The sequence below is a fragment of the Streptomyces rectiverticillatus genome (assembly GCF_013394065.1).
GTDB classification, from domain to species: Bacteria; Actinomycetota; Actinomycetes; order Streptomycetales; family Streptomycetaceae; genus Streptomyces; species Streptomyces rectiverticillatus.
In genome coordinates this window covers 5075337-5131320 of record NZ_CP040752.1, presented here as the reverse complement: position 1 = coordinate 5131320, position 55984 = coordinate 5075337, and the positions used below count along the sequence as shown (strand labels likewise).

53 protein-coding genes (2 of these 53 only partly in view) are annotated in these 55984 nt (G+C 72.0%); 25 read left to right on the top strand and 28 right to left on the bottom strand.

Translation table 11 applies throughout. The features are described from left to right. The 3 genes from FGW37_RS22605 to FGW37_RS22595 form a co-directional block, all read right to left on the bottom strand. Positions 1-735: the 5' portion of a tyrosinase family protein gene (locus tag FGW37_RS22605; protein WP_179082717.1), read on the bottom strand. It extends 126 nt beyond the left edge of the window; 735 of the gene's 861 nt are visible here — the first part of the coding sequence; its start codon is at positions 733-735; its stop codon lies off the left edge, out of view. Positions 736-772: 37 nt separating this feature from the next. Next, a complete protein-coding gene (gene melC1, locus FGW37_RS22600) occupies positions 773-1156 on the bottom strand; it encodes an apotyrosinase chaperone MelC1 (RefSeq protein WP_179082716.1) in 384 nt (127 codons plus the stop codon). Between the two features lie 365 nt (positions 1157-1521). Continuing rightward, positions 1522-2547: an ATP-dependent 6-phosphofructokinase gene (locus tag FGW37_RS22595; protein ID WP_179082715.1), complete on the bottom strand. Its 1026-nt coding sequence runs from the start codon at positions 2545-2547 to the stop codon at positions 1522-1524. Between the two features lie 284 nt (positions 2548-2831). On the opposite strand from FGW37_RS22595, the gene pta reads away from it, so the two are divergent. The 3 genes from pta to pyk all read left to right on the top strand — a co-directional run bounded on the left by pta (position 2832) and on the right by pyk (position 7751). Continuing rightward, positions 2832-4940: a phosphate acetyltransferase gene (gene pta / locus FGW37_RS22590; protein WP_179082714.1), complete on the top strand. Its 2109-nt coding sequence runs from the start codon at positions 2832-2834 to the stop codon at positions 4938-4940. Between the two features lie 99 nt (positions 4941-5039). Continuing rightward, entirely contained in the window at positions 5040-6251 is a 1212-nt protein-coding gene (locus FGW37_RS22585; protein ID WP_179082713.1) for an acetate kinase, read from the top strand. A 72-nt stretch (positions 6252-6323) separates the two neighbouring features. Continuing rightward, a complete protein-coding gene (gene pyk / locus FGW37_RS22580; RefSeq protein ID WP_179082712.1) occupies positions 6324-7751 on the top strand; it encodes a pyruvate kinase in 1428 nt (475 codons plus the stop codon). Between the two features lie 97 nt (positions 7752-7848). Here the strand turns inward: pyk and FGW37_RS22575 are convergent, their stop codons facing one another. The 4 genes from FGW37_RS22575 to FGW37_RS22560 form a co-directional block, all read right to left on the bottom strand. Beyond that, the gene (locus tag FGW37_RS22575) at positions 7849-9129 is read right to left on the bottom strand and encodes a hypothetical protein (RefSeq protein ID WP_179082711.1); all 1281 of its coding nucleotides are present in this window, start codon (positions 9127-9129) and stop codon (positions 7849-7851) included. Continuing rightward, positions 9119-9604 (bottom strand): DUF6114 domain-containing protein, encoded by a 486-nt coding sequence (locus tag FGW37_RS22570; RefSeq protein WP_246430507.1) that lies wholly within the window; start codon positions 9602-9604, stop codon positions 9119-9121. The genes FGW37_RS22575 and FGW37_RS22570 overlap by 11 nt, the downstream gene beginning before the upstream one ends. 102 nt (positions 9605-9706) lie before the next feature. Further along, positions 9707-10348 (bottom strand): DUF6230 family protein, encoded by a 642-nt coding sequence (locus FGW37_RS22565; RefSeq protein ID WP_179082710.1) that lies wholly within the window; start codon positions 10346-10348, stop codon positions 9707-9709. A 557-nt stretch (positions 10349-10905) separates the two neighbouring features. Continuing rightward, positions 10906-11877 carry a tetratricopeptide repeat protein gene (locus FGW37_RS22560; RefSeq protein ID WP_179082709.1) on the bottom strand — a complete coding sequence of 324 codons (972 nt, stop codon included), beginning with the start codon at positions 11875-11877 and terminating at the stop codon, positions 10906-10908. 182 nt (positions 11878-12059) lie between these two features. Between FGW37_RS22560 and FGW37_RS22555 the strand changes: the two genes are divergently transcribed. Then, positions 12060-12680, top strand: coding sequence for a TetR/AcrR family transcriptional regulator (locus tag FGW37_RS22555; protein WP_179082708.1), 621 nt, complete (start codon positions 12060-12062; stop codon positions 12678-12680). A gap of 75 nt (positions 12681-12755) precedes the next feature. Here the strand turns inward: FGW37_RS22555 and icmA are convergent, their stop codons facing one another. The 5 genes from icmA to FGW37_RS22530 form a co-directional block, all read right to left on the bottom strand. Beyond that, positions 12756-14456 carry a coenzyme B12-dependent isobutyryl-CoA mutase large subunit gene (icmA, locus tag FGW37_RS22550; RefSeq protein WP_179082707.1) on the bottom strand — a complete coding sequence of 567 codons (1701 nt, stop codon included), beginning with the start codon at positions 14454-14456 and terminating at the stop codon, positions 12756-12758. 136 nt (positions 14457-14592) lie between these two features. After that, entirely contained in the window at positions 14593-14922 is a 330-nt protein-coding gene (locus tag FGW37_RS22545) for a DUF3817 domain-containing protein (protein ID WP_179082706.1), read from the bottom strand. A gap of 56 nt (positions 14923-14978) precedes the next feature. Next, entirely contained in the window at positions 14979-15500 is a 522-nt protein-coding gene (locus tag FGW37_RS22540; protein WP_179082705.1) for a MarR family winged helix-turn-helix transcriptional regulator, read from the bottom strand. A gap of 43 nt (positions 15501-15543) precedes the next feature. Further along, on the bottom strand, positions 15544-15906 hold the full coding sequence (locus FGW37_RS22535; RefSeq protein WP_179082704.1) for a hypothetical protein: 363 nt from the start codon (positions 15904-15906) through the stop codon (positions 15544-15546). A 31-nt stretch (positions 15907-15937) separates the two neighbouring features. Continuing rightward, on the bottom strand, positions 15938-17167 hold the full coding sequence (locus tag FGW37_RS22530; protein ID WP_179082703.1) for an MFS transporter: 1230 nt from the start codon (positions 17165-17167) through the stop codon (positions 15938-15940). A gap of 99 nt (positions 17168-17266) precedes the next feature. Here FGW37_RS22530 and FGW37_RS22525 point away from each other — a divergent pair, with 99 nt between their 5' ends. The 3 genes from FGW37_RS22525 to FGW37_RS22515 are packed head-to-tail and all read left to right on the top strand — an operon-like array spanning position 17267 to position 18793. Further along, a complete protein-coding gene (locus FGW37_RS22525; RefSeq protein WP_179082702.1) occupies positions 17267-18298 on the top strand; it encodes an ArsR/SmtB family transcription factor in 1032 nt (343 codons plus the stop codon). Then, positions 18291-18545 carry a type II toxin-antitoxin system Phd/YefM family antitoxin gene (locus tag FGW37_RS22520; protein WP_179082701.1) on the top strand — a complete coding sequence of 85 codons (255 nt, stop codon included), beginning with the start codon at positions 18291-18293 and terminating at the stop codon, positions 18543-18545. The genes FGW37_RS22525 and FGW37_RS22520 overlap by 8 nt, the downstream gene beginning before the upstream one ends. Continuing rightward, on the top strand, positions 18542-18793 hold the full coding sequence (locus tag FGW37_RS22515) for a type II toxin-antitoxin system RelE family toxin (protein WP_179082700.1): 252 nt from the start codon (positions 18542-18544) through the stop codon (positions 18791-18793). The genes FGW37_RS22520 and FGW37_RS22515 overlap by 4 nt, the downstream gene beginning before the upstream one ends. A 75-nt stretch (positions 18794-18868) precedes the next feature. On the opposite strand, the gene FGW37_RS22510 is transcribed toward FGW37_RS22515, so the two are convergent. Then, a complete protein-coding gene (locus FGW37_RS22510; RefSeq protein ID WP_073792111.1) occupies positions 18869-19165 on the bottom strand; it encodes an MTH1187 family thiamine-binding protein in 297 nt (98 codons plus the stop codon). Beyond that, positions 19162-19506 (bottom strand): DUF3817 domain-containing protein, encoded by a 345-nt coding sequence (locus FGW37_RS22505; protein WP_179082699.1) that lies wholly within the window; start codon positions 19504-19506, stop codon positions 19162-19164. Before FGW37_RS22505 ends, FGW37_RS22510 begins: the two co-directional genes overlap by 4 nt. A 172-nt stretch (positions 19507-19678) precedes the next feature. On the opposite strand from FGW37_RS22505, the gene FGW37_RS22500 reads away from it, so the two are divergent. The 4 genes from FGW37_RS22500 to FGW37_RS22485 all read left to right on the top strand — a co-directional run bounded on the left by FGW37_RS22500 (position 19679) and on the right by FGW37_RS22485 (position 22312). Next, complete coding sequence (locus FGW37_RS22500; RefSeq protein WP_179082698.1) at positions 19679-20317, top strand: AIM24 family protein; 639 nt, start codon at positions 19679-19681, stop codon at positions 20315-20317. Continuing rightward, positions 20317-20967, top strand: a complete 651-nt coding sequence (locus tag FGW37_RS22495; RefSeq protein ID WP_179082697.1) for an AIM24 family protein — start codon at positions 20317-20319, stop codon at positions 20965-20967. The genes FGW37_RS22500 and FGW37_RS22495 overlap by 1 nt, the downstream gene beginning before the upstream one ends. Further along, the gene (locus tag FGW37_RS22490) at positions 20964-21737 is read left to right on the top strand and encodes an AIM24 family protein (protein WP_246430506.1); all 774 of its coding nucleotides are present in this window, start codon (positions 20964-20966) and stop codon (positions 21735-21737) included. Before FGW37_RS22495 ends, FGW37_RS22490 begins: the two co-directional genes overlap by 4 nt. A gap of 98 nt (positions 21738-21835) precedes the next feature. Next, positions 21836-22312: a MarR family winged helix-turn-helix transcriptional regulator gene (locus tag FGW37_RS22485; protein ID WP_168094077.1), complete on the top strand. Its 477-nt coding sequence runs from the start codon at positions 21836-21838 to the stop codon at positions 22310-22312. A 64-nt stretch (positions 22313-22376) separates the two neighbouring features. Here FGW37_RS22485 and FGW37_RS22480 read toward each other — a convergent pair whose 3' ends face one another. The 3 genes from FGW37_RS22480 to FGW37_RS22470 all read right to left on the bottom strand — a co-directional run bounded on the left by FGW37_RS22480 (position 22377) and on the right by FGW37_RS22470 (position 26632). Continuing rightward, positions 22377-24281 carry a transglycosylase domain-containing protein gene (locus FGW37_RS22480; RefSeq protein WP_246430505.1) on the bottom strand — a complete coding sequence of 635 codons (1905 nt, stop codon included), beginning with the start codon at positions 24279-24281 and terminating at the stop codon, positions 22377-22379. Between the two features lie 142 nt (positions 24282-24423). After that, positions 24424-25383: a methylmalonyl Co-A mutase-associated GTPase MeaB gene (gene meaB, locus FGW37_RS22475; RefSeq protein WP_179082696.1), complete on the bottom strand. Its 960-nt coding sequence runs from the start codon at positions 25381-25383 to the stop codon at positions 24424-24426. Between the two features lie 37 nt (positions 25384-25420). After that, positions 25421-26632, bottom strand: coding sequence for an acetyl-CoA C-acetyltransferase (locus tag FGW37_RS22470; protein WP_179082695.1), 1212 nt, complete (start codon positions 26630-26632; stop codon positions 25421-25423). A gap of 209 nt (positions 26633-26841) precedes the next feature. Here FGW37_RS22470 and mce point away from each other — a divergent pair, with 209 nt between their 5' ends. The 8 genes from mce to FGW37_RS22430 all read left to right on the top strand — a co-directional run bounded on the left by mce (position 26842) and on the right by FGW37_RS22430 (position 38204). Then, positions 26842-27282, top strand: a complete 441-nt coding sequence (mce, locus tag FGW37_RS22465; protein WP_179082694.1) for a methylmalonyl-CoA epimerase — start codon at positions 26842-26844, stop codon at positions 27280-27282. 181 nt (positions 27283-27463) lie between these two features. After that, the gene (gene scy / locus FGW37_RS22460; RefSeq protein WP_179082693.1) at positions 27464-32044 is read left to right on the top strand and encodes a polarized growth protein Scy; all 4581 of its coding nucleotides are present in this window, start codon (positions 27464-27466) and stop codon (positions 32042-32044) included. Positions 32045-32158: 114 nt separating this feature from the next. Then, positions 32159-33097 (top strand): coiled-coil domain-containing protein, encoded by a 939-nt coding sequence (locus tag FGW37_RS22455; RefSeq protein ID WP_058046316.1) that lies wholly within the window; start codon positions 32159-32161, stop codon positions 33095-33097. Positions 33098-33251: 154 nt separating this feature from the next. Continuing rightward, the gene (locus tag FGW37_RS22450) at positions 33252-34259 is read left to right on the top strand and encodes an ABC transporter ATP-binding protein (protein WP_179082692.1); all 1008 of its coding nucleotides are present in this window, start codon (positions 33252-33254) and stop codon (positions 34257-34259) included. Positions 34260-34261: 2 nt separating this feature from the next. Then, positions 34262-35029 (top strand): ABC transporter permease, encoded by a 768-nt coding sequence (locus tag FGW37_RS22445; protein ID WP_179082691.1) that lies wholly within the window; start codon positions 34262-34264, stop codon positions 35027-35029. A gap of 128 nt (positions 35030-35157) precedes the next feature. Then, positions 35158-36021, top strand: coding sequence for a hypothetical protein (locus FGW37_RS22440; protein ID WP_179082690.1), 864 nt, complete (start codon positions 35158-35160; stop codon positions 36019-36021). Between the two features lie 87 nt (positions 36022-36108). Continuing rightward, positions 36109-37290, top strand: a complete 1182-nt coding sequence (locus tag FGW37_RS22435) for an ABC transporter ATP-binding protein (RefSeq protein WP_179082689.1) — start codon at positions 36109-36111, stop codon at positions 37288-37290. Continuing rightward, entirely contained in the window at positions 37287-38204 is a 918-nt protein-coding gene (locus FGW37_RS22430; RefSeq protein WP_179082688.1) for an ABC transporter permease, read from the top strand. The genes FGW37_RS22435 and FGW37_RS22430 overlap by 4 nt, the downstream gene beginning before the upstream one ends. Positions 38205-38270: 66 nt before the next feature. Here the strand turns inward: FGW37_RS22430 and FGW37_RS22425 are convergent, their stop codons facing one another. Next, positions 38271-38603 carry an ATP/GTP-binding protein gene (locus FGW37_RS22425; protein WP_179082687.1) on the bottom strand — a complete coding sequence of 111 codons (333 nt, stop codon included), beginning with the start codon at positions 38601-38603 and terminating at the stop codon, positions 38271-38273. A gap of 205 nt (positions 38604-38808) precedes the next feature. On the opposite strand from FGW37_RS22425, the gene FGW37_RS22420 reads away from it, so the two are divergent. Further along, positions 38809-39834 carry an LLM class flavin-dependent oxidoreductase gene (locus tag FGW37_RS22420; protein ID WP_179082686.1) on the top strand — a complete coding sequence of 342 codons (1026 nt, stop codon included), beginning with the start codon at positions 38809-38811 and terminating at the stop codon, positions 39832-39834. A 134-nt stretch (positions 39835-39968) separates the two neighbouring features. Here the strand turns inward: FGW37_RS22420 and FGW37_RS22415 are convergent, their stop codons facing one another. Next, positions 39969-40361: an SCO5389 family protein gene (locus tag FGW37_RS22415; RefSeq protein WP_179082685.1), complete on the bottom strand. Its 393-nt coding sequence runs from the start codon at positions 40359-40361 to the stop codon at positions 39969-39971. 209 nt (positions 40362-40570) lie between these two features. On the opposite strand from FGW37_RS22415, the gene nucS reads away from it, so the two are divergent. Then, positions 40571-41233: an endonuclease NucS gene (gene nucS, locus FGW37_RS22410; RefSeq protein ID WP_179084854.1), complete on the top strand. Its 663-nt coding sequence runs from the start codon at positions 40571-40573 to the stop codon at positions 41231-41233. Positions 41234-42129: 896 nt separating this feature from the next. Here nucS and FGW37_RS22405 read toward each other — a convergent pair. From FGW37_RS22405 to FGW37_RS22395, 3 genes are all read right to left on the bottom strand, one after another. After that, complete coding sequence (locus FGW37_RS22405) at positions 42130-44811, bottom strand: ATP-binding protein (RefSeq protein ID WP_179082684.1); 2682 nt, start codon at positions 44809-44811, stop codon at positions 42130-42132. A 271-nt stretch (positions 44812-45082) separates the two neighbouring features. After that, positions 45083-45415 (bottom strand): STAS domain-containing protein, encoded by a 333-nt coding sequence (locus FGW37_RS22400; RefSeq protein ID WP_168095902.1) that lies wholly within the window; start codon positions 45413-45415, stop codon positions 45083-45085. Between the two features lie 201 nt (positions 45416-45616). Continuing rightward, positions 45617-46465 carry a 3-hydroxyacyl-CoA dehydrogenase family protein gene (locus tag FGW37_RS22395; protein ID WP_179082683.1) on the bottom strand — a complete coding sequence of 283 codons (849 nt, stop codon included), beginning with the start codon at positions 46463-46465 and terminating at the stop codon, positions 45617-45619. A 249-nt stretch (positions 46466-46714) separates the two neighbouring features. On the opposite strand from FGW37_RS22395, the gene FGW37_RS22390 reads away from it, so the two are divergent. After that, entirely contained in the window at positions 46715-47287 is a 573-nt protein-coding gene (locus tag FGW37_RS22390) for a cob(I)yrinic acid a,c-diamide adenosyltransferase (protein WP_179082682.1), read from the top strand. Between the two features lie 10 nt (positions 47288-47297). Here the strand turns inward: FGW37_RS22390 and FGW37_RS22385 are convergent, their stop codons facing one another. After that, positions 47298-47852 (bottom strand): hypothetical protein, encoded by a 555-nt coding sequence (locus tag FGW37_RS22385; RefSeq protein ID WP_179082681.1) that lies wholly within the window; start codon positions 47850-47852, stop codon positions 47298-47300. A 159-nt stretch (positions 47853-48011) separates the two neighbouring features. Here FGW37_RS22385 and FGW37_RS22380 point away from each other — a divergent pair, with 159 nt between their 5' ends. The 3 genes from FGW37_RS22380 to FGW37_RS22370 all read left to right on the top strand — a co-directional run bounded on the left by FGW37_RS22380 (position 48012) and on the right by FGW37_RS22370 (position 52294). Next, positions 48012-49208, top strand: a complete 1197-nt coding sequence (locus FGW37_RS22380) for a sensor histidine kinase (RefSeq protein WP_179082680.1) — start codon at positions 48012-48014, stop codon at positions 49206-49208. Then, positions 49205-49894, top strand: coding sequence for a response regulator (locus FGW37_RS22375; protein ID WP_246430504.1), 690 nt, complete (start codon positions 49205-49207; stop codon positions 49892-49894). Before FGW37_RS22380 ends, FGW37_RS22375 begins: the two co-directional genes overlap by 4 nt. 81 nt (positions 49895-49975) lie before the next feature. Then, a complete protein-coding gene (locus tag FGW37_RS22370) occupies positions 49976-52294 on the top strand; it encodes a glycoside hydrolase family 18 chitinase (RefSeq protein ID WP_179082679.1) in 2319 nt (772 codons plus the stop codon). A 46-nt stretch (positions 52295-52340) separates the two neighbouring features. Here FGW37_RS22370 and FGW37_RS22365 read toward each other — a convergent pair whose 3' ends face one another. The 5 genes from FGW37_RS22365 to atpA form a co-directional block, all read right to left on the bottom strand. Next, positions 52341-52790 carry a DUF2550 domain-containing protein gene (locus FGW37_RS22365; RefSeq protein ID WP_179082678.1) on the bottom strand — a complete coding sequence of 150 codons (450 nt, stop codon included), beginning with the start codon at positions 52788-52790 and terminating at the stop codon, positions 52341-52343. Positions 52791-52907: 117 nt separating this feature from the next. Further along, positions 52908-53282, bottom strand: coding sequence for a F0F1 ATP synthase subunit epsilon (locus FGW37_RS22360; protein WP_058046298.1), 375 nt, complete (start codon positions 53280-53282; stop codon positions 52908-52910). Positions 53283-53396: 114 nt separating this feature from the next. Continuing rightward, a complete protein-coding gene (gene atpD, locus FGW37_RS22355) occupies positions 53397-54839 on the bottom strand; it encodes a F0F1 ATP synthase subunit beta (RefSeq protein ID WP_179082677.1) in 1443 nt (480 codons plus the stop codon). After that, positions 54839-55771 (bottom strand): F0F1 ATP synthase subunit gamma, encoded by a 933-nt coding sequence (locus FGW37_RS22350; RefSeq protein WP_179082676.1) that lies wholly within the window; start codon positions 55769-55771, stop codon positions 54839-54841. Before FGW37_RS22350 ends, atpD begins: the two co-directional genes overlap by 1 nt. A gap of 2 nt (positions 55772-55773) precedes the next feature. Next, positions 55774-55984, bottom strand: the final stretch of a protein-coding gene (gene atpA / locus FGW37_RS22345) for a F0F1 ATP synthase subunit alpha (protein WP_179082675.1). The gene runs 1361 nt beyond the window's last position; only the last 211 of its 1572 coding nucleotides appear in the window; the start codon falls outside the window, past its right edge — the gene reads right to left on this strand; it ends in the stop codon at positions 55774-55776.

Below are 55984 nucleotides of genomic sequence, written 5' to 3'. Positions count from 1 at the left end.
CTCGACCGGCAGGTAGGCGGGCGCCTTCGGGTGCCGGCGCTGCCAGTCGGACCACAGCTTGTCGATGAAGCAGTGCAGCAGCCAGAACACCGGGTCGTTGGGCGACATGCCGGTGTTCATGTGGCCGCCGACCCAGCGGTGCACGGTGTTGTGCGGGCCGGTGTTGCCGTTCGCCCAGCCCTCGACGAGGTTGCGGAAGCCGGCCTTGGAGGTGGAGTTCCAGGGGGCCTCGTCGTAGTACGGGGCGGCCAGCGCGGCCTCGACCGTGGCGGCCGTGGGCAGCTGCGGCGTGGTCGCGCTGCGGCCCATCTCCCGCATCAGGAAGGGGCGTTCGTCGGCCTTGAAGTAGATCGGCCAGCGGCCGCCGCTGTAGGCGAACGGGCCGTCCATGACCTGGGCGTCGCGCTCGCGCCCGTTGCCGCCGAGGAAGTCGGGGGCGAAGATCGGGTCGGACAGCGAGCGGTTGACCGTGAAGTCCCAGTACGGGAGCGTGACGGCCGGGTTGACGGACTGCAGGTCCCGCTCGAAGTCGAGCAGGAACTGCCGGTGCCAGGGCAGGAACGACGGCGAGACGTGGCCGGTGCGCTCCTGGTCGTCCAGGTCGCTCATCACGAAGCGGTCGTGGATCTCGACGTACTTGTCGTAGCCGCCGCGGCGCTTGAGCTCCAGCAGCGCCTCCACGAAGTCGCGCCGCTCGGCCTTGGTGAGCTTTGCCTGGTTCTTGCGAACTGCCATGAGAATGTGGCCCTTTACGGAAATGGGATCAGGTGGCTCAGACGAGGTTGACGCCGCGCAGCGCCCGCACGGCGGCGCGGGTCACCTCGTACGGCGACGCGAAGACCTCGTAGTGGTTCATGACGCTGATCCAGCCGTTGCCGCGCGGCATGATGTGCAGCGGGCGGCCGTCGACGAAGACGGCGATGCCGAAGTCGTGGTGGCCGCCGGTGCCGGAGGTGAGCCGGCCCTCGATGCGGCGGCCCTCGTAGATCTCGTCGAACGGCCGGTGGCCGGAGCCGTTGCCATTGCCATTGCCGTTGCCATGGTGGTCGTGCCCGCTCTCGGCGGCGAAGGCCTGCGCGGCCGGTCCGGCGAGCACGATTCCGGCGGCAGCGGCGGCGGTACGGCCGAGCATGCGGCGGCGGGTGAGGTCGGACACCCGGGTCCCCCTTCAGAAGAAACGTTCCTTCCGACCAGGGGGTCCAGCTCGTCGAGCTCCCCCGACCCCCCGACCGGCGTAGATGATCATGAACGTAACAGATCTTCGGGAAGAGCCGGACATGTAGCCAGATAGAGCCAATATGAGGCTGTATTAATAAAGGGGGCTTCCGGAAAGAGGTGGGGCGGATCCCGGCCGCCACGGGAGAATCTTGTGCGCATGACGCATATGGCCGGAAGTTTTCCGGCGTAACGGCCAAAGCGTGGCATCCCTCACCAAAAGCCACGAGGCCCTCGCCGACCAGGTCGGCGAGGGCCTCGCGAGAGAAGAAGGGAGAAGAAGGGAGAAGAAGGGGACGAAGGGGTCTAGAAGACCGACTCCGCCTCGTCCATCCGGCTCTCCGGTACGCGCTTGAGCTCGGTGACGGCGTCGGCGATCGGCACCATCTTGATGTCGGTGCCCTTCAGCGCGGTCATCTTGCCGAAGTCGCCTCGGTGGGCGGCCTCGACGGCGTGCCAGCCGAAGCGGGTGGCGAGGACGCGGTCGTACGCGGTGGGGGTGCCGCCGCGCTGGACGTGGCCGAGGATGACCGGGCGGGCCTCCTTGCCCAGGCGCTTCTCCAGCTCGGCGGCGAGCTTGGTGCCGATGCCGGCGAAGCGCTCGTGGCCGAACTGGTCTATGGCGCCCTTGGCGTACTCCATCGAGCCCTCGGCGGGGTGCGCGCCCTCGGCGACACAGATGACGGCGAACTTCTTGCCGCGGGCGAAGCGCTCCTCGACCATCTTCACGAGGTCGTCGACCTCGAAGGCCCGCTCGGGGAGGCAGATGCCGTGGGCGCCGCCGGCCATGCCGGACTCCAGGGCGATCCAGCCGGCGTGGCGGCCCATGACCTCGACGACCATCACCCGCTGGTGGGACTCGGCGGTGGTCTTGAGGCGGTCGATCGCCTCGGTGGCCACGCCGACGGCGGTGTCGAAGCCGAAGGTGCGGTCCGTGGAGGAGATGTCGTTGTCGATGGTCTTGGGGACGCCGACGACGGGCAGGCCCGCGTCCGACAGCATCCGGGCCGCGGTCAGCGTGCCCTCGCCGCCGATCGGGATGAGCACGTCGATGCCGTACTCGCGGGCGAGCTCCTTGGAGCTCTCGCAGGCCTCGCGCAGCCGGGCCCGCTCCAGGCGGGAGGAGCCGAGGATGGTGCCGCCGCGGGCGAGGATGCCGCTGACCGCTTCCAGGTCGAGCTTGCGGTGCCGGCCGTCGAGCAGGCCCTTGAAGCCGTCCTCGAAGCCGATGACCTCGTCACCGTGGCCGGCGACCGCGCGGTGCACCACCGAGCGGATGACAGCGTTCAGGCCGGGGCAGTCGCCGCCTGCGGTGAGAACTCCGATGCGCATCGCGTGCTGTGTCTCCTGCTCTGGGGTCCCCCCTACCGAAGGTAAGGGGATGGTACATGTGAGCCGGGCCGATTGTTTCACGGTCCGATGGGTACCGGCGCACCCCGGGGCCGCGCCGGTCCTGACCTCCGGCCCTGCGGGCCCGGACGCCGTACTGACGCGCGCCTTAGCCAGGGGCGCAGGTATTGTCAAGAGGTCAAGCCCACCATAACGGGTAATTTTTAAGCCGACGCACACGGCGAAGAAACACCGAAGAACACGGCGATGGAGCAAGGAGAGCACGCGTGACGCGCAGCGTGTACGTGACCGGGACCGACCGGGGCGACGGGCGCCAGGTCATCGAGCTGGGAGTCATGGAGCTCCTCACCCGTCAGGTGGACCGGGTGGGCGTCTTCCGCCCGCTCGTCCACGGCGACGGGCCGGACCGCCTCTTCGACCTGCTGCGGTCCCGCTACCGGCTGGGGCAGTCGGCCGAGTCGGGCCACGGCATGAGCTACGCGGAGGCCTCCGCGCTGCAGGCCGAGCGCGGCACGGACGAGCTGGTCTCGCGGCTGGTCGAGCGCTTCCACGCGGTCGCCCGCGACTACGAGTACGTGCTGGTGCTCGGCACCGACTACGTCGGCTCCACGCTCCCCGACGAGCTCGCCCTCAACGCCCGCCTCGCCAACGAGTTCGGCGCCTCGGTGATCACGGTCGTCGGCGGCCAGGACCAGACGGCCGAGTCCGTGCGGTCCGAGGCGCGCAACGCCTACCGCGCCTACGAGGCCCTGGGCTGCGACGTCGTCGCCCTGGTCGTCAACCGGGTCGCCCCGGCCGACCGCGAGGCCGTCGCCGAGCGCCTGTCGGCGAGCCTGCCCGTCCCCTGCTACGCCCTCCCCGAGGAGGCCGGGCTCTCCGCGCCGACCGTGGCGCAGATCGTCCGCAAGCTGAACGCCGAGGTGCTGCTCGGCGACGACGCGGGTCTGGCCCGCGACGCCAAGGACTTCGTCTTCGGCGGCGCCATGCTGCCGGTCTTCCTACCCGCCCTGACCGAGGGCTGCCTGGTCGTGACCCCCGGCGACCGGGTGGACCTGATCGTCGGCGCCCTCGCCGCGCACAGCGCCGGCGCCCCGCCGATAGCCGGCGTGCTGCTGACCCTGGACGAGAAGCCGGGCCCGGACATCCTGGCGCTCGCGGACCGGCTGGCCCCGGGCACCCCGGTCGTCTCGGTGCCGGGCGGCTCCTTCCCGACCGCGGCCGAGCTGTTCGCGATCGAGGGCAAGCTGGACGCGTTCTCGCCGCGCAAGGCCGAGACGGCCCTCGGCCTGTTCGAGCGGCACGTGGACACCGCGGAGCTGACGAACCGCATCGCCGTGGCCCGCTCCAGCCGCGTCACCCCGATGATGTTCGAGCACGAGCTGATCGAGCGCTCCCGCTCGGCGCGCCGCCGCATCGTCCTGCCCGAGGGTACGGAGGAGCGCGTGCTGCGCGCCGCGGACGTGGTGCTGCGCCGCGACATCTGCGACCTCACGCTCCTGGGCGAGGAGGGCGCGATCCGCAAGCGCGCGGGCGAGCTGGGCATCGACCTGGCCGCGGCGCAGATCATCGACCCGCAGACCTCCCCGCTGCGCGAGCGCTTCGCCGAGATCTACGCCAAGGCCCGCGCCCACAAGGGCATGACCGTCGAGCTCGCGCACGACGTGGTCACCGACGTCTCCTACTTCGGCACCCTGATGGTCCAGGAGGGCCTCGCCGACGGCATGGTCTCCGGCGCGGTGCACTCCACCGCCGCCACCATCCGCCCGGCCTTCGAGATCATCAAGACCGCGCCGGGCGCACAGATCGTCTCCTCGGTCTTCTTCATGTGCCTGGCCGACCGGGTGCTGGTCTACGGCGACTGCGCGGTCAACCCCGACCCGAACGCCGAGCAGCTCGCGGACATCGCCATCCAGTCCGCGGCGACCGCCGCCCAGTTCGGCGTCGAGCCGCGGATCGCGATGCTGTCGTACTCCACCGGCACCTCCGGCTCCGGCGCGGACGTCGACAAGGTGCGCAAGGCCACCGAGATCGTCCGCGAGCGCCGCCCGGACCTCAAGGTCGAGGGCCCGATCCAGTACGACGCCGCCGTGGACGCCGCGGTCGCCAAGACCAAGCTCCCCGGCTCGGAGGTCGCGGGCAAGGCCACCGTGCTGATCTTCCCCGACCTCAACACCGGCAACAACACCTACAAGGCCGTCCAGCGCTCGGCCGGCGCCGTGGCCGTCGGCCCGGTCCTGCAGGGCCTGCGCAAGCCCGTCAACGACCTCTCCCGCGGCGCGCTGGTGCAGGACATCGTGACCACGGTCGCGATCTCCGCGATCCAGGCGCAGGGCGAGACCGGGAACGGAACCGCGCCGCACGCGCCCGCCGTCTGACGCCCGTACGGCCGTACGGGACCGCCGCCCGGTCCCGTACGGCATCCCCCACCGACGTCCGAGACCCAGCCCCCGACCCCCACAACCCGGAAAGCGTTCATGACTGCCAACCCCACCCGAGTCCTCGTCCTCAACTCCGGCTCCTCCTCGGTCAAGTACCAGCTGCTCGACATGGCCGACGGCGCCCGGCTGGCCGTGGGCCTGGTCGAGCGCATCGGCGAGGAGACCTCCCGCCTCGCGCACACCCCGCTCGCCACGGGCGGCGCCAAGCGCGAGCAGGAGGCGCCGATCGCCGACCACGCGGCCGCGCTGCAGGCGGTCGCCGCGGAGCTGGCCGCGGACGGGCTGGGCCTGGACTCGCCGGAGCTCGCCGCGATCGGCCACCGGGTGGTGCACGGCGGCCAGAAGTTCACCGCCCCCACCGTGATCACCGACGAGGTGCTGGCGGAGATCGAGCGGCTCGTGCCGGTCGCCCCGCTGCACAACCCGGCCAACGTCACGGGCATCCGCACGGCGCAGGCGCTGCGCCCCGACCTGCCGCAGGTCGCCGTCTTCGACACCGCCTTCCACACCACGATGCCGGAGGCCGCCGCCCGCTACGCCATCGACGTGGCCACGGCCGACGCCCACATGGTGCGCCGCTACGGCTTCCACGGCACCTCGCACGCCTACGTCTCGCGCGAGACCGCGAAGCTGCTGGGCAAGGACCCCTCCGAGGTCAACGTCATCGTCCTGCACCTGGGCAACGGCGCCTCGGCCTCGGCGGTCGAGGGCGGCAAGTGCGTCGACACCTCCATGGGCCTGACCCCGCTGGAGGGCCTGGTCATGGGCACCCGGTCGGGCGACCTGGACCCGGCGGTCATCCTGCACCTGTCCCGTAACGCCGGGATGTCCACCGACGAGATCGACACGCTGCTCAACAAGAAGAGCGGCCTGATCGGCCTGTGCGGCGACAACGACATGCGCGAGATCCGCCGCCGCATCGACGAGGGCGACGAGCGGGCGGCGCTCGCCTTCGACATCTACGTGCACCGGCTCAAGAAGTACATCGGCGCCTACTACGCGGTCCTGGGCAAGGTCGACGCCGTGGCCTTCACCGCCGGCGTCGGCGAGAACGCGGCGCCCGTGCGCGAGGCCGCCGTGGCGGGCCTGGAGCAGCTGGGCCTGGCCGTGGACGCCGACCGCAACGCCGTCCGGTCCGGCGAGCCGCGCCTGATCTCCCCCGACGGTGCCCGCGTCGCCGTCGCGGTCGTGCCCACCGACGAGGAGCTGGAGATCGCCACCCAGACGTACGACCTGGTCAGCGCTTGATCGACGGCCACCCCTCGGTCGTTCCCACAGCTCGAATATTCCGCTCCGAAACAAACCGATAGGATCTGCCCCATGCGCCGTTCCAAAATCGTCTGCACCCTGGGCCCCGCCGTCGACTCCTTCGACCAGCTGAAGACGCTGATCGAGGCCGGCATGAACGTGGCCCGCTTCAACATGAGCCACGGGACCCACGCGGAGCACGAGGAGCGGTACCACCGCCTCCGCAAGGCCGCGCAGGAGACCGGCCGCGCGGTCGGCGTCCTCGCCGACCTCCAGGGCCCGAAGATCCGTCTGGAGACCTTCGCGGACGGCCCGGTGGAGCTGGTGCGCGGCGACGAGTTCACCATCACGACCGAGGACGTCCCGGGCGACCGCACCATCTGCGGCACGACCTACAAGGGCCTGCCGGGCGATGTCTCCAAGGGCGACCAGGTCCTCATCAACGACGGCAACGTCGAGCTGCGGGTCACCGAGGTCGAGGGCCCGCGCGTGCGGACCATCGTGATCGAGGGCGGCGTCATCTCCGACCACAAGGGCATCAACCTGCCCGGTGCGGCGGTGAACGTCCCGGCGCTGTCCGAGAAGGACGTCGAGGACCTGAAGTTCGCCCTCGCCATGGGCTGCGACATGGTCGCGCTGTCCTTCGTCCGCGACGCCAAGGACGTCCTCGACGTCCACCACGTCATGGACGAGGTCGGCCGCCGGGTCCCGGTCATCGCCAAGGTCGAGAAGCCGCAGGCCGTCGCCAACATGCAGGACGTCGTCATGGCGTTCGACGGCGTGATGGTGGCCCGTGGCGACCTCGCGGTGGAGTACCCGCTGGAGAAGGTCCCGATGGTGCAGAAGCGCCTCATCGAGATGTGCCGCCGCAACGCCAAGCCGGTGATCGTCGCGACCCAGATGATGGAGTCGATGATCACCAACTCGCGGCCGACCCGCGCCGAGGCCTCCGACGTCGCCAACGCCATCCTCGACGGCGCCGACGCGGTCATGCTCTCCGCCGAGTCCAGCGTGGGCGCGTACCCGATCGAGACCGTCAAGACGATGTCGCGCATCGTCGAGGCGGCCGAGGAGGAGCTCCTCTCCAAGGGCCTGCAGCCGCTGGTCCCGGGCAAGAAGCCGCGCACCCAGGGCGGCTCGGTCGCCCGCGCCGCCTGCGAGATCGCCGACTTCCTCGGCGCCAAGTCGCTGGTCGCCTTCACCAAGTCCGGTGACACCGCCCGCCGGCTGTCCCGCTACCGCGCGGCCCAGCCGATCCTGGCCTTCACCACGGACGCCTCCACCTGCAACCAGCTCACGCTGAGCTGGGGCGTCGAGACCTTCGTCGTCCCGCACGTGGAGAACACCGACGCCATGGTCGACCTCGTCGACGCCGAGCTGCTCAAGCTCAAGCGCTACAACGACGGCGACACCATGATCATCACGGCGGGCTCCCCGCCCGGTGTCCCCGGCACGACGAACATGGTGCGGGTGCACCACCTCGGCGGCGAGAGCCGCTAGGTTCGCCCCCCCGCTCACGGCCGTGGCCGCCGTCCCCTCGCGAGGGGACGGCGGCCACGGCCGTTTCGGCTGCGCAGTGCTTTACGGATATATCGCCTTACGGATACGTTCCGTCGGTCATGTACTGGTGCAGGTTCGGGATGTGCAGCGTGCCGCCGAACTGCCCGGCCTGACGGATCTTGACGTTGGTGTAGAAGACCGGGATCGGCAGCTTCAGCCCGGGGATCAGCGGCGGCGGAATGCTCGGCGAGTGCGTCGCCGGGATGATCCCGAGGAGGCTGCCCTTCAGCTCCTCGGTGTACATGGTCACCTTGCCGCCGGTGATGGTGGACTCCGTGCCCATGCCGGCCACGTGGTACTGCTTGCCCCGGCTGTTGACGATCTGGTGCAGGTCCTTGATCGCCAGCGAGTCGGCGGTGAACTTGAGGACGTCCTTCTTCTCCCCGTTCACCATGGTGATCTTCTTGATGCCCTCGTACGTCAGCCCGGTGAGGGTGAGCTTGCTCGCCTCCAGGTACCAGGGCTGGTTGGGGAAGGCGTGGTGCTCGTTCTCGTCGACGACCGTGCCCTTGGGGCAGGGCGGCAGCTCGCCGTCGCCCGCCTCCGGGGCGGCCGAGGGGGAAGTCGAGCCGGACGGGGCCGGGCCGGGGGACGTGGACGGACCGGCGGAGGGGCCGCCCTTCTCCTCGCCCTTGCCCTTGTCCTGCTCCCCGGGCTTCTGCGCGGGGTCCTTCCGGGGCTTGCCGGACTGCGCCGAGGGCTGGGGCGCGGGGGCCGAGGACGCCGGGCCGGGGGACGCCGGCGGCGGAGCCGGCTTCTCGCCCGTCTTCGTACCACCGGTCAGGATGTCGTGGAGCTTGTCGCCGAGGCCCAGCGGGTCGAGGGGGTTGGTGTGCTTGGCGGCGGAGGGCGAGGAGGAGGGGGAAGGGGACGGGGGCGGTTTCGGGGCCGCCGGGGACGGCGAGCCGGAGGGCGCGCCGGGCCGGGCGGACGTGCCCTTCCCGGGAGCCGCCGGCTTCTCCCGGTTCTCCGCCTTCTCCGGCTTCTTCCGGTCCTCGGCAGGCGCGGACGACGCCCCCGCACCGGGCGCGGCACTCGGGCCGGCGCTCGGCTTGCCGCTGGGTTTGCCGCTGGGGGCGCCCGACGCGTCGGTGTCCGGGGTCTCCCCCTCGGCCGCCGTGTCCGGAGCCGTGGCGCACGCTCCGTCGAACAGCTTCTTGGGCGCGGGCTTGGCGGACGCCAGCGTCGGGGTCAGCCCCATGCCCATGAGGACGGCACTGGGCATGGCCGCGAGGGCGACGGCTTTGCCCGCCGGCATGTGCAGCCGGGCGAGCAGCGGCTTTCTGGGCGCGGCGTGGCGCGGCCCCTCACTCGGCACCGTGACCTCCGTCCCGCTCCTTGCTGAGCGATATGGCGGCCGGCGGCTCCGCGGCGGCGGTGGCGGCGGCCGTAGCGGTCCTGCCGGGCGCCCAGGAGACGCCGAGGGCGCCGCCGACGAGGGCGAGCAGGAAACCGATGAGGAACGCGCCGAAGTTGGAGACGACCAGGGAGACCAGCGCGAGCAGGATGGCCGCGACGCCGGCGAAGATCCGGGACTGCTGCTGGAACCAGAGCGTCAGGCCGAGCACGACCAGCAGGACCCCTATGATCAGCGACCCGGCGCCCGCCGTGGTGGCCATGCGGATGTGCAGGTCGCCCAACGTCATGGTCTGGTAAGGGATGTACATGATCGGGATCCCGGACAGCAGGGTCCACAACCCGCCCCAGAACGGGCGTTGCCACCGCCACTCCCGGAACGAACGGCGGGCGCGGCCGAATGAACCGACCTGCTGGGGTCGCGTGTCGACGCTCATGTCGTACAGCTCCTAGGGACGGGCATCTTCTTCAAATACGAAGCGGACGCGGTACGGGTGCGGGAGCGCGCTTTCCCGTCCCGCACCCGTCCGTTCAGCGTGTCAACCCTTGGGCACCTTGCACTCGGACTTGCCCCAGCTGATGCCCATGTGCAGACCGGGGAGCGTGAACGTGCCCGCCGAGGTCGCCCAGGCCTTCTGGTCGACGCTGTCGAACCAGACCTCGTCCGCCTGCTGGGCGAACGAGCCGGGCACGTGCGCGCCTTCGCCGTTCTTGCCCGCTCCCGCGGGGCCCGGCCCCTTGGTGGTGTTGTCCACGGACACGCCGATGTCGACGTTCTTGAACGTGGCGTTGGCCTTCATGTCCTCGGCGTCGATGTAGAGCTTCGACGCCGTGACGGCCTTGTCGCCCCCGGCCTCCAGCTTCATCGACACCTCTTTGCCGATGCCGGGGATGGGGATGGTGACCGCCTGGCAGAGGTTGTTGATCGTCGCCTCGTTGATGCCGACCACCGCCACGGGCTTGTTGCCCGCCTTCGTCTGGTCCATGGCGCCGTACTGGACGAACCCGGTGCCGTGAATCTTCCCGGCGGTCACCTGGAACTGCTGGCCCGAAACGCTGAACGACGCCGCCAGCGCGCCCTGGGCGATGGCGACTCCGATCGCGGCCGTCGCCGCGACGCTGGGCACCATGACGACGGCGAACCGCCGCCATCTGGTCCCACCACGAGTCTGGGACTCCATGACTTGCCTCCTTCTCGGACGTACATCTCCGGCGCGGGCCTCGCGTCGCGAGCCGCGCCCGGGGATGGGAGACGTGCTACGTCCTCGGAAAGGAGAGCGCCGCCGTCCGGCGACGCGAAACGCCTCCGGCAACACCGGCGATCACCCCCGAGCGACAACCACTTGGCCACGCCTTCGCGCAACCGCGGGGACAGGCCCTGCCGGAGTGCGGCGGGGACCCCCCTGTCCCTGAACCGGCCCGCGCGGGACCGGTCCGCCCGGTGGGGACCCGCTCCCCCGACGCCGGCCGGCTGCCGGGTTGGAGGAATGGACCGAGCTTGGCCGATCGTGGTGCATTCGCGGCTGCCGCACAAGAGGTTCATTACTAGCGAGTAACGAGCCGATAACCGCGGGGCGTCCGGTGTGCATCGACGGGCGCGGGGACGTCGCCGCACCGTGCCCGGAGAGAAGTGGAGATAACAGAAAAACCCGGGCGAATGCCCGGGCTTTCCTTACTCGCAGTAACGGCAGCCCCGTTTACCAAGTTTTGGTAAAGCGATGCCGCTGTTTCGTTTGTGTCAGAACAGCGCGCGAGAGAGCGCGGTCCGCGCGGCACTCACCCGCGGGTCGTCCGCCCCGATCACCTCGAAGAGCTCCAGCAGCCGCACGCGTGCCGCATTGCGGTCCTCGCCCGCGGTGCGCTTGACCGCATCGATCAGACGGCCGAAAGCGTCCTCGACATGGCCGCCGACCAGATCGAGATCGGCCGCGGCGATCTGCGCCTGCACATCGCCGGGCTTGTCCGCGGCGGCCTTGCGGACCGCCTGCGGGTCGGCGCCCTGGACGCGCTGGAGCAGCTCGGCCTGCGCGAGGCCCAGCTTCGCCTCGGGGTTGGCCGGGTCCTCGGCCAGCACGTTCTCGTAAGCCCGGACGGCGCCGCCCAGGTCGCCCGCGTCCAGCGCCTGGTGGGCGAGGCTCAGCACGCCGTCGTACGGACCGGCCGGCGCCTGGGGCTCCGCGGCCCCGGCCTCCTCCGCCTCGTCCGCGGCGACCGGCGCGCCCACGATGCCGAAGCGCTGCTCGGACACCTGCACGAGCTGGTCGAGCACCTGGCGGATCTGTGCCTCGGGCGCGGCGCCCTGGAAGAGCGGCAGGGCCTGGCCGGCCACCACCGCGAAGACCGCGGGGATCGACTGCACGCCGAACTGCTGGAACAGCAGCTGATTGGCCTCGACGTCGACCTTGGCGAGGACGAAACGGCCCGCGTACTCGGCCGCCAGCCGCTCCAGCAGCGGGCCGAGCTGCTTGCACGGCTCGCACCAGTCGGCCCAGAAGTCGATGACGACGGGCACCTCGGCGGAGCGCTGCAGGACCTGGGCCTCGAAGCCGGCCTCGTCGACGTCGAAGACGAGACGGCCCGCGGCGGCGGGCGGCGTGCCCGTGCGGGCGGCCTCGGCGCGCGCCTGCTCCGCCTTCTGCCTGGCTTCCCCGGCCGCCTTCACCGCGGCGAGGTCGACCACTCCACTCATGGACATGTTCCGTGGCTGCATGGGCCCTATCCTCCCCCCTCCACCCGGTGAACCGGAAAAATAGCGGTGGCGTGTGACACCGGGTCCCCACCCGGCGTCCGTGGTTGTCGCTCTTACGCTACGAGCCGTAGCGTAACTGCACCCCCCGCCCCCTCCGCAAGCCCCCCTGCCCCGGGACCTACTCGGCGGTAGGGTCCCGTGCCATGAGCCCCGTCCCCTCCCCCGCGCGCCGCACCGGGCGCCCGCGCAGCCCCGAGGCCGACCGCGCGATCCTCGAGGCGACGCGCGCCGCGCTGGTCGAGCTGGGCTGGGGGAAGCTGACGATGGGCGACGTGGCCGCCCGCGCGAGGGTGGCGAAGACCACGCTCTACCGGCGCTGGGCGAGCAAGAACGAGCTCGTCGTGGACGCGGTCGCGGCACTCTTCGACGAGCAGCTGGAGCTGCCGGACCTCGGCAGCCTGCAGGCCGACATCGAGGGCGTGGTGCTGCGGTTCGCGGCGCTGCTGGAGCGGCCGGAGACGAAGACGGCCCTCATGGCCGTGGTCGCCGAGTCCACACGCGACGACGCGCTGCGGACCCGGATCCGCAGCGCGATCGTGGACCGCCAGAAGCGGCTGGTGCTGCTGGGCCGCGAGCGGGCCCAGATGCGGGGCGAACTGCCCCGCGAGGAGGACGCGGCCACGGCGGGCCGCAACGCGGACCTGATCTTCGACGTGATCGCGGGCGCCGTGGTGCACCGCACCCTCGTAAGCGCGGAACCGGTGGGCCCGGAGTGGGCCCGGGAGTTCGCGGTACTGCTGGTGGCAGGCCTGAAGACTCTTTAGCCCGCCCGGCGATCGAGGACCGGGATCCGGGGGCACCGGACGGGGGTGCGGGGTCCGGGGCGGAGCCCCGGGAACTCAGAACCCGGCCGGTTCGACGTACACCCCCCACTCGTCCCGCAACACACCGCAGATCTCGCCGAGGGTCGCCTCGGCCCGCACCGCCTCCAGCATCGGCTCGATCATGTTCGAGCCGCCCCGCGCCGCGGCCAGCATCGCCTCCAGCGACGCCCGTACCCGCGCCTCGTCCCGCCCGGCCTTGCGCCCGGCGAGGACGCGCACCTGCTCGCGCTCGACCTCGTGGCTGACGCGCAGGATCTCCAGGTCGCCCGTCACCGAGCCGTGGTGGCAGTTGACGCCGACGACGCGCTTGTCGCCCTTCTCCAGGGACTGCTGGTAGCGGAAGGCGCTCTCGGCGATCTCGCCGGTGAACCAGCCGTCCTCGATGCCGCGCAGGATGCCGGAGGTGACGGGCCCGATCGGGTGCGCGCCGTTCGGCACGGCCCGGGTGCCGCGCTCCTTGATCTGCTCGAAGATCTTCTCGGCGTCGGCCTCGATCCGGTCGGTGAGCTGCTCGACGTACCAGGAGCCGCCGAGCGGGTCGGCGACGTTGGCGACGCCGGTCTCCTCCATGAGCACCTGCTGGGTGCGCAGGGCGATCTCGGCGGCCTGCTCGCTGGGCAGGGCGAGGGTCTCGTCGAGGGCGTTGGTGTGCAGGGAGTTGGTGCCGCCCAGGACGGCGGCGAGGGCCTCCACGGCCGTGCGCACGACGTTGTTGTACGGCTGCTGCGCGGTGAGGGAGACGCCCGCGGTCTGGGTGTGGAAGCGCAGCCACTGCGCCTTCTCGGACTTCGCGCCGTAGACCTCCTTCATCCAGCGGGCCCAGATGCGGCGGGCGGCGCGGAACTTGGCGATCTCCTCGAAGAAGTCGACGTGGGCGTCGAAGAAGAAGGACAGGCCCGGCGCGAAGGTGTCGACGTCGAGCCCGCGGCTCAGGCCGAGCTCCACGTATCCGAAGCCGTCGGCGAGGGTGTAGGCGAGCTCCTGCGCGGCCGTGGCCCCGGCCTCGCGGATGTGGTAGCCGGAGACGGACAGGGGCTTGTAGGCGGGGATGGTGCGGGCGCAGTGCTCCATCAGGTCGCCGATCAGGCGCAGGTGGGGCTCGGGCGGGAAGAGCCACTCCTTCTGCGCGATGTACTCCTTGAAGATGTCGGTCTGGAGCGTGCCGTTGAGCACGGCGGGGTCGACGCCCTGCCGCTCGGCGGCGACGAGGTACATGCAGAAGACGGGCACGGCGGGCCCGCTGATGGTCATGGACGTCGTCACGTCGCCGAGGGGGATGTCCTTGAAGAGGACCTCCATGTCGGCGGCGGAGTCGATGGCGACGCCGCAGTGGCCTACCTCGCCGAGCGAGCGGGGGTCGTCGGAGTCGCGGCCCATGAGGGTGGGCATGTCGAAGGCGACCGAGAGCCCGCCGCCGCCGTTGGCGAGGATCATCTTGTAGCGCTCGTTGGTCTGCTCGGCGTTGCCGAAGCCGGCGAACTGGCGGATGGTCCAGGTGCGGCCGCGGTAGCCGGTGGCGTACAGGCCGCGGGTGAAGGGGTACTCCCCCGGCCAGCCGATGCGCTCGAAGCCCTCGTACGCATCGCCGGGGCGGGGGCCGTAGACGGGTTCGACCGCATCTCCGGAGAGGGTGGTGAAGTCGGCGTCGCGCTTGCGGGACGCGTCGTAACGCTCCTGCCAGCGGCCGCGGCCGGCCTCGATGGCTGCTGCATCCATGAGCTGTCGTCCACCTCTCCGCGTCCTGCCCGCTCCGGTCCTTCGCCGGCCCGGCGGAATTTACTAGGACGTCCTAGTAAATCGTCGCGCAAGAGCGCCCCGAACACAAGAGGTGTCCGGGGCGGGGTGTCGGGGGTCAGGCGGTGGCCCGGACCGGGGCGTCGGCGATCAGCGGCTCGACCTCGCGGACGACCTTGCGCTCGACGAAGAACGCGGCCGTCGGGATGGTGCCGGAGACCAGCACCCACAGCAGCTTGCCGAACTTCCAGCGCGCCTTGGAGCCGAGGTCGAAGGCGAAGACCAGGTAGACGATGAAGAGCACGCCGTGGATCTGGGAGATCACCAGCGTCGCGTTCGCGCCTGTGTCGAAGCCGTACTTGAGGACCATGCTGGCGCAGAGGACCAGCAGCATCACGGCAGTGGCGTAGGCCATCACGCGGTATCGGGTCAGGACGCTCTTCTTCATGGCATCGAGCGTAACCGCCCGTTCCGGGGCGATCTTCGCCGCCCCGCCCGGCCGCGCTACTCCTCTTCGCCGGGCTCCGCGAAATCCCCCGCCGCCACCCGCAGGGGCCGCAGCATCGTGAAGATGTCGCCGCACTCCTCCGCCCCGTAGGCGCCGAGGCCGAAGTCCATCGCCATCAGGTCGCGCGTGGCGGCGTCCACCGCCTCGCGCCCCTTGCCGGTGATCGACGCGAGCGTGCCGCGCCCGTCCTTGGGGTTGGGGCGCTTGGCGACCAGGCCGGAGGCGACCAGCCGGTCGACGGTGTTGGTGACCGACGTGGGGTGCACCATCAGCCGCTCGCCGATCTTCGACATCGGCAGCTCACCCGCCTTGCTGAACGTGAGCAGCACCAGCGCCTCGTAGCGCGCGAACGTCAGCCCGTACGGTTTGACGACCGCGTCGACCTGGCCCAGCAGGATCTGATGGGCACGCATGATCGAAGTGATCGCGGCCATCGACGGCACGGAACCCCACCGCTGCTTCCAGAGCTCATCGGCTCGGGCGATGGGGTCGAAGGGGAGGCTGAGCGGCTTGGGCACGGTCACGAGCCTACAGTTCGGTCATATCCCGGTCGGGCGTATCTCAGATCCCGGACGGATCCGCCGGCACCGCCGCGGCCTCGCGCACCAGCCGCACCGCAGTCGCCAGGCTCAGGCCCCGCTCGGCCTTGCGCAGCGCCTTGATCGCGTGCAGCTCCTGGCTACGCGCGTCGACCCCCGCCTCGGCGAGGATGCCGCGCACCCACTCGGCCCGCACCTCGCGCTCGGGGCGGGCCGCGTGCTCGGCGATCAGCGCGGCCGCCCGCTCCAGCCCGGGCCGCTCCTCGGCGCCGGCACCGGCCAGCGCCTCGCGTATCGCCGCGGCGACCGCCTGCGTGTCACGCAGCACCACCACCTCGAAATCGGCGCCGGCCTGCTTCGTCCCGCCGGTGAACACGTCGAGCATCGCAACTCCCCCTGTAGACCTTGACCGTGGATCACGCCGAGCCTACGACAAGCCGCACGACGCCCCCGACCACCAGGGTGCCGATCGCACCGGCACCCACCACGACCCAGTGGACGGGCGCGTACTCGGCCGCCGCCCCGGCGAGCGCCATGCCCAGCCCCTGGATGGTCATCGTCCCCGCCGTCTGCAAGGTCATCGCCCGTCCGCGCAGCTCCTCGGGCACCGCGGCGACGAACCACTGGTCGAGTCCCAGCGTGTAGGCCGCGCCCAGCCCGGCCAGGGCCACGGCGCACAGCGCCCAGCCGAGGGAGGGCCTCACCACGTAGAGCAGGAACGGCAGGAGGAGCACGGACGCCGCGGGCAGCGTGATGCGTTCGCGGGCCCGGGGACCCAGCACGGAGCCGGCCAGCACCTCGCCGACGATCGTCCCCACCGGCATCCCGCACATCAGCAGCCCCACCCCGACCGTGCCGGCGCCTATCTCGTCGGCGTACGGCGCCGCGAGGGACTCCGGCGCCACGAGGAAGAACGGCGGCAGCCAGGACAGGAGGAGCAGGGCGCGGGTGCGGCGGTCGGCGAGGAGCTGCCGGGCGCCGGAGAGCGAGGCCCGCAGCACGTCCGCTCCTCCGGGCGCCCGCCCCGGACGCCGCCGCGTCCCGAAGCGCAGGAGCAGCGCGGAGGAGAGAAAACCGGCCACCGTGGAAAGGAGGGCCGTGCGCGGGGAGACGGCGGTCAGCAGCAGCCCGCCCGCCGCGAAGCCGGCGAGCTGCGCGCCCTGCGTGGCGATGCGGATCAGGGAGCGGCCGAGGACGAACAGGTCGCCCTCGCCGAGGACGTCGCCGAGCGTCGCCGATCTCGTCCCGGCGAGGACCGGCCCGATCAGGGCGCTGAAGGCGCGCAGCGCGAGCAGGGCGGCCACCGGCGTGCCCGGCAGCGCCGTCACCGCCGCGGCCGCGCCGCAGAGCAGGTTGCACACGACGAGCACGCGCCGGGCGGGGTAGCGGTCGGCGACGCCGGCGAGCAGGGTGCCGCCCAGCAGGTAGGGCAGGAAGCCGAGCGCGAAGGTCAGGGCCCCGAGCAGCGGCGATCCGGTCACCCGGTACACGAGGACGGACAGGGCGATCTCGCCGACGACGATGCCGAGCAGGGAGAGCAGATGAGCTGCGAACACGGCGCGGAACTCGCGTACGGCGAGTGCTGCGCGGTAGCCGGCGGGGGCCGGTGCGGCGCCCGCGGAGAGGGGGTCTTGTGCCGTTGACATGCGCGGAAGGGTGCGCAGGTGCGGGGCGCGGGCCCTACTCTTTCGGCTGCAGCCGAAAGAGTAGGGCGCCGGCGGGGCCGGCCGGGAAGGTGGCGGGACATGCCGCTGCACATGCGTTTCGAAGCCGGCGACCTGCTGCGCTGCCGGTTCGGGATCTCCCCGCTGTGGGAGACCCACCAGTGCCTCTACACCCTGCTGCGCCCCGAGCGGCACGGCTACCACCTGCCCTGGCTGCGGCGCCGGCGGGACGCCCTGGCCGGGCTCGACCTGACGGCGCTTTCCCTGCTGATGCCGGGCGGGGGCTACCACCCGGACTTCCTGTGCCCGCCGCCGGAAGGGCCGCTCGAGTCCTTCGCGGACGAGCTGGCACGCGTACGGGCCACGGACACGGCGGTGGCCCGCCGGGAGCTCGCGCGGTCGCTCGCCTGCACCCCAGGGGCGGCCGGTTCGCCGGAGGGCAGGGCGATGCTGGCCGACCCGGCGGGCGCCGTACGCGAGTTGACCGGGCTCCTGGAGCGCGCCTGGCACCTGCTGCTCGCCCCGGAGTGGCCGCGGCTGCGCGCCCTGCTGGAGGCGGACGTGGCCTTCCACGCGCGCCGTCTGGCGGACGGTGGGCTGGAGCGGCTCTTCGCCGGCCTGCACCCGTCACTGGAGTGGGCGCACGACACCCTGACCATCCGGCGCCGCAACGACCACACGCGGGCCCTGGGAGGGCAGGGCCTGATGCTGGTGCCGAGCGTCTTCGCCTGGCCGGACGTGATCGGCGGCTTCGACCCCCCGTGGCAGGCGACGGTCGTCTACCCGGCGCGCGGGATAGGCGGCCTGTGGGCCGGGCCCGGCACGGAGAACGCGCAGGCGCTCGTCCGCCTCCTCGGCCCCAACCGCGCGGCCCTCCTGGCCTCCCTGACGGAACCCGCCTCCACGACGGCCCTCGCCGCCCGCCACGGCCTGGCCCCGTCGTCGGTCTCCGCCCACCTCTCGGTCCTCCGCGCAGCCGGTCTCCTGACCTCCCGCCGCCAGAGCCACCAAGTCCTCTACGAACGCACGCCCCTCGGCATGGCCCTGGTCGGCGGCGGTAACGAACACAGGACACAGAAGAAGCGGGAAGTGTACAGTTCTGCACATGAGTGACACTCTGCCGATCACCGAAGCGCGTGCCCGCTTCGGAGCTCTGGTCCGGCGGGCCTCGCACGCCCGCGAACGCATCACCATCACGGACCACGGTCAGCCCGCGGCCGTGCTCATCAACCCCCAGGAACTCGCCGACATCGAGGACGCCCTCGCGCTGGCCCTCTACCGGGAACGGCTAGCCGCCGGCACGGCGGCCGGCATCCCGCATGAGGATGTGCGTATGCGACTCGGCCTGGAGCGTGAGTGACCTTTCAGATCATCTGGGATGAGCCCGCCATCGACGCGGCATCCCGGTTCCTCAAGGACGACCCCGAAGGACTGCGTCAGCTGTTCACCGCCGTGGACCTGCTGTCCGACGATCCCCGCCCCACCGGGTCGGCCGAGTACGGCTCGCCCGACCTGCGGAGGATGCACGTGGGCAGGTACCGCGTGCTGTACGAGATCTCCGGGGAGTCCGTCACCATCGTGGTGATCCACGTCGGCCGCATCGGCTGACGCGCCATGTAACGGCGAATCGGCCCGGTCCGGAAGCACTGTGTGCTTCCGGACCGGGCCGATTCGCCGTTTGGGTCAGCCCTCGGAGAGGTATCGCTCGACCGTTTCCACCTTCGACGTCAGGCCGTCCGTCACGCCCGGGCGGATGTCCGCCTTCAGGACGAGGGAGACCCGGCCCGCGCGGGCCTCGACCGCTGCGACGGCTCGTTTGACGACGTCCATGACCTCGTCCCACTCGCCCTCGACCGATGTGAACATCGCGTCCGTACGGTTCGGCAGACCCGACTCGCGCACCACGCGCACCGCGTCCGCCACGTACTCGCCGACGTCCTCGCCGACGCCCAGCGGCGACACCGAGAAGGCGACGATCATGCGTTGACCACGCCCTCCTTGCGGGCGCGGGCGGCGATCAGGCTCGCCTCGGCCTCGCGGCGCAGCATCCGGTCGGCGAAGAAGCCGCCCGTCGGCAGGACGGAGAGGACGAAGTAGAGGGCGGCGGTCTTCAGGGACCACTTGGTCTTGTTCCAGGCGTCCAGCCAGAAGAGGACGTAGATGACGAAGAGGACGCCGTGGACGGCGCCCATCACCGGTACGGCGTTGAAGTCCGTCATGCGCTTGAGCGCGGAGCAGACGAGCAGCAGCAGGAAGGAAACGGCCTCCGGGGCGGAGACCAGGCGGAGCCGGCGCAGGGCGGAGGCGGTCTTGATGTCCACGGGGGTACGCACCTTCGTGAGTCAGTGGCTGGACAGTGGCGGGACGACTACAGCTTGTGATGGCATTCACAAGCTCGTCCATTGTTGCAGCCTCGTCCCGGATGCCTGGATCCGGGGTCATTCCGGGACCAAGGGCCTGTCGACCGGCGAGTCGGCCCGCTAGCGTCGTCCCGTGGCACAGTTTCGGCTCCAGGGGAGCAAAGTCCTCGCCGTCGACCTGACGGGCGACGCGGTCAAAGCCAAGAACGGCTCGATGGTCGCGTACGAGGGCGACATGACGTTCAGGAAAATGACCGGCGGCGGGGACGGCCTGCGCGGCATGGTCACCCGCCGGCTCACCGGCGAGCAGATGGAAGTGATGGAGGTGAAAGGACACGGCACCTGCTTTTTCGCCGACCGGGCGACCGAGATCAACCTCGTCTCCCTGCGCGGCGAGACGCTCCATGTCGAGGCGAGCAACCTCCTCGCGGCCGACGCGGGCCTGCGCACCGGCACCACCTTCACCGGTCTGCGCGGCGCCTCCCAGGGCAACGGCCTGTTCACCACGACCGTCGAGGGCACGGGCCAGGCGGCGATCATGTCCGACGGCACGGCCGTCGTGCTGCGCGTGACCCCGTCCACTCCCCTGCAGGTCGACCCGGGCGCGTACATCGCCCACACCGGCAAGCTCAAGCAGCACTTCCAGTCCGGCGTCAACTTCCGCACGTTCATCGGCGAGGGCTCCGGCGAGGCGTTCCAGATCCGCTTCGAGGGCGAGGGCCTGGTCTACGTGCAGCCGAGCGAGCGCACCACCGTGGGAGGCGACGTCTGATGCCGTTCCGGACCTTGAACTCCCGCATGGTCGAGGCGCAGATCGCTCCAGGTCAGCGCCTCTTCAGCCAGCGCGGCGCCATGCTCGCCTACAAGGGCGACGTCTCCTTCACCCCCAGCATCACCGGAGGCCAGGGCGGCGTGCTGGGCATGATCGGCCGCCGCGTCGCCAACGAGGCCACCCCGCTGATGACCGTGGAGGGCAGCGGCACGGTGATGTTCGGCCACGGCGGCCACCACGTGCAGGTGATCGAGCTGTCGGGCGAGACGCTCTACGTCGAGGCCGACCGGCTGCTCGCCTTCGACGGCACCCTGCAGCAGGGCACCATGTTCATGGGTTCGCAGGGCGGCGTCATGGGCATGGTCCGCGGCCAGGTCACGGGCCAGGGCCTGTTCACCACGACCCTCAAGGGCCACGGCGCGGTCGCCGTGATGGCCCACGGCGGCGTCATCGAGCTGCCGATCCGGCAGCAGCGGCCCGTCCACGTGGACCCGCAGGCCTATGTCGCCCACCGCGGCGACGTCCGCAGCAAGCTCTCCACCGCCATCGGCTGGCGCGAGATGGTGGGGCGCGGCTCCGGGGAAGCATTCCAGCTCGAGCTGTCCGGCGAGGGCACGGTCTACGTACAGGCGTCGGAGGAGAAGCTGTGAGCACTGCCAACGGTCCGGCCGTCTTCGACGCGCACACCCTCCCGGCCGACGACAACGTCAACCCGTACGCCTTCAGCGTGGACCTCGACGGCCAGTGGTTCCTGCAGAAGGGGAAGATGATCGCCTATTACGGGCGCATCGAATTCCACGGCATCGGGCACGGCCGCCTCGACCGTCTCATCGCCCACAGCTTCCACTCGCCGCTGCACGCCGCGGACTGGGTGGTCGCCGAGGGCAAGGGCAAGATGCTGCTCGCGGACCGCAGCTTCGACGTCAACTCCTACGACCTGGAGGACGGCAATCTGACGGTGCGGTCGGGCAATCTGCTCGCGTTCCAGCCGTCGCTCTCGCTCAAGCAGTCGATCGTCCCCGGCTTCCTCACGCTCATCGGCACGGGCAAGTTCGTGGCGGCCTCCAACGGACCCGTCGTCTTCGTGGAGCCACCCGTCCGGGTGGACCCGCAGGCCCTCGTCGGCTGGGCCGACTGCCCCTCCCCCTGCCACCACTACGACCACCAGTACCTGCGGGGGGTGCTCGGCGGCGTGCGCGCCTTCACGGGCATCGGCGGCACCTCGGGCGAGGAGCACCAGTTCGAGTTCGTGGGCGCCGGTACGGTGCTGCTGCAGTCCACGGAACAGCTGATGGCCGGGATCCCGACCGGCGAGACGCCGCAGCAGGAGGGGGTCCCTCACGCAAGCGCGCCGAATCAGCCAACCACGCCCCGTATGCCGGGCCAGCTCGGAGACCTCCAGCGCCGCTTCGGGCTGTGAGCGGTACTCTGCGGAGTGTGACGTCGAACGTGTGACCTCACGCTCCGCATCCAAGTGGTTAATCTTTCAACTTTCTTAGGTAGAATTCCTCTATGTCTATGGACACCGAGAACGGCACCCGCTGGCTCAGCGAAGAGGAACAGCGCGCCTGGCGCGCCCACCTGGACGTCAGCCGCCTGCTGATGCACCAGCTCGAACGGGACCTGCAGCCGTTCGGCCTCACCAACAACGACTACGAGATCCTGGTCAACCTCTCGGAGTCCGAGGACCACCGCATGCGGATGAGCGACCTCGCGACCGCCACGCTGCAGTCCAAGAGCCGCCTCTCCCACCAGATCACCCGCATGGAGAACGCGGGCCTGGTCCGGCGCGAGAACTGCGAGTCGGACCGCCGGGGCCTGTACGCCGTCCTCACGGAGCACGGCTGGGACACGATGCGGCAGGTCGCCCCGCACCACGTCGCCTCCGTGCGCGAGCACTTCATCGACCTGCTGGGCGAGGCGGACCTCAAGGCCCTCTACGCCTCCCTGGCCCCGGTCGCCCAGCACCTGCGCTCCCTGCGCGGCCGCGCCTGAGCCGGTCCCGCGGCCGCAGCTGAGCCCCGACCGCAGCCGCGCCCGCCCCCGGCGCCGCACGCACTCAGGGGCGGGCCGTGCCCATGTAGTCCGCCCAGATGCGGGCCGGGAAGGCGTTGCCCCGCTGCCCCTCCTCGCCGCCCAGGTCCGACATCGGCAGGAGCGGGCCGCCCTCGGGCTTCGTGCGGAACACCGTCACGGCCGTGGACAGGTTCCCGGACCAGCCGGTGAACCAGGCCGAGTTCAGACGGTCCTGGTCGCCGGTGCGCCCGGCCGACCAGGAGCGCCCGCCCGGGTCGCGCAGGGCGCGCGCCACTTCGTCCGCCACGTCCTTGTCCAGGGCCCGCCGCGCCTTGGCCCGGCTCTCGAAGCCGCCCACGGACGCGTCGTCCTTGACGACCTTGGTGACGGAGTAGGGGTCGTTCTGCAGCCCCCGTTCGGCGAAGGTGCCGTACGCCGCGGCCATGCGGATCGCACTCGGCGTGGACGTACCGATGGGGAAGGACTGTTCCAGCTCGGCCATGCTGCTCTTCAGCAGGCCGGCCCGGACGGCCGTGTCCCGCACCTTCTTCAGGCCCACTTCCCGGCCCAGGCGCACGTAGGTCGCATTGCCCCCGCTGGTCAGGGCCTGGCGGAGGGTGGGGTGGTTCTCGTCGGGGCCGGAGGAGTCCCCGGCCGGCTGAAGCTTGCCGCTGTCGTCGTAGTAGCTGCCGGGATCCACGCCGTCCTGCAGCGCGGCGGCGAGGACGAAGGGCTTGAAGGCGGAGCCCGCCGGGACGCCCGAGGTGTCGGCGTTGTTGGCGAAGTGCTTCGTGGCGTCGGGCCCGCCGTAGAGGGCGAGGACGGCACCGTCCGAAGGCCGTACGGAGGCGGCCCCCACCTGGACGTCCGTATCGGAATCCGGCCGCTTCCGCGGATCGGTGTCCTTGGCGAGGACGCCGTCGACGGCCTTCTTCAGCCGCTCCATGCGGCTCTTGTCGAAGGTGGTGTGGATCCGGTAGCCGCCGTGGGCCAGGTCCTGCTCGGTGAGCATGGCCCGCTGCCTGATGTCCTTGTTGGCGACGTCGACCAGATAGCCGGCCTGGCCGCCGAGCCCGGTGGACACCGACTGCTTACGGGGCTCGGGGAAGGTGCGGTACGTGTCGCGCTCCGCCTGGGACATGCGGCCGGTCTTCACCTCCCGGTCCAGGATCCACTTCCAACGGTCCTCCGCCCGCGCGTGGTTGCTCCGGCTCACCGAGGGGTCGTAGAGCTCGGCCCCCTTCAACAGGGCGGCGAGCATGGCGCCTTGGCTCGGGTCCAGCTTCTTCGCGGGGATGCCGTAGTACGCCTGGGCGGCGGCCTCGATCCCGTACGCCCCGCGCCCGAACCAGCTGGTGTTGAGGTAGCCCTGCAGGACCTCCTGCTTGCTCTTGGTCCGGTCCACCTTCAGCGAGATGACGAACTCCTTGACCTTCCGGGTGGCGGTCTGCTCCTGCGAGAGGTAGGTGTTCTTCACGTACTGCTGGGTGATGGTGGAGCCGCCCTGCGTCTCCTCGCCCCCCGCCGTGCTGGCGAAGGCCCGCAGGATGCCCTTGAACGACACTCCGCGGTCACGGTAGAAACTCTCGTTCTCGGCGGCTATCACCGCGTTCTGCGTGGACTCCGGCACGTCGGACAGCCGGACGATGGTGCGGTTGACCTCGCCGACGCTCGCCATCCGCGAACCGTCCGACCAGTAGTAGGTGTTGGCCTCCTGGCGGGCCGCGGCGTTCTCGTCGGGGATGTCGACGCTCGCGTAGACGCACGCGAACAGCCCGGCCACGCCGCCCAGGCCGAGCAGGAGGGTGCCTCCCGTCAGCCGCCACGACGGCAGCCAGCGGCGCACGCCGCGTCTGCCCTGACGGGGGTAGTCGATGAAGCGCTTGCGGGCTGCCGCTTCCTCCGTCCTGCGGCGGCGGGGACGCAGCTTGTGCCGGTTCTTGCTCACGGGCTGATCGCTCTCGACGGAAACGGGGGACGTCCATAAGACGTCCCCCGACCAAGATCCGGTTCGGCGATTCGTATGAGCGTTCCATGACGGCGCACGGCTGCCGGCCGTGCGCCCGGCCGCTACGCCGTGCGCCCGGCCGCTATCCCCGTTCCGTCAGGCCCGCGACCAGCTCGTCCGCGGCCGCATACGGGTCCAGCGATCCGCCGACGATGCGCTCCGCCAGGGCGGTCAGGCGGCGGTCGCCGTGGAGGTCGGCGATGCGTTCGCGCAGGGCCGTGACGGCGATGGTCTCGACTTCGCGGGCGGCCCGGGCGATGCGGCGGTCGGTGAGGACGCCCCGCTCCTCCATCCAGGCCCGGTGCTTCTCCAGGGCCTCGACCAGCTCGTCCGTGCCCTCGCCGCGCGCGGCCACCGTCTTGACGATCGGGGGCCGCCAGTCGCCCGGCCCCCTGGCCTCGCCCAGCCCGAGCATGTGGTTGAGCTCACGGGCCGTGGCGTCGGCGCCGTCGCGGTCGGCCTTGTTGACGACGTAGACGTCGCCGATCTCGAGGATGCCCGCCTTCGCGGCCTGGATGCCGTCGCCCATCCCCGGGGCGAGGAGCACCACGCTCGTGTCGGCCTGGGAAGCGATCTCCACCTCGGACTGGCCGACGCCGACCGTCTCGACGAGGATCACGTCGCAGCCGGCCGCGTCCAGGACGCGGATGGCCTGCGGGGCGGCCCAGGCCAGGCCGCCCAGATGGCCGCGCGTGGCCATGGAACGGATGTACACCCCCGGGTCGGAGGCGTGGTCGGACATCCGTACGCGGTCGCCGAGCAGGGCGCCGCCCGAGAACGGCGAGGACGGGTCGACGGCCAGCACCCCGACCCGCCGGCCCGCCCGGCGGTAGGCGCTGACCAGCGCCGACGTCGACGTCGACTTGCCGACGCCGGGCGAGCCCGTGAGGCCCACCACGTACGCGCCGCCGGTCAGCGGCGCCAGGGCGGCCATGACGTCGCGCAGTTGCGGGGACGCCCCCTCCACCAGGGAGATCAGCCGGGCCACGGCGCGCGGCCGGCCTTCGCGGGCCTGCTCCACCAGTGCGGGGACGTCCACCATCAGTGCTCCGTTCTGGGAAACCTCGGGAAGCGTGAGGTCACTTGCCGGGGACGCGGATGATCAGGGCGTCGCCCTGGCCGCCGCCGCCGCACAGGGCCGCCGCGCCGACGCCGCCGCCGCGCCGCTTGAGCTCCAGCGCGAGGTGGAGGACGGTACGGGCGCCGGACATGCCGATCGGGTGACCGAGCGCGATGGCACCGCCGTTGACGTTCACCTTTTCCGGGGACACGCCGAGGTCCTTGATTGACTGCACGAGGACGGCGGCGAACGCCTCGTTGATCTCGATGAGATCGAGGTCCTCGACGGTCAGGCCCTCGCGGCGCAGCGCGTGCAGGATGGCGTTGGAGGGCTGGGAGTGCAGGGAGTTGTCCGGACCTGCGACGTTGCCGTGGGCGCCGATCTCGGCGATCCACTCCAGGCCCAGTTCCTCGGCCTTGGCCTTGCTCATCACGACGACGGCGGCGGCGCCGTCGGAGATCTGCGAGGAGGTGCCGGCGGTGATCGTGCCGTCCTTGCTGAAGGACGGGCGCAGCCTGCCGAGGACCTCGGCGGTGGTGTCGCCGCGGACGCCCTCGTCGTGGGCGAAGACCACCGGGTCGCCCTTGCGCTGCGGGACCTCGACCGGGGTGATCTCGGCCTCGAAGATGCCGTTCTTCTGGGCGGCGGCGGCGCGCTGGTGGGAGCGGGCGCCGATCTCGTCCTGGGCGGCGCGGCCGATGCCGAGGCGGGTGTTGTGGTTCTCGGTGGAGGCGCCCATGGCGATGGACTCGAAGGAGTCGGTGAGGCCGTCGTGGTCCATCGAGTCGAGCATCTCGATCGCGCCGTACTTGTAGCCCTCGCGGGACTTGGGCAGCAGGTGCGGGGCGTTGGTCATGGACTCCTGGCCGCCGGCCACCACGATGTCGAACTCGCCCGCGCGGATGAGCTGGTCGGCCAGCGCGATGGCGTCCAGGCCGGAGAGGCAGACCTTGTTGACGGTCAGTGCGGGGACGTGCATGGGGATGCCGCCCTTGACCGCCGCCTGGCGGGCCGGGATCTGCCCGGCGCCGGCCTGCAGCACCTGACCCATGATCACGTACTGCACCTGGTCGCCGCCGATGCCGGCCCGGTCGAGGGCCGCCTTGATGGCGAAGCCGCCCAGCTCGGCCGCGGAGAAGCTGCGCAGGGAGCCGAGCAGCTTGCCCATGGGCGTACGGGCGCCCGCGACGATCACGGAGGTGGTGCTGGTCGAACCGTTCGTACCAGACATGAGGCGCGGCCCCTTCGGGTGATGAGGATGGACGACGGAGCATCCGGCGCTTCCGGCCGGGGGTCCGGGGGTTGCCCCCCGGGAGTGCAGCACGGTGGTTTCCGTCAATGTACTGAGCGGTACCCGCGGGGTCACCGGGCAGCGGGTGTGATCGCAAGCACGTTGCGTACACGTTGCGTGACCAAGGCGTACGGCGGTGCACTGGTTCCATGCTGACGCGTATCGACCACATCGGGATCGCCTGCTTCGACCTCGACCGGACTGTCGAGTTCTACCGTGCCACGTACGGCTTCGAGGTGTTCCACACCGAGGTCAACGAGGAGCAGGGCGTCCGCGAGGCCATGCTCAAAATCAATGAGACCTCCGACGGCGGGGCCTCCTACCTGCAGCTGCTGGAGCCGACGCGGGAGGACTCCGCGGTCGGCAAGTGGCTGGCGAAGAACGGCGAGGGCGTCCACCACATCGCCTTCGGCACGGCGGACGTGGACGGGGACGCCGCGGCCGTCCGCGACAAGGGCGTCCGGGTGCTCTACGACGAGCCGCGGATCGGTTCGATGGACTCGCGGATCACCTTCCTGCACCCCAAGGACTGCCACGGCGTGCTGACCGAACTGGTCACCTCGGCGCCCCCGGCGGACCGGGAGCACTGACCCTCACCTCCCCCGGCCGGTAGAGTGCGGGTTCGGCCGGGGTCCTGGGGGTGGGGGCCCGGACCGGGCTGTACCGATGATCTGACACCATTTCTTCGGAAGGGCGGGCTCCGGATTCCAACCGATACACGCGGGAACGGGCCGGCCGCCAAGGCGACCAGGGGACGGATGGGACCGCGCAGTGCGGGGCAACGACCGCTACGAGGCTGACGACCACCTCTCGCAATTCGAAGCCGAGATGGAGCGGCTGAAGAAGGAGCGGGAGAAGGCGGTCCAGCACGCCGACGACCTCGGCTACCAGGTCGAGGTGCTGCGCGCCAAGCTCCACGAGGCGCGCCGCAATCTCGCCCACCGCCCGGCGTACGACACCGCCGACATGGGTTACCAGGCGGAGCAGTTGCTCCGCAATGCCCAGATTCAGGCGGATCAGATGCGCACGGACGCCGAGCGCGAGCTGCGCGAGGCCCGGGCGCAGACGCAGCGTCTGCTGCAGGAGCAGGCCGAGCGCCAGGCCCGGATGGAGGCCGAGCTCCACGCGGAGGCCGTCGCACGCCGCCAGCGCCTGGACGAGGAGCTCAACGAGCGCCGCCAGACCGTCGAGTCGCACGTCAACGAGAACGTGGCCTGGGCCGAGCAGCTGCGTGCGCGCACGGAGTCCCAGGCCCGGCGGCTGCTGGAGGAGTCCCGGGCGGAGGCCGAGCAGGCGCTGGCCACGGCCCGCGCGGAGGCCCAGCGCCTGGCCGAGCAGGCCCGCGCCCGCCTCAGCTCCGCGGCCGACGAGGCCCGCGCCGAGGCCGAGGCCCTGCTGCGCCGCGCCCGTACGGACGCCGAGCGGCTGCTGACCGCCGCGTCCGCGCAGGCGCAGGAGGCCACCGACCACGCCGAGCGGCTGCGCGCGTCCGCCGGTACGGAGAGCGACCAGGCCCGTACGGCCGCGGCCGAGCTCACCCGTACCGCCGAGGCCCGCCTGCAGGAGGCCGACGGGGCGCTGCGCGAGGCGCGCGCCGAGGCCGAGAAGCTGGTCGCCGAGGCGAAGGAGAGCGCCGAGCGCCGCCTGTCCGGCGCCGAGTCGGAGAACGAGCAGCGCACCCGCACCGCCCGGGCCGAGGTCGCCCGGCTGGTCAGCGAGGCCACGAAGGACGCCGAGGCGCTCAAGGCCGAGGCCGAGCAGCTGCGCGCGGACGCCGCCGCCAAGGCCGAGCGGCTCGTCGCCGAGGCCGCCGAGAAGGCCCGCAGCGCCGCCGCGGAGGACTCCGCCGCCCAGCTGTCCAAGGCCGCCCGGACGGCCGAGGAGGTCCTGTCCAAGGCCTCCGAGGACGCCCGCGCCACCACGAAGGCCGCGGCCGCCGAGGCGGAGCGGATCCGCAAGGAGGCCGAGGCCGAGGCCGAGCGGCTGCGCGCACAGGCCGCGGACACCGCCGAGCAGCTCAAGGGCGCGGCGAAGGACGACACCAAGGAGTACCGGGCCAAGACCGTCGAGCTCCAGGAGGAGGCGCGGCGGCTGCGCGGCGAGGCCGAGCAGTTGCGGGCCGACGCCGTCGCCGAGGGCGAGCGGATCCGCGGCGAGGCCCGGCGCGAGGCGCTGCAGCAGATCGAGGAGGCGGCCGGCACCGCCGAGGAGCTGCTGGCCAAGGCCAAGGCCGATGCGGAGGAGACGCGCACCGGTGCGGCCGCCGAGAGCGAGCGGGTCCGGTCGGAGGCCGCCGAGCGGGCCGCCTCGCTGCGCAAGCAGGCCGAGGAGGCCCTGGAGCGGGCGCGCACCGAGGCCGAGGAGATGGCCGAGGAGGCCGAGGACCACGCCGAGCGCACCCGCGGCGAGGCCGAGGAGGCCGCGCGCAAGCTGCGCGAGGAGGCCGAGAAGGCCGCCGAGGCGCGCCGCGCCGAGGCCGATGCGGAGCTGACCCGGCTGCACGCCGAGGCCGAGCAGCGGGTGGAGGCCGCCGAGGAGGCGCTGCGCGAGGCCCGTACGGAGGCGGAGCGGCTGCGCCGCGAGGCCTCCGAGGAGACCGAGCGCCAGCGTACGGAGACCGCGGAGCGGGTGCGCACGCTGCAGGCGCAGGCCGAGAGCGAGGCGGAGCGGCTGCGTGCCGAGGCCGCCGAGGAGGCCGCCGCCGCCCGCAGCGAGGGCGAGTCGGCGGGCGCGCGGCTGCGCGCCGAGGCCAATGCGGAGGCGGAGCGGCTGCGCAGCGAGGCGCAGGAGACCGCCGACCGGGTGCGGGCCGAGGCGAACGCCGCGGCCGAGCGCACGGCCGCCGAGGCCGCCGAGGCCCTCGCGGCCGCGCAGGAGGAGGCCGCCCGCCGCCGGCGCGAGGCCGAGGAGCTGCTCGGCGACGCCCGTACGGAGGCGCAGGCCGAGCGCGAGGCGGCGCGCGAGCAGAGCGAGGAGCTGCTGGCTTCGGCGCGCAAGCGGGTCACGGAGGCGCAGGAGGAGGCCCAGCGCCTGGTCGAGGAGGCCGAGGCGCGCGCCGCCGAGCTGGTGTCCGCCGCCGAGGCGACCGCCCAGCAGGTGCGCGACGCGGTCGCCGGGCTGCACGAGCAGGCCGAGGAGGAGATCGCCGGGCTGCGCTCGGCCGCCGAGCACAACGCGGAGCGCACGCTCACCGAGGCCCAGGAGGAGGCCGACCGGGTCCGCACCGACGCCTACGCCGAGCGCGAGCGCGCCGGCGAGGACGCGGCCCGGATCCGCGCCGAGGCGCAGGCCGCGGCCGAGGCCGCCGAGGCGCTCGCCGAGCGCAAGGTCGCCGAGGCGATCACGGAAGGTCAGCGCCTGGAGGCGGAGGCCGCCCGCACGCTGGAGGAGGCCACCGACAGCGCCCACGCCAAGCTCGCCGAAGCGGGCGTGCAGGCCGACGAGCTGCTCTCCGAGGCCATGGCCGAGGCGGAGAAGCTGATCGCGGAGGCCGAGGAGACGGCCGAGAAGGCGCAGCAGGACGCCGCGGCCACGGCCGACGAGGCACGGGCCGCCGCCGCGGCGCGCCGCTCCGAGGCCGCCGAGCAGGCCGACGCGCTGATGGCGGAGGCCACGTCGGAGGCCGAGCGGCTGATCGCCGAGGCCGGCTCCGTCCTGGAGGAGGCCCGCGAGTCGGCGGAGGCGCAGCAGGCGGAGGCGGCCGAGGAGGCCGCCAGGCTGCGCGCCGAGGCCGAGCGGATGGTCACGGAGGCCCGCGAGGACGCGGAGAAGCACCGCGGCGAGGCCGAGGAGGCCGCCGAGGCGCTCCTCGCCAAGACGAAGGCCGACGCGGAGCGCACGGTGGCGGAGGCGTCCGCCCGGTCCAAGCAGATGCGCACCGACGCGTCCGACGCCCTGGCGTCGGCCGAGCAGGACGCGGCGCGGGCGCGCGCCGAGGCCCGCGAGGACGCGAACCGGATGCGTTCCGAGGGCCACGCCGAGGCCGAGCGGATCATCCGCGAGGCCGAGGAGCTCACCTCCGGGGCGCAGGCCGAGGCGGACCGCATCGTCGACAAGGCCCGCGAGGCCGCCGGCCGGCACCGTACGGAGGCGGCCGCGCAGGCCGACGAGCTGATCGCCGAGGCCTCGGCCGAGGCGGAGAAGCTGCGGGCCGAGGCCGCGGAGACGGTGGAGACCGCGCACCGCGAGGCGGCACGTACGGGCGAGGAGGCCCGGGAGGCCGCCGAGGCCGTCCGCACGGAGGCCGCCGGGAAGGCCGAGCGCACGCTCGCCGAGGCGGACGCCGAGTCCGAGCGGCTGCGCACCGACGCCGCCCGGGTCCTCGACGAGGCCCGGGAGGCGGCGAACGCCCGCCGCACGGAGGCCGCCGAGCAGGCCGACACCCTCGTCGCCGAGGCGACGGCGGAGGCCGAGCGGATGGCCTCGGAGGCCGCCGAGGCGCTGGCCGCCGCGCAGGAGAACGCCAACAGCACGCGCGCGGACTCCGCGCGCATCAAGGCCGACGCCGTCCAGGAGGCGGAGCGGCTGCGCGCGGAGGCGCGTGCCGAGGGCGAGCAGACCGTCGACGACGCCCGGGAGGCCGCCGCCAAGCGGCTTGCCGACGCGGGCGAGCAGGCGGACGCCCTGATCGCCAAGGCGCAGGAGGAGGCGCTGCGCACGGCCGCGGCCGCCGAGGAGCAGGCCGACACGATGGTGGGCGTGGCCCGCCGCGAGGCCGAGCGGATCGTCACGGAGGCCACCGGCGAGGGCAACGCCCTGGTGGAGCAGGCCCGTACGGACGCGGACACGCTGCTCGCCGAGGCGCGCGGGGACGCCACCGCGATAAGGGAGCGCGCCGACGAGCTGCGCTCGCGTGTCGAGGGCGAGGTCGAGGAGCTGCACGGCCGGGCGCGCCGCGAGGCCGCCGAGGCGATGCAGTCGGCGGGCGAGCGCTGCGACAAGCTCGTCGCGGCCGCGACCGAGCAGCTCGAGGAGGCCGAGGAGAAGGCGAAGAAGCTGCTGTCCGACGCGAGCAGCGAGGCCAGCAAGGTGCGGATCGCGGCGGTGAAGAAGGCGGAGGGGCTGCTCAAGGAGGCCGAGCAGAAGAAGGCCGCTGCCGTACGGGAGTCGGATCGCCTGCGCACCGAGGGTGCGGAGGAGGCGAAGCGCCTTGTCGAGGAGGGAAAGCGGGAGTTGGAGGTCCTGGTGCGCCGTCGCGAGGACATTCAGGCGGAGATTTCCCGTGTCCAGGACGTGTTGGAGGCGTTGGAATCTTTTGAGGCCCCGGGGGCCGGAAGCGCCAAGGATGGCGGGGTGAAGGCAGCGGCGGGTGCCGGTGCTACTCGTTCGGGTGGCAAGCAGTCACAGAAGTAGCCACTCAAACGGGGGGACATTCTCCAGATCTGCCAACCATTCACCTGATGACACGCCGCTCGCACCCCTAGGATTCCCTCTATCACCTCACCGGTCTCTTATGACAGGAACCCCATGAGTGACACTTCCTCCCCCTTCGGCTTCGAGCTTGTGCGGCGTGGATACGACCGCGGCCAGGTGGACGACCGCATTACCAAGCTCGTCGCCGACCGAGACAGCGCACTGGCACGCATCACCTCTCTGGAAAAGCGCATCGAGGAGCTGCACCTCGAGACGCAGAATGCTCAGGCCCAGGTCAATGACGCCGAGCCGTCCTATGCGGGTCTGGGGGCGAGGGTCGAGAAGATCCTTCGGCTGGCCGAGGAAGAGGCCAAGGATCTGCGTGAGGAGGCCCGGCGCGCCGCCGAGCAGCACCGCGAGCTTGCCGAGTCCGCCGCCCAGCAGGTGCGCAACGACGCCGAGTCGTTCGCCGCCGACCGCAAGGCGAAGGCGGAGGACGAGGGCGCGCGCATCGTCGAGAAGGCCAAGGGCGACTCCGCCCAGCTGCGGGCCGAGGCGCAGAAGGACGCCCAGTCCAAGCGCGAGGAGGCGGACGCGCTCTTCGAGGAGACCCGCGCCAAGGCGGCCCAGGCCGCCGCCGACTTCGAGACCAACCTGGCCAAGCGGCGCGAGCAGTCCGAGCGCGACCTGGCCTCCCGCCAGGCCAAGGCGGAGAAGCGGCTGGCGGAGATCGAGCACCGCGCGGAGCAGCTGCGCCTGGAGGCGGAGAAGCTGCGCACGGACGCCGAGCGCCGCGCCCGTCAGACGGTGGAGACCGCCCAGCGCCAGGCCGAGGACATCGTGGCCGACGCCAACGCCAAGGCGGACCGCATCCGCAGCGAGTCCGAGCGCGAGCTCGCCGCGCTCACCAACCGCCGTGACAGCATCAACGCCCAGCTGACCAACGTCCGCGAGATGCTGGCCACGCTGACCGGCGCCGCCGTCGCCGCGGCCGGCGTCCCCGGCGACGACGAGCCGATCTCCCGCGGCGTCCCGGCCCAGCAGAGCCGCTGAGCCCAGGGCCGCTGACCTCCGGGACCCCGTCCTGCCCTGTGCGCCGCCTGTGCGGGCGCACGGGGCGGCGGTCGCCCTCCCGGTGCTCCGGGCCGCTCCCCCGGACGGCCCGCTACCGGTGGTGGGGTGCGTCGGCCCCCCTTACCGTGGCTGAATGATCGAGCTGCAGGGCCTGACCAAGCGCTACGGCGACAAGCTCGCCGTCGACGGCCTCACCTGCACCGTCCGCCCCGGGATCGTCACCGGCTTCCTGGGTCCCAACGGCGCGGGCAAGTCCACGACGATGCGGATGATGCTCGACCTGGACAGCCCCACCGCCGGCACGGTCCTCATCGACGGGCGGCACTACCGGCAGCTGAAGGACCCGCTGCGGACCGTCGGCGCCCTGCTGGACGCCAAGGCCATGCACGGTGGCCGCAGCGCCTACAACCACCTGCTGTGCCTGGCGCAGAGCAACGGCATCCCGCGCCCCCGCGTCCGTGAGGTTCTGGACACGGTCGGCCTGACCTCGGTGGCCGGAAAGCGCTCCAAGGGATTCTCGCTCGGCATGGGGCAGCGCCTGGGCATCGCCGCCGCGCTGCTCGGCGACCCGCAGATCCTGATGTTCGACGAGCCCGTCAACGGGCTGGACCCCGAGGGCATCCACTGGATCCGCAATCTGATGAAGAACCTCGCCTCCCAGGGGCGTACGGTCTTCGTCTCCTCGCACCTGATGAGCGAGATGGCGCTGACCGCCGAGCACCTGATCGTCATCGGCCAGGGCCGGCTGCTCGCGGACACCTCGATGGCGGACTTCATCGCCCGCAACTCGCGCTCGTACGTACGGCTGCGCTCCCCGGAGACCGAGCGGCTGCTGGACGTCCTGGCCGGTGCCGGGATCACGGCCGTGACCACGCAGGACGGCCACCTGGAGGTCGACGGCACGGAGGCGGCCCGGCTGGGCGAGCTCGCCGCGCGGCACCGGATCGTCCTGCACGAGCTGAGCCCCCAGCAGGCGTCCCTGGAGGAAGCCTTCATGCAGCTGACCGCCGAGTCGGTGGAGTACCACGCGCACAGCGCGCCGACCGCGGATGCGGATGCGGGCGCAGGCGCTCCGCCGGGCGGCGGCGCGGTGCCGCCCGGCGGCGGGTGGGGAGCCGACTGGCGGAAGAAGGGATCCTGACGATGGCGGTGGTGGGGCAGGTCCTGCAATCGGAATGGACGAAGATCAAATCCGTCCGCTCCACGGTGTGGACGCTCGGTCTCGCGCTGGTGGTCACCGTCGCGCTCGGCGCGCTGATCAGCGCCTTCTCCAGCAGTAACTTCGAGCGTATGCCGGTGCAGGAGCGGGTGAATTTCGACCCGACCTTTACGAGTTTCGCGGGAATGGGACTCGGCCAGCTCGCCATGATCGTTTTCGGGGTGCTGGTGGTGTCCAATGAATACAGCACCGGAATGATCCGCACTTCACTGGCGGCGGTTCCGCAGCGGGGCACGTTCCTCTTCAGCAAGATCGCCGTCGCCACGCTGATCGCGTTCGTCATCGCGATGCTGACCAGCTTTGTCTCCTTCTTCGTCGGCCAGTCGATGCTCGGCAGTCACCGGACGTCGATCGATGATGCGGGAGTCCTGCGGGCGGTGATCGGCGGCGGGCTCTATATGACGCTGATCGCGGTGTTCTCGATGGGGATCGCGGCGATGCTGCGCAGCCCCATGCTCTCGCTCGGCATTCTGATGCCGTTCTTCTTCATCATCTCCAGCATTCTGGGCGCGGTGGAGGCGACGAAGAAGGTCGGGCAGTATCTGCCCGACCAGGCGGGCCACAAGGTCATGCAGGTGGTGTCGGTCGACGACGCCCCGTACGGGCCGTGGGGCGGCTTCACGATCATGGTGCTGTGGGTGGCGGCGGCGCTGGTCGGCGGGTACGTCGTCCTGAAGCGGCGCGACGCGTAGTGCCCTTCCGGCGGATCATGACGGGCGCTCCGGCGCCGGTGGCGGTGCCGTCCGGGCCCCCACCGCGGGTGTGCGGCGCGCGGCGTCGTCCGCCCGTCCCGTGCCCGTCCCGTGAGCGAGGAGCTGCCGTGACCGATCGCACGCTGAGGGCACTCGGGCTCGACGGTGCCCCCGCCGAGCTGCCGCTGACGTATCCCGGGCGCCCGGTCGGGGAGCCGGCCCTGCTGACGGGCGGCGAGCTGCTGCCGCTGCGGCCGGAGCCGGGGCCGCCGGGCGAGTGGCGGGTGGTGACGGGGATGGGAGGCACGGAGCCGGGCCTCGACGCCTTCCTCGACCGGATGAGCGCGGCGCGCGTCCGCTCGCGCCACCCCGTGCTCGCCGTAGGGTCCAACGCCTCCCCCGCCCAGCTGCACCACAAGCTCACCCGGCGCGGCCCGGGGCCCACGGTGCCGATGGCGCCCGTGGAGGTGCACGGCATCGGGGTCGGGTGCTCCGCGCACATCGGGCGCCACGGTTACGTGGCCGCGGCGCCCTACGCCGACCCGGCGGCCCGGCGCACGCTCGTGGCCGGCTGGCTGGACGACGCGCAGCTGGCCGCCGTCGACGAGACCGAGTTCAACTACCGGCGGGTGTGGGTGCCGGGCGGGGACTTCCCGATGGCGCTGCCCGCGGGGCACCGGCTGGGCGGCGCGCATCTCTACGTGAGCCTGCACGGCGTCCTGGCCGACCCGGGCGGCGGCGGGCCCCGCGCGGGCGGCGGCGATCAGGTCGGCCTGCTGAGCACGCTGCTGTCCGCCTCACGGGCCCTGCGCGAGCTGCTCGGGCCGGGCCCGGAGGACTGGGTCACCCGGGCGCGGGCGGACGAGGCGGTACGGGCCGAGGGGCGGGCGGTCTTCCGGAGGGAGGGCTGGGTGCTCCCCGAAGGCCTGCCCCTGGGCGAGGGCCGGGGCGGCGACCGCCCTCACCAGGCGCTCCCCACCCCGCGCAGCTAATCGCGGGTAACGGGAACCGTCAGCTCCTCGTTATGCTCCTAACCCTTACGGGGCCTTACGCCCAAAAGAGCTCGCGAGGGGCGGAGAATGATCGAGGCAGTCGGTCTGACAAAGCGCTACGGCGCCAAGACGGCCGTACACAATCTGTCGTTCCAGGTGCGGCCGGGGGCCGTCACCGGCTTCCTGGGTCCGAACGGATCAGGCAAGTCCACGACCATGCGCATGATCCTGGGACTGGACCAGCCCACGTCCGGGCGCGTCACCATCGGCGGCCACCCCTTCCGCAGCCTCCCCAACGCACCGCGCCAGGTCGGCGCACTGCTGGATGCGAAGGCCGTGCACGGCGGGCGCAGCGCCTACCACCATCTGCTCTCCCTCGCGCAGCTCGGCGGCATCCCGGCCCGCCGGGTGGACGAGGTCCTCGGCGTCGTCGGCCTGCAGGACGTCGCCAAGCGGCGCTCCAAGGGCTTCTCGCTCGGCATGGGCCAGCGCCTCGGCATCGCCGCCGCGCTGCTCGGCGACCCGCAGGTGCTGCTCTTCGACGAGCCGGTCAACGGCCTCGACCCCGAGGGCATCCTCTGGGTCCGCAATCTGATGAAGCAGCTCGCGGCCGAGGGCCGGACGGTCTTCGTCTCCTCGCACCTGATGAGCGAGATGGCGCTGACCGCCGACCACCTGATCGTCATCGGGCGCGGCCAGCTCATGGCCGACATGAGCGTCAAGGACTTCATATCCGCGAACTCCGCGGACTTCGCGCGCGTGCGCACCCCGGAGACGGAGCCGGCGAGCCGCGAGAAGCTCACGGCGGCCCTCGTCGAGGGCGGCGCCCAGGTGCTGTCCGAGCCGGACGGCGGCCTGCGCGTCACCGGTCTGCCGCTGCCGCGGATCAGTGACATCGCCCACGGGGCGGACGTCCGCCTCTGGGAGCTCTCGCCGCACCAGGCCTCGCTGGAGGAGGCGTACATGCGGATGACGCAGGGCGCGGTCGACTACCGCTCGACGGCCGACCAGCTCGCCGCCCTCGCCCCGCCGCCCCCGGGCCCCGGCTACGGCCACCCCGGCGCCCCCGCCCCGCAGGGCTGGGCCCCGCCGGAGGGCAATCCCTACCCCGTGCTCCCGGGCGAGCAGCCCAATCCGTACGCGCAGGCCCCGGCCGCCGCCCCGGTGGTTCCGCAGGCACCCGCGGGCCCGCCGCCCGCCGCGCCCGCCGCCGCTCCCGCCCCTGCCCCCGCCGACCTCACCAAGCGCGACAGCGAGGACGCCCGATGACCACCCCCCAGCCCCAGGCGGCCCACCCGGCGACTCCGCAGGCCGCCCCGCAGGCCCCGCCGCACGCGCCCGGCTACTGGCCCGGCACCGCGCCCGCGGGCGGCGTCTCCGGCTACGTCTCGCCGATCCCGGTGCGCAAGGCGACCCTCATGGACGCCCTCGCGGCCGAGTGGACCAAGATCCGCTCCGTGCGCTCCACGATCTGGACGCTGAGCATCATGGTGGGGATCATCGTCGGCATCGGACTGCTGATCGCGGCCGGCGTCAACGCCGCCGGCAGCACCATGAACGGCACGAACGCCCTGGCCGCCGGCTTCTTCAGCGTGATGCTCGGCATGATCTGCGTGCTCACGCTCGGCGTGCTGACGATCTCCTCCGAGTACGGCACGGGCATGATCCGTACGACGCTGACGGCCTGCCCCGACCGCGCCCGGGTGCTCACGGCGAAGGCGATCGTCTTCTTCACCCTGACGTTCGTGATCACCCTGGTCTCCACGGCGCTGGTCGGGATCATCGACGTCGCCCTGCTGGAGGACCAGGCCGAGTTCGCCTCGACCGGCAGCGAGTGGCTCCGGGCGACGATCGGCACCAGTCTCTTCATCGGCCTGCTCGGGCTGATCTCCCTCGCCATGGGCACGCTGCTGCGGCACTCCGCGGGAGCGATCACGGTGATGCTGGGCGTGGTGCTGCTGCCGCTGGTCGTGGCGATGTTCATGTTCACGGAGAGCCTGTCGGACCTGCGCAAGGCGCTGTTCGAGTACTCGATCCCCATGCAGCTGTCGGTCTTCTACGGCGCCTCCGGCGAGGAGTCGGCCACCAGCCTCAGCGGCTGGGACCCGGTGTGGATCATGGCGATCGCCGCGGCCGTCGCGCTCGGCGGCGCCTTCGCCTCGCTGCTGAAGCGCGACGCGTGACCGCTGACGACTGCTGACCGCAGACCGCAGACTGCAGACTGCAGACTGCAGACCGCAGCCAAACCCTCAGTAACGAGGGGCATTCCGGGACCGCTGGAGCCGTGCGCTCCGGCGGTCCCTCGCGTTCCAGCAGGACTTGTGCCAGTGCCGCCGGTCGTCGACGCCGGCCCCGTACTGCGGCCAGGCCACCAAGTGCGGCACTCCCGGCGGGATCTCCTGATCGCACCCGGGGCAGCGGTAGTGCTTCGTGGCCGAGCCGCCGCCGATCGTGCGCACCGCCCACTCCTCGCCCTGCCAGTCCTCGGTGCGCTCCAGGCCGTAGCGGTCGCCGCCCTCGCCGCGGGGGGCGTCTGGCTGCTTGTCTGCGCCGCCTCGCGGGCGGTTTCGGCGCGGAGACACGGGGCACCTCGGTTGGTCTGGGGGGCTACGGGCCGTGACCAGATTACGCGCCAGAGTCACCGTGGTGGGCAGGCGTCCCCCCGGCACCGCGGCGACACTCCCCCGATCATCATGAAAACTTAACGCCGAGCCGTGCCCATGGCACGTGTCAGCCGTTATTTCCGGTGGGGGGATGCCGCGTCGGTCGCTAGGAGGAGCAAGAGCGATGCGCGTTGGAGCATTCGTCCTGGCCGCCCAATTCCCCGGACAGGGGCATGCGGAGGCCCTGCACCGGGCCGTGCGGACGGCAGTGGTCGCCGAGGAGGCGGGGCTGGACGCGGTCTGGTTCGCCGAACACCACTTCATGCCGTACGGGGTCTGCCCCTCGGCGGTGACGCTCGCGGCACTGGCCCTGGGACGCACCCGCCGGATCCGGGTGGGCACGGCCGTCAGCGTGCTGCCCACCACCCACCCCGTGGCCCTCGGCGAGCAGGCCGCCATGCTGCACCTCGCCTCCGAGGGCCGGTTCACCCTCGGGGTGGGCCGCGGCGGCCCCTGGGTGGACCTGGAGGTCTTCAACTCCGGTCTGGCGGCGTACGAGGAGGGGTATCCCGAGTCCGTGGCGCTGCTGATGCGCTGGCTGCGCGAGCCCCGGGTGAGCGCCGCGGGCCCCAGCTTCCGCTTCCGCGAAGTGCCGGTCGTGCCGCGCCCCGACGACCTGGAGGATCGTTCCGGCCCGCCCGTCCTCATGGCGTGCACCTCGCCGTCGAGCGTCCGGCTCGCGGCCGGGCACGGTCTGCCCATGCTGCTGGGGATGCACAGCGGGGACGAGGAGAAGGCGGAGATGGTGGCCCTGTGGCGCAAGTTCTCGCTGGAGGCGGGGCGTTCGCCCGGGGAGGTCGCCGCGGCCGCCCACGTCTCCGCCGGGGTCGTACAGGTCGGGGACCGGCGGCAGGAGGCCGCGGAGACCCTGACGAAGGCCATGCCGGGCTGGCTGCACCAGGGGCTCTCCGCGTACGTGACGGTCGACGGCCGGGCGCGCCCGATGCGCGATCCGCTGGAGTACACCAAGCTGCTGTGCGAGCTTCATCCCGTCGGCCCGCCGCAGCTGTGCGCGGACCGCCTTGCGGCCACCGCGGAGCGCACGGGCATCACGCGCTTCGCCCTGCTGACCGAGGGCTCCGGTGACCTCGCCGCCACCGAGGACAACCTCCGCCGGCTCGGCACCGAGGTGCTGCCGCTCCTCTCCTGACCTTCCCCTGCGCCCCTGCGACCCTTCCGCCCCTGTGGTTCCGCCCCGCTCGCCCGCCGCCGGCCGTTCCCGGGGCCGCTGCCGCTCCCGCACTGATCGACACCTCCCGCGTGCGGAGCGGCAGCGCCAGCGCCTCAGCAGTCCCGCAGCTCCGGCGACTGGTTCAGCAGCTGACCCCGGATCGACGTGAAACGGGCCAGGCGCTCGTCCGCCTGCGGGGCAAGCGGGAACACCGCCACCCGATGGCAGTTCTGAAACGCCAGGCGCACTCCGAAGTGCCGCTCCAGGGCACCTCGGATGGCATCACTCGCCAGGGCGCGCAGCAGCTGGCCACGGGCCTGCTCGTCCGGCGGAGGCGTCTGGTTGTCGGCGAACTCGCCACCGTCGATCCTGAGCCGGGCCACCAGGGAGCTGATCATCTCCCACGCGTACGGCAGGGAGGTCCGGACGCAGTCGACGAATTCCGCTTCATCGACCTCGCCTCGCTCGGCCTGTTCAAGGAGGGCCGGTGAGACGTCGAGCGACATGGGGTTCTCCTCTCGCGACCCCGCGAGCGGGGTCTCAGGGGTGGGCGAGCGGACGACGACGCCCCGTGCCCGTACGACGACCGCCCGCTTCAACGGTAATTCGGCCACTGCGGGCGCACCAGGAGAACGCACCGACAACCAGCCACAGCCAAAGGGCCCATCGGGGGCGAATCGCGTCGGGGGGCAGGAGTCGAGTAGCGTTGCGCACCATGCGTCTCGTCATCGCCCGTTGCTCCGTGGACTACGCGGGCCGGCTCACCGCCCACCTCCCCTCCGCCCCGCGGCTGATCCTCGTCAAGGCGGACGGCAGCGTCTCGATCCATGCGGACGACCGCGCCTACAAACCGCTCAACTGGATGTCCCCGCCGTGCACCCTCAAGGAGGGCGACGGGGACGTATGGACCGTGGTCAACAAGGCGGGCGAGAAGCTGATCATCACGATGGAGGAAGTGCTGCACGACTCCTCCCACGAGCTCGGCGTGGACCCCGGCCTCATCAAGGACGGCGTGGAAGCACACCTTCAGGAGCTCCTCGCGGACCGCATCGAGACGCTCGGCGAGGGCTACTCCCTGATCCGCCGCGAGTACCCCACGGCGATCGGCCCGGTGGACATCCTGTGCCGCGACACCGACGGCGCGACGGTGGCCGTGGAGATCAAGCGGCGTGGCGAGATCGATGGTGTGGAGCAGCTCACACGCTACCTGGAGCTCCTCAACCGCGACCCGCACCTGGCGCCCGTGCGCGGCGTCTTCGCGGCCCAGGAGATCAAGCCACAGGCCCGCGTTCTCGCCACGGACCGCGGCATCGGCTGCGTCGTCCTGGACTACGACGCCCTGCGCGGCATCGAGGACGACAAGCTGCGGCTGTTCTGACGCGGCAGCATCACCGAACGCCGGACGGCTGGCCAGCCGTCCGGCGTTCGCGTTCCCACGCCAGGGTGGGGGACGACCCCCTGGCGGGACGGGCACGCCCCCTGGCCGGGCGGGCACGCCCCTGACGGGGCGGGCTCGCATTCCTTCGCCCGCGACGGGCACGACCCGCCTGGCGGGACGGGGCCGCTTCCTTCGCCCGGAGCGGGCACGACCCTGCCCGGCGGAGCTCGTCTCCCTCCGCCCGGGACGCGCACGCATCCCCGTCCCAGACGGGCACGCATCCCCCCGCCCGGGCCGGGTCCATGCCCAGGCGTCCGGGACAGGCACGGGCTTCCCCGCGCGGGACGAGTCCGTGCTCTACGCCCGGGACGGGCACGACGCCTGCCCGAGCGAGCTCGCATCCCCCCCGCCCGGGACAGGCACGACCCGTGCCCGGACGGGCACGCATCCCTCCACCCGGGCCAGGTCCGTGCTCAGGCGCCCGGGACAGGCACGGGCTTCCCTGCCCCGGCAGGCTCGCATTTCCCCGCCCGGACGGGCTCGCATTCCTTTGCCCGGGACGGGCAACTCGCATCCCCGACCGGGACGGGCACGACCCGTGCCCGGACGGGCACGTATCCCTCCACCCGGGCCAGGTCCGTGCTCAGGCGCCCGGGAGAGATACGGGCTTCCCCGGGCCGGCTTGCATTTCCCCGCGCGGGGCGGGTCCGTGCTCCACGCCTGGGGCGGGCATTTCCCCGTCCGGACGAGCTCACATCCCCCGCCCGGGACGGGTACGACCCGGGCCCGGATGGGCACGCATCCCTCCGCCTGGGGCACGGCCGTGCTCCATGCCCGGGACGGGCACGACCCCTGCCCGGACCGGCACGCACCCCCCGCCCGGGGCGGGGCCGTGGTCAGGCGCCCGATGTTGACGGGCTGACGCTGCCGTCGGCCGGCTTGCTGCCCGATGGGCCGCTCGCGGCCGACTGGCTGCTGCCGCCGGCGGGGCCGCTCGCCGAGCTCGACCCGCCGCCGGCCGGCGAGGACGGCTGGGAGGGCGAGGACGGCGAGGACGGGGGCTTCGACGACGGCTCGGTGCCGCCGCTGCTGCTCCGGCTCGGGGACGGCGACTGCGAGGGCTTGCCGCCGCCCTGCGAGCGCGACGGGCTCGGCGACGACCCGCCCGAGGAGGGCCGGCCCGACGGCTCGCCGCTGCCGCTCGGGGCGCCGCTCGGCGACGTACTGCCGGAGGCGCCCGGCGAGGCCGAGCCGGAGCTGCCCGCGCCGGGCGAGTGGTTCGGCTTCCCCGACTTGCCCGGCACCTGGGCGTGCCCGGCCTCACCCGGGCCCCGCTGGTCGGCGGTGAGGCTGTTGTCACCGTCCTGCTGGGACGCGGACTGGCCCGGCTTCACCCGTTCGGGCGACTTTCCGTCCTGACCGTCGGAGGTCACCCCCAGGGTGACGACCGTGCCGAGGACGGCGGCGAGCAGGGCGCCCGCACCGGCCGCGACGAGGTTGCGCCGGGCGCCGCCCATCATCATCTTCCGGGCCCACGGCTGCCGCGCGGAGCCCCGCTGCCGCTGGGCGCGCTCGGCCGCGAGGCGGGCGATGACCGTCGTGGCGACCTGGTCCGGGTCGCCGCCGGGGGCCGCCGGGGCGGCGGCGGACGGCACGGAGGGCGGTACGGCGGACTGCTCGCTGCGGGCGGCCGGGATCTCCTCGCCCGCGGGCGTACGGCCCGCGGGCCCGCCTGCGGGCCGGGACACGGACGGCTGCGGCACGGGCGGCACCGGGGCGGCACCGCCGGCGCCGGGCCCGGCTGCGGCTGCGTGCGGGCCACCCGCAGGGCCGCCCGCCGCGAACCCGGAGCGGTCGGCGACCAGCGCGAGCGCCCGGCGGCCCGCTATGGCGCCGCGCTTGTCCGCCATCACGCCGCGCATACCGACGGACGCCTCGAGCTCGGCGCGGGCCCGCTGCAGATTGCCGGTGCACAGCGCCAGCACACCCAACTCGTGATGGAAATAGGCCTCTTCGCCGACCTCTCCGGCACGCCGGGCGGCCTCCTGCCCGTAGCGCAGGACGCGCTCCCAGGCGCTCCAGTGCAGGGCGGCGGCGAAGGCGGGCGCCGCGGTGCGGGCGAGCTGGACGGCCGCGGCGCGGCGCCCGGGATCGCCGTCGGCCGCGAGGGCCGCGAGCGCGGCGAGGATCGCGTCGGCCTCGGCGGCGGCCCGCTCGGGCGCGACGGAGGGGTGGCCCGCCCACCAGGCGTAGTGCTGGGCGGCGGAGTGGGCGCGCTCGGCCGCGCCCGCGCCGTAACCCTCGGCGGTGAGCTGGTCGGCGACGCCCGCGGCGAGCCGGTAGTGCCCGGCGACAGCGGTGATCAGACCGACGGCGAGCAGCTCGCCGACGGCCGCGTCGGCGTGGGTGTCGCCGACGAGCGCGGGCAGGTGGGCCTGGTGCGGGACCTCGCCGCCGAGGGCGACGGCGAAGCGCAGGGTCTCGCGGGCGGCGTCGTCCAGGCGGGAGGCGAGCGGCACGGCCGGGCGGGACGCCTCGGCGAGCGGGGGCAGCGGCACGCCCTGTGCAGCACCCGCCTCGGCCTCGGCTTCGGCGGCGGCCACGTAGGGCCGCTCGGCGAAGACGCCGAACTCGTCGGCGGCGGCGGGGTCGGCACCGACGGCGTCCCTCCCCCGGATGTCGCCCGGGGCGGCCCCCAGCCGCAGCAGCGCGCCGGCCTGGACGAAGCGCAGCGGCAGGCCCTCGGACTCGAACCACAGGTCCGCCGCCCAGTCGGCCTCCTCGTCCGTCAGCGGCCGGTCGACGCAGAGCTCCAGGAGCTCCAGGCAGGCGGTGCGGTCGAGGCCTCCGAGGAAGACCTCTTCGACGTGCGAGTCGGCAGAGGGCGCGGCGATGCCGGGGGTGGCCGCGAAGAGGAAGGCGCACTCGGGGGTGGCGTCGAGGAGCTCGTCCAGCGCGGCGCCGCCGAATTCGAGGTCGTCCAGGACGACGACGGCGCCGATCTCGCGGACGAGGGAGAGCAGCCCGGCCCGGTCGGGGCGGTGCAGCGGCGCGTGGTGGACGGCGGCGAAGAGGTCGTACAGGACGTCGGTGACGGTGCGGTGGTGGCCGGTGAGACGCACGACGCCGTCGGGTGCGAGGCGGGCGCAGTCGTCGGCGACGGCGTCCAGCAGGGCGCTGCGGCCGGAGCCCGAGGGGCCCGTCAGCCGGACGGAGCGGCCGCGCGAGAGCAGCCGGGAGAGGCGCTCGCGCTCCTCCTGGCGGTGCAGCAGGGGCAGCTCGGGGCCGGCCTGGCGGGCGGGCGGCGGGGGCGCGGCAGCGCGGAGCAGCTCGGCCCGCTCCTCGGGGGTGTGTCTGCCGGGGTGCGGGGGCACCTCGGCGGGCAGGCAGGGCTCGATCTCGCTGCCGTCGACGGGGTTGACGGTGAGGGCGTAGTCGCCGGCGACGAGCCGGACGACGCGGGCGAGCCCTGGGGCCTGCTCCCCGGCCTCGGCGCCCGGGAGGTCGCGCGGGCCGCCGCCCTCCGCGGACTCGTGTGCGCCCTCGCCGAATTCCTCGGGTCGGTTCGTCGGGTCCATGGTGAAAGCCCCCCAAATGCGTGGCGTGCCGTCCTGCCCTTCCGGCCTGCCGCACTCCTCAACCCTCGGCCGGGCATACCGGCCGGCGCTTCATCGGTGCCCGCCGTGGGCTCTGTTATGCGGCCTTTCGCGGCGGGAAAACCGAACCTCAGACCTGGGCACAGTATCCATGAAGCGGCGGGGGCCCCGCTGCCCGGGGCATGTCACAGTCTCATGAGAATCGGAAAGAAGGGGACGCATGCGGACGCGGGTGCCTCAATGGCAACTCCGTTCACACGCGAGGGAGGGACTCGCCCGCCTCGACGCCGATTCCGCCCTCGATGGCGAGGATGCGGTGCAGCCGGGTGGCGACGAGCAGCCGCTGCATCCGGTCGGGCACGCCGCGCAGGACCAGGCGGCGGCCGGAGCGGCCGGCGCGGCGGTGGGCGCCCATGATGACGCCGAGGCCGGTGGCGTCCCAGGAGTCCAGCTCGGTGAGGTCGAGGACGAGGTCACCGCGGCCGGAGTCGAGGGCGGAGTGCAGGACCGTACGGGCGTCCGCCGCGCTGCGAACGTCGAGGCGGCCCCCGACGACCAGTTCGGCGTGGTCGCCCCTGATGTGCATATGCGCTCCCGGAGTGATGCCCGATGATGCCCGATGGTGCGTGATGACGGTGCGGCTCTGCAGCCCCGTGCGGTTCTCAAGGCTCTGTGGTTACAAAGAACTGACTGCCTCTCACACGACAAGGTTGCCGCCTGTTGGCGAACCGATACCTAATTCACCCTGGAGGGTGAATTAGGTATCGGTTACCCGGCCGGAGCCGATTCAGTGCTGATAAAAGCCCTGACCGCTCTTACGGCCCAGGTCACCCGCGTCCACCATGCGGCGCATGATCTCCGGCGGCGCGAACTTCTCGTCCTGGCACTCGGTGTAGATGTTCCCCGTGGCGTGCATCAGGATGTCGATGCCGGTCAGGTCGGCCGTGGCCAGCGGGCCCATCGCGTGGCCGAAGCCCAGCTTGCAGGCGATGTCGATGTCCTCGGCGGTGGCCACGCCGGACTCGTACAGCTTGGCGGCCTCGACGACGAGGGCCGAGATCAGCCGGGTGGTGACGAAGCCGGCGACGTCGCGGTTGACGACGATGCAGGTCTTGCCGACGCCCTCGGCGAACTCACGGGCCTTGGCCAGCGTCTCGTCGCTGGTCTTGTAGCCGCGGACCAGCTCGCACAGCTGCATCATCGGCACCGGCGAGAAGAAGTGCGCGCCGACGACGCGCTCGGGGCGCCGCGTGGCCGCCGCGATCTTGGTGATCGGGATGGCGGAGGTGTTGGAGGCGAGGACCGTCTCGTCCTTCACCAGGCCGTCCAGGGCGCGGAAGATGTCCCGCTTGGTGCCGATGTCCTCGAAGACGGCTTCGACGACGATGTCCGCATCGGCGGCCGCGTCCAGGTCCGTCGTGGTGGTGATGCGGGCGAGGGCCGCCTCGGCCGCGGCGGCTTCCAGCTTGCCCTTGGAGACGAACTTGTCGTACGAGGCCTTGATGCCGTCCGTGCCGCGCTGCAGCGCCGCGTCGGTGACGTCCCGCAGCACGACGTCCCACCCGGCCTGGGCGGAGACCTGCGCGATCCCGGACCCCATCAGTCCGGCCCCGATGACGGCGAGCTTCTTGGCCACGGCTGTCCCCTTACTCCCTGTGCACATAGCTGTTCTCAACGCACTCTCTCGGCCGGACCTTAGCGCCCGTCGCGGCGCGGTTGGGCGGTAAGAGATGCGCGTCACGTCCCACATGACGGACATCACATCGAGACGGCCACTGGCCGGTCCTCACAGTGCAGTTGGGCCCCTCCAGCCTCAGGCGTCACAGGGGTGGCGCGGTGCGCGTCGGCCTCGGCAGGCCCGCGCCGCGTGGCTAGGCTCGTACCCATGGTCAACCTGACGCGCATTTACACCCGCACCGGTGATACGGGCACCACCGCCCTCGGCGACATGAGCCGCACCGTGAAGACCGACACCCGCATCGCCGCCTACGCCGACGCCAACGAGGCCAACGCCGCGATCGGGGTGGCGATCGCGCTCGGGCGGCTGCCCGAGGAGATCGTGAAGGTGCTCGTCCGCATCCAGAACGACCTCTTCGACGTGGGCGCCGACCTGGCCACGCCCGTCGCCGAGAACCCCAAGTACCCGCCGCTGCGGGTGGAGCAGTCCTACATCGACAAGCTGGAGGCGGACTGCGACCGCTTCCTGGAGGACCTGGAGAAGCTCCGCAGCTTCATCCTGCCGGGCGGGACGCCGGGGGCGGCGCTGCTGCACCAGGCCTGCACGGTCGTGCGCCGCGCGGAGCGCTCCACCTGGGCGGCGATGGAACTCCACGCGGACATCATGAACCCCCTGACGGCCACCTACCTGAACCGCCTCTCGGACCTGCTGTTCATCTTGGCGAGGACGGCGAACAAGGAGGTCGGGGACATCCTCTGGGTCCCCGGCGAGAACCGGTAGGGCCGAGGCGTCAGCGCTTCAGTTCCTCCGCCGCCGGCGCCTGCTTCGGCCAGAGCGTGTAGCTCGCCGCGATGGCCAGGTTGATTCCGGCCACGATGAGCGCCTTCGTCTGCCACGCCCGCAGCGAGCTGATGTCACCCGCGTCCCCGACGTACCAGACCGCCGCCTGCAGCAGGCCGAGGGCGACCGCGCAGGACAGGATCCAGCGGGCGGCGGTCTTCCACTCGTGGACGGTGCGGGCCGTGCCGTACTTCGGCGGCTTCACCGGCGGCGGGCCGCCCGCGAAGCGGTGCGCGAAGCGGGCGTCGACCCACTTGATCGTGGCGTGGCCGAGGCCGACGGAGTAGCCGATGTAGACGGCGGCCAGGCCGTGCTTCCAGTCGGCCTCCGCGCCGTTCTTCAGGTCGACCGCGGTGGCGACGAGCAGGACCAGCTCCAGTACGGGCTCCAGCAGCAGCACGGCGACCCCCGCCCGCGGCATCTTCGCCAGGTACCGCAGGCTCAGGCCACCGGCCAGCAGCACCCAGAAGCCGACCTCGCAGACGACGATCAGCGTGACGATCACGGTTCTCTCCCTTCCCTCCCTTTCAGAATCCCGGCCGTGACCAGCGATTTCATCGTCGGGCGCGACGATTTGCCACTGCATCCTTCGATGTAGTGCGCGCCCCGCCGCACCCTCCCGCGGCGCGTCCCCGCGGCCCCCGCCGCATGCTGTGATGTACGCATGCCCGTCCGCCTGCCCCGCCGCCCCGACCGCGACGCCGTCCTGATCGCGGCCGCAGGCCTGCTGGGCGGCCTGGCGCTGTGGTTCCTCGGGCTGCACAACAACCCGCCGCTGGCCGCTCTGCCCGGCTGGCTGTCGCTGGTCGCGCTGGGCGTCATGTGCGGCGCCGAGCTGCTGCGGCGCAGCGCCCCGCTGACGGCGCTCGCCGTCGGCACGCTCACGCTCGCCCTGGACATCTGCACGGGCTCGCTCGTCGCGACGATCGCGATGTACACGGACGTCGTCTACGCGGCGGTGCTCTACGGCCGGCCGTCCGTCGCCTGGCGCATCCCCCGCATCGCCGAGGTGCTGACCGTGCTGGGGACGCTGCTGGCCGTGGCGCTGATCCGCGAGCCGGAGGCGCTGCTGATCGGCTTCGGCTTCGGGGTGCTGATCGTCGCGCCGGCCTGGACCGGGGCGGGCATCCGCCGGCACCGCGACGCCGCGCGTGCGGCCCGGCTGGAGGCCGAGCGGACGGCGCTGCTGGCGGAGATGGACCGCCGCGAGGCCGTGGGCGCCGAGCGCGCCCGGATGGCGCGCGAGCTGCACGACATGGTCGCGGGCCACCTGTCGGCGATCGCGATCCACTCCACGGCGGCGCTGTCGATCGGGGAGGCGAAGGCGTCGGAGGAGGCGCTCACCGTGATCCGGGAGAACAGTGTGCAGGGCCTGGCCGAGATGCGCCGGCTCATCGGGCTGCTGCGGCAGACGGGCGGTGAGGAGGAGCCCGCGGCCACGCCCCGCCTCGACGGCGTGGACGCGCTCCTCGCCCACGCTCGCAAGGCCGTCCGCGACGACCGCTTCCGCTTCGTCCTGGACGACGGGCGGGGCCCGGTTCCGCTCCCGGCGCCGACCGAGCTCGCGGCGTACCGCATCGTCCAGGAGTCGCTGACCAACGCGGTCAAGCACGCGGCGCCGGGCGAGGTGACGGTGCGTCTGGCGCGCGAGGGCCGCAGGTGGCTGGCGGTGGAGGTGACGAGCGCCTACGGCGCGGATCCGGGGCCGCGGGCGCCGGGCGCCGGGGCGGGGCTGGTCGGCATGGGCGAGCGGGTGGCCCTGCTGGACGGGGAGTTCGAAGCGGGCCCGGTGGCGGGCCCGGACGGCAAGTGCTGGCGCGTGCGGGCGGTGCTGCCCGTACCGGAGGAAGGAACAGCGTGACCACCACACCCCCCGCGGACGCCCCCGCGATCCGCGTCCTGGTCGCCGAGGACCAGGCGTCCGTACGCTCCGGGCTGGTGCTGATCCTGCGCTCGGCGCCGGGCGTCGAGGTCGTCGGGGAGGCGGCGGACGGCGAGGAGGCCGTCCGGCTGGCCCGCGAACTGCGCCCGGACCTGGTGCTGATGGACGTGCAGATGCCGCGCCTGGACGGGGTGTCGGCGACCCGGCAGGTGGTCGCGGAGCAGCTCGCCGACGTCCTGGTGCTGACCACGTTCGACCTGGACGAGTACGTCTTCGGGGCGCTGCGCGCGGGCGCGGCGGGCTTCCTGCTCAAGGACAGCGACGCCGCCGGTCTGATCGCGGCGGTGCGGACGGTGGCGGCCGGGGAGGGGCTGATCTCGCCGGCGGTGACGCGCCGCCTGATCGCGGAGTTCGCGCGCCCGGCGCGGGGCCGGATGCCGGGCGCCGAGGAGCCCGCGGCGCTGGGGTCGCTGACCCGCCGCGAGCGCGAGGTGCTGGCGGCGCTGGGCGAGGGGCTGTCGAACGCGGAGATCGCGGGCCGTCTGGGGATGGCGGAGGCGACGGTGAAGACGCACGTCAGCAGGTTGCTGAACAAGCTGGAGCTGCGCAGCAGGGTGCAAGCGGCGGTGCTGGCCCGGGAGTTGGGATTGGTCCAGTCCTCTTGACCATTGGTACGGACCTTCTTACGCTCCCCGAGCAGCTGTGCACCCCCCACCTGTCCGCACCTCTCTCCGAGGAGCACCCCCTTGAGCACAGGAACCTCAGGAAGCATCGGCCGCACCTTACGAAGAGCGGTGGCCGCCCTGGCCACGCTCGCACTGCCCGCCACCGCGCTCGTCGGCCTGGTGGCCGCCCCGGCCCACGCGGCGCCGTCCGCGACGGCGTCATTCGCCAAGACCTCCGACTGGGGAACGGGCTTCCAGGCGGAGTGGACGGTCAAGAACACCGGCACCACGGCCATCACCGCCTGGACCGTCGAGTGGGACTTCCCCTCCACCACCACGGTCGACGCCTACTGGGACGCCCTGCTCACGAGCTCGGGCTCCCACTACACCGCCAAGAACCGCGAGTACAACGGCGCCATCGCCCCCGGCGCGAGCGTCACCTTCGGCTTCGTCGGCTCCGGTGACGGCGCCCCCACGAGCTGCCGGCTCGACGGCGGGCCCTGCGACGGATCCTCCGCGGACACCCCGCCGAGCGCCCCCGGGCAGCCCTCCTCCACCGGTGTCACGGCCGACAGCATCGCGCTGACGTGGGCCGCCGCCACGGACGACAAGGCCGTCAAGAACTACGACGTCTACCGCGGCGACGGCGTCGTCGGCACGGTCTCCGGCACCGCCTTCACCGACACCGGCCTCAGCGCCGGCACCGACTACACGTACAAGGTCGTCGCCCGCGACTCGGCCGGCCAGACCGGCCCGGCGAGCCCGCCCGCCACGCTCCGCACGAGCAGCGGCGGCGGCACCGACAAGCCGCCCTCCGCCCCCGGCACCCCGCAGGCGACCGCGGTCACCGACACCTCCGTCGCCCTCAAGTGGCCCGCCGCCACGGACGACAAGGGCATCAAGGACTACGACGTCTACCGCGGCACCGTGAAGGTCGCCACGGTCGGCAAGCTCGCCCACACCGACACCGGCCTCACCGCGGGCACCGACTACACCTACACCGTCGTCGCCCGGGACTCCGCGGGCCAGACCGGCAAGGCCAGCGCGCCGCTGACCGTGCGCACCACGGGCGGCGGTCAGCCGCAGCCCGGCGCCGGATACGCCAAGGTCGGCTACTTCGTGCAGTGGGGCATCTACGGCCGCGGCTACACCGTGAAGTCACTGGAGACCACGGGCGCCGCCGCCAAGCTCACCCACATCAACTACTCCTTCTCCAACATCCACCCCACCGACCTCACCTGTCTCAATGGGGTCACCAAGGCCACCACCCCCAACCCCCAGGACCCCAGCCAGGGCGACGGCGCGGGCGACGCCTGGGCCGACTACGAGAAGGGCTTCGGCGCCGGCGAGTCCGTCGACGGCGTCGGCGACACCTGGGACCAGAAGCTGGCCGGCAACTTCAACCAGCTGAAGAAGCTCAAGGCCAAGCACCCCGGCCTCAAGATCAATATGTCCCTCGGCGGCTGGACCTACAGCAAGTACTTCTCGGACGTCGCCAGGACGGACGCCTCCCGGCAGAAGTTCGTCAAGTCCTGCATCGACATGTACATCAAGGGCGACCTGCCGGTGACCAACGGTCGCGGCGGCCCCGGCGTCGCCGCCGGGATCTTCGACGGCTTCGACATCGACTGGGAGTGGCCCGGATCCGAGGGCCACGCCGGCAACCACGTCTCCAAGGACGACAAGGCCAACAACACCCTGCTGTTCGCCGAGTTCCGCCGGCAGCTCGACGCGCTGAGCGCGACGACGGGCAGGAAGTACCTGCTCACGGCCTTCACCCCGGCAGACCCGGCGAAGATCGAGGCCGGCTGGGACATCACCACCAAGGACGGCACGCCCAGCGTCTTCGACTACATGGACTTCGCCAACGTCCAGGGCTACGACTTCCACGGCTCCGGCAGCGACAACAGCTGGGAGCCCGGCCGCACCGGCCACCAGGGGAACCTCTACCAGGACGCCAAGGACCCGTACACGACGAAGTTCAGCGTCGAGAAGACCGTCCAGGCCTACCTCGACGCCGGGGTCGACCCGAAGAAGGTCGTGCTCGGGCTGGCGTTCTACGGGCGCGGCTGGCAGCAGGTCGCCGACGGCGGCGAGCGGGGCGTCTGGCAGACGGCGAACGGGGCGGCCCCGGGCCAGTTCCCGGAGGAGGCGGGGACGCGCGGCTACGACAACCTGATCGCGTCCGTCGCGGGCCTCACCGTCCACCACGACGAGCAGTCGGTCGCCACGTACGGCTACACCGGCAACAACGGGCAGTGGTGGACGTTCGACGACGTCTGGTCGATCGGCAAGAAGACGGCCTGGCTCAAGCCGAAGGGCCTGGGCGGCGTGATGATCTGGGAGATGTCGGGCGACAGCGGAACGCTGATGACCGCGGTCGACAACGGTCTCCGGTAAGCGCAGAGCGGCCTCGAACGCCACTGGCGTTCGAGGCCGCACCACGTCAAGCCACGTTGACCCGCTGCCCCGGAGGCGCCGCCTCCAGCCAGGCCAGGAACCCGGTGAGAGCGTCCTCGCTCATCGCCAGCTCCAAGCGCGTCCCCTGGTGCACACAGATCAGCACGACCGCGTCGGACAGCAGCGCGAGCTCCTCGTCCCCCTGCGGGGAGCGCCGCTCCAGCACCTCGATGGAGGCGCGCTCCAGCAGCCTCCGGGGCCGCGGCGCGTACGAGAAGACCCGGAACCACTCGATCCGGTCACTGTTGTAGCGGGCGACGCCGTACACCCAGCCCTTGCCGTCCGGTGTGGCGTCCTTCTCCGGGACGTTCCAGCGCAGACTGCAGTCGAACGTACCGCCGGAGCGCTGGATCAGGCGCCTCCGCAGCCCGAAGACGAAGAGCCCCACCAGCACCAGCAGGACGACGACGCCGCTCACGAGCAGAGCGAGGACCATCTCCACCGACCTCCTCGCAACATCTAGAGCAACGGGCTTGTATTGCCTCAGCCGCGGACCGCCCTGGAGTGTTCCAGTGCGGTCCGCGGCTGAGGGACGAACTCAGTGGGCCGTGGGCTAATGAACGCCCGCGACCGCACGCAGCCGGACGTCGGCGCGCCGCTCGGCGGCGGCGTCCGCCGCCGACTTGGCGCGCTCGAGCGCCCGCTCCGCACGCTTGACGTCGATCTCGTCGGCAAGCTCCGCGATCTCGGCGAGCAGCGAGAGCTTGTCGTCCGCGAACGAGATGAACCCACCGTGCACCGCGGCGACGACATTGCCGTCGGCGGTCCTGATGGTCACCGGGCCGGACTCCAGCACACCGAGCAGCGGCTGGTGGCCGGGCATGACGCCGATGTCACCCGATGTGGTACGCGCGATGACCAGAGTGGCCTCGCCGGACCAGACGCTTCGGTCCGCCGCGACCAGCTCGACGTGCAGCTCAGCAGCCAACGTGGCTCCTCGGGTCTTCACCTGCCGGGCACGGCAGGTGTTGGGTCAAAGAATAGGGGACGTGGCTGCCGGGGGCGGGAGCGCCCCGCCCCCGGCAGCTGACGAGCACGGGGCTCAGGAGACGCCCAGCTCCTTGGCGTTCTTCTTCAGGTCCTCGAGACCACCGCACATGAAGAAGGCCTGCTCGGGGAAGTGGTCGTACTCACCGTCGCAGATGGCGTTGAACGCCGCGATGGACTCGTCCAGCGGGACGTCGGAGCCGTCGACACCGGTGAACTGCTTCGCCGCGTGGGTGTTCTGCGACAGGAAGCGCTCGACACGACGGGCGCGGTGGACAACGAGCTTGTCCTCCTCGCCGAGCTCGTCGATACCGAGGATCGCGATGATGTCCTGGAGGTCCTTGTACTTCTGCAGGATCCCCTTGACGCGCATGGCGGCGTCGTAGTGCTCCTGCGCGATGTAGCGCGGGTCCAGGATGCGGGACGTCGAGTCCAGCGGGTCGACCGCCGGGTAGATGCCCTTCTCCGAGATCGGACGCGACAGAACGGTCGTGGCGTCCAGGTGGGCGAAGGTCGTCGCCGGGGCCGGGTCGGTCAGGTCGTCCGCGGGGACGTAGATCGCCTGCATCGAGGTGATCGAGTGACCACGGGTCGAGGTGATGCGCTCCTGCAGGATGCCCATCTCGTCCGCGAGGTTCGGCTGGTAACCCACCGCGGAGGGCATGCGGCCCAGCAGGGTGGAGACCTCGGAACCGGCCTGGGTGAAGCGGAAGATGTTGTCGATGAAGAACAGCACGTCCTGCTTCTGCACATCGCGGAAGTACTCCGCCATGGTCAGACCGGCCAGGGCCACGCGCAGACGGGTGCCCGGGGGCTCGTCCATCTGGCCGAAGACCAGCGCGGTCTTGTCGAGAACGCCGGCCTCCTCCATCTCGACCATGAGGTCGTTGCCCTCACGGGTGCGCTCACCGACACCGGCGAAGACGGAAACGCCCTCGTGCAGCTTCGCCACACGCATGATCATTTCCTGGATCAGCACGGTCTTGCCGACACCGGCACCACCGAACAGACCGATCTTGCCGCCCTTGACGTACGGGGTCAGCAGGTCGACGACCTTCAGGCCGGTCTCGAACATCTCGGTCTTGGACTCGAGCTGGTCGAAGGCCGGGGCCTTGCGGTGGATCGTCCAGCGCTCGGCGTCGGCGACCGTGGACGGGTCCTCGTTGAGGACCTGGCCCAGGGTGTTGAACACCTTGCCCTTGGTGACGTCGCCGACCGGGACGGTGATGCCCTTGCCCGTGTCGGCCACCGCGGCCTGGCGGACCAGACCGTCGGTGGGCTGCATGGAGATCGCGCGGACCAGGCCCTCGCCCAGGTGCTGGGCGACCTCGAGGGTCAGCGTCTTGCGAGCGCCCTCCTCGGCCGGGTCGTCGACCTCGACGTGCAGAGCGTTGTAGATCTCCGGCATCGCGTCGACGGGGAACTCCACGTCGACGACGGGGCCGATGACCCGCGCGACGCGGCCCGTGGCGGCGGCCGTCTCAACAGTGGTCGTCATTAGTTGTCACTCCCCGCGGTCGCGTCGGCCAGAGCGCTGGCGCCACCGACGATCTCGCTGATTTCCTGGGTGATTTCGGCCTGTCGGGCCGCATTGGCAAGCCGCGAGAGCGACTTGATGAGCTCTTCTGCGTTGTCGGTGGCGGACTTCATCGCACGACGACGGGCGGCGTGCTCGGAAGCCGCTGCCTGCAGCAGCGCGTTGTAGATCCGGGACTCCACGTACCGCGGCAGCAGTGCGTCGAGGACCCCTTCGGCCGACGGCTCGAAGTCGAACAGCGGCAGGATCCGGCCGGGCGTGGCAGTCGCAGCAGCCTCCTGCTCCGCGGGAGCCTTCTCCAGGCTCAGCGGCAGCAGGCGCTTGTCGGCCGGCGTCTGCGTCATCATCGAGACGAACTCGGTGAAGACGACGTGCAGCTCGTCCACGCCGCCCTCGGCAGTGTCCCGCTGGACGGCCTCGATCAGCGGCCCCGCGATGCGCTTGGCATCGGCGTAGGCCGGGCTGTCGGTGAAGCCGGTCCAGGACTCCGCCACCGGACGCTCGCGGAAGCCGTAGTACGCGACGCCCTTGCGGCCGACGATGTACGTGACGACGTCCTTGCCCTCGGCCTTGAGCCGCTCGGTGAGCCGCTCCGCCGCCTTGATGGCGTTGGAGGAGTAGCCGCCGGCCAGACCGCGGTCGCTCGTGACGAGCAGCACCGCGGCCCGGACCGGGTTCTCCGCCTCGGTGGTCAGGGCGTGCTTGGTGGTGGAGCCGGTGGCAACCGCGGTCACTGCCCGGGTGAGCTCACTGGCGTACGGAGTCGATGCGGCCACCTGGCGCTGTGCCTTGACGATGCGCGAGGCGGCGATCATCTCCATCGCCTTGGTGATCTTCTTGGTCGCGGAGACGGACTTGATCCGCCTCTTGTAGACCCGGAGCTGGGCACCCATGCTCAGCCCTCGCCCAGCAGCTTGCCGTCCGAGGTCTCGAACTGCTGCTTGAAGGACGCGATCGCGTCGCCCACGGCCTGCAGCGTGTCGTCGGACATCTTGCCGCCCTCGACGATGCTGGTCATCAGACCCTTGTGCTCGCGGTGCAGGTAGTCCAGCAGCTCGCGCTCGAAGCGGCGGATGTCCTCGACCGGGACCTCGTCCATCTTGCCG

Bases quoted from the DNA above. Each gene is read 5' to 3' on its own strand.
- FGW37_RS22595 (WP_179082715.1), bottom strand. From the start codon at position 2,547: ATGCGCATCGGAGTTCTCACCGCAGGCGGCGACTGCCCCGGCCTGAAC.
- FGW37_RS22585 (WP_179082713.1), top strand. From the start codon at position 5,040: ATGACTGCCAACCCCACCCGAGTCCTCGTCCTCAACTCCGGCTCCTCC.
- pyk (WP_179082712.1), top strand. From the start codon at position 6,324: ATGCGCCGTTCCAAAATCGTCTGCACCCTGGGCCCCGCCGTCGACTCC.
- FGW37_RS22570 (WP_246430507.1), bottom strand. From the start codon at position 9,604: ATGAGCGTCGACACGCGACCCCAGCAGGTCGGTTCATTCGGCCGCGCC.
- FGW37_RS22565 (WP_179082710.1), bottom strand. From the start codon at position 10,348: ATGGAGTCCCAGACTCGTGGTGGGACCAGATGGCGGCGGTTCGCCGTC.
- FGW37_RS22560 (WP_179082709.1), bottom strand. From the start codon at position 11,877: ATGCAGCCACGGAACATGTCCATGAGTGGAGTGGTCGACCTCGCCGCG.
- FGW37_RS22555 (WP_179082708.1), top strand. From the start codon at position 12,060: ATGAGCCCCGTCCCCTCCCCCGCGCGCCGCACCGGGCGCCCGCGCAGC.
- icmA (WP_179082707.1), bottom strand. From the start codon at position 14,456: ATGGATGCAGCAGCCATCGAGGCCGGCCGCGGCCGCTGGCAGGAGCGT.
- FGW37_RS22545 (WP_179082706.1), bottom strand. From the start codon at position 14,922: ATGAAGAAGAGCGTCCTGACCCGATACCGCGTGATGGCCTACGCCACT.
- FGW37_RS22535 (WP_179082704.1), bottom strand. From the start codon at position 15,906: ATGCTCGACGTGTTCACCGGCGGGACGAAGCAGGCCGGCGCCGATTTC.
- FGW37_RS22530 (WP_179082703.1), bottom strand. From the start codon at position 17,167: ATGTCAACGGCACAAGACCCCCTCTCCGCGGGCGCCGCACCGGCCCCC.
- FGW37_RS22525 (WP_179082702.1), top strand. From the start codon at position 17,267: ATGCCGCTGCACATGCGTTTCGAAGCCGGCGACCTGCTGCGCTGCCGG.
- FGW37_RS22520 (WP_179082701.1), top strand. From the start codon at position 18,291: ATGAGTGACACTCTGCCGATCACCGAAGCGCGTGCCCGCTTCGGAGCT.
- FGW37_RS22510 (WP_073792111.1), bottom strand. From the start codon at position 19,165: ATGATCGTCGCCTTCTCGGTGTCGCCGCTGGGCGTCGGCGAGGACGTC.
- FGW37_RS22495 (WP_179082697.1), top strand. From the start codon at position 20,317: ATGCCGTTCCGGACCTTGAACTCCCGCATGGTCGAGGCGCAGATCGCT.
- FGW37_RS22485 (WP_168094077.1), top strand. From the start codon at position 21,836: ATGGACACCGAGAACGGCACCCGCTGGCTCAGCGAAGAGGAACAGCGC.
- meaB (WP_179082696.1), bottom strand. From the start codon at position 25,383: ATGGTGGACGTCCCCGCACTGGTGGAGCAGGCCCGCGAAGGCCGGCCG.
- FGW37_RS22470 (WP_179082695.1), bottom strand. From the start codon at position 26,632: ATGTCTGGTACGAACGGTTCGACCAGCACCACCTCCGTGATCGTCGCG.
- mce (WP_179082694.1), top strand. From the start codon at position 26,842: ATGCTGACGCGTATCGACCACATCGGGATCGCCTGCTTCGACCTCGAC.
- FGW37_RS22455 (WP_058046316.1), top strand. From the start codon at position 32,159: ATGAGTGACACTTCCTCCCCCTTCGGCTTCGAGCTTGTGCGGCGTGGA.
- FGW37_RS22450 (WP_179082692.1), top strand. From the start codon at position 33,252: ATGATCGAGCTGCAGGGCCTGACCAAGCGCTACGGCGACAAGCTCGCC.
- FGW37_RS22445 (WP_179082691.1), top strand. From the start codon at position 34,262: ATGGCGGTGGTGGGGCAGGTCCTGCAATCGGAATGGACGAAGATCAAA.
- FGW37_RS22435 (WP_179082689.1), top strand. From the start codon at position 36,109: ATGATCGAGGCAGTCGGTCTGACAAAGCGCTACGGCGCCAAGACGGCC.
- FGW37_RS22430 (WP_179082688.1), top strand. From the start codon at position 37,287: ATGACCACCCCCCAGCCCCAGGCGGCCCACCCGGCGACTCCGCAGGCC.
- FGW37_RS22420 (WP_179082686.1), top strand. From the start codon at position 38,809: ATGCGCGTTGGAGCATTCGTCCTGGCCGCCCAATTCCCCGGACAGGGG.
- FGW37_RS22415 (WP_179082685.1), bottom strand. From the start codon at position 40,361: ATGTCGCTCGACGTCTCACCGGCCCTCCTTGAACAGGCCGAGCGAGGC.
- nucS (WP_179084854.1), top strand. From the start codon at position 40,571: ATGCGTCTCGTCATCGCCCGTTGCTCCGTGGACTACGCGGGCCGGCTC.
- FGW37_RS22405 (WP_179082684.1), bottom strand. From the start codon at position 44,811: ATGGACCCGACGAACCGACCCGAGGAATTCGGCGAGGGCGCACACGAG.
- FGW37_RS22400 (WP_168095902.1), bottom strand. From the start codon at position 45,415: ATGCACATCAGGGGCGACCACGCCGAACTGGTCGTCGGGGGCCGCCTC.
- FGW37_RS22390 (WP_179082682.1), top strand. From the start codon at position 46,715: ATGGTCAACCTGACGCGCATTTACACCCGCACCGGTGATACGGGCACC.
- FGW37_RS22380 (WP_179082680.1), top strand. From the start codon at position 48,012: ATGCCCGTCCGCCTGCCCCGCCGCCCCGACCGCGACGCCGTCCTGATC.
- FGW37_RS22365 (WP_179082678.1), bottom strand. From the start codon at position 52,790: ATGGTCCTCGCTCTGCTCGTGAGCGGCGTCGTCGTCCTGCTGGTGCTG.
- atpD (WP_179082677.1), bottom strand. From the start codon at position 54,839: ATGACGACCACTGTTGAGACGGCCGCCGCCACGGGCCGCGTCGCGCGG.
- FGW37_RS22350 (WP_179082676.1), bottom strand. From the start codon at position 55,771: ATGGGTGCCCAGCTCCGGGTCTACAAGAGGCGGATCAAGTCCGTCTCC.